Origin of the sequence: Actinosynnema sp. NPDC020468 (assembly GCF_040642015.1) — a bacterium.
Taxonomy (GTDB): Bacteria; Actinomycetota; Actinomycetes; order Mycobacteriales; family Pseudonocardiaceae; genus Actinosynnema.
Map to the genome: position 1 here is coordinate 168,959 of NZ_JBFAEO010000005.1, position 40,797 is coordinate 209,755.

General features: G+C 72.5%; 45 protein-coding genes (1 of these 45 running past the window's edge). 34 read left to right on the top strand and 11 right to left on the bottom strand.

All coding sequences use genetic code 11. The annotated features are described in order from the left end of the window. The 17 genes from AB0G50_RS06715 to AB0G50_RS06795 form a co-directional block, all read left to right on the top strand. Positions 1-652, top strand: the 3' portion of a protein-coding gene (locus AB0G50_RS06715; RefSeq protein ID WP_360103044.1) for a fasciclin domain-containing protein. Its footprint begins 14 nt before the window's first position; 652 of the gene's 666 nt are visible here — the last part of the coding sequence; its start codon lies beyond the left edge, outside the window; its stop codon occupies positions 650-652. Between the two features lie 355 nt (positions 653-1,007). Beyond that, the gene (locus AB0G50_RS06720; protein ID WP_360103139.1) at positions 1,008-1,730 is read left to right on the top strand and encodes a redox-sensing transcriptional repressor Rex; all 723 of its coding nucleotides are present in this window, start codon (positions 1,008-1,010) and stop codon (positions 1,728-1,730) included. 34 nt (positions 1,731-1,764) lie between these two features. Beyond that, positions 1,765-3,084 carry a glutamyl-tRNA reductase gene (locus tag AB0G50_RS06725; RefSeq protein ID WP_360103046.1) on the top strand — a complete coding sequence of 440 codons (1,320 nt, stop codon included), beginning with the start codon at positions 1,765-1,767 and terminating at the stop codon, positions 3,082-3,084. Continuing rightward, complete coding sequence (hemC, locus tag AB0G50_RS06730) at positions 3,081-4,022, top strand: hydroxymethylbilane synthase (protein ID WP_360103048.1); 942 nt, start codon at positions 3,081-3,083, stop codon at positions 4,020-4,022. The genes AB0G50_RS06725 and hemC overlap by 4 nt, the downstream gene beginning before the upstream one ends. Positions 4,023-4,036: 14 nt before the next feature. Next, a complete protein-coding gene (locus AB0G50_RS06735) occupies positions 4,037-5,569 on the top strand; it encodes a bifunctional uroporphyrinogen-III C-methyltransferase/uroporphyrinogen-III synthase (protein WP_360103050.1) in 1,533 nt (510 codons plus the stop codon). 64 nt (positions 5,570-5,633) lie between these two features. Then, positions 5,634-6,611, top strand: a complete 978-nt coding sequence (gene hemB, locus AB0G50_RS06740; RefSeq protein ID WP_360103052.1) for a porphobilinogen synthase — start codon at positions 5,634-5,636, stop codon at positions 6,609-6,611. Next, positions 6,608-7,156 carry a hypothetical protein gene (locus AB0G50_RS06745; RefSeq protein ID WP_360103054.1) on the top strand — a complete coding sequence of 183 codons (549 nt, stop codon included), beginning with the start codon at positions 6,608-6,610 and terminating at the stop codon, positions 7,154-7,156. The genes hemB and AB0G50_RS06745 overlap by 4 nt, the downstream gene beginning before the upstream one ends. A 42-nt stretch (positions 7,157-7,198) precedes the next feature. Continuing rightward, complete coding sequence (locus AB0G50_RS06750; protein ID WP_360103056.1) at positions 7,199-7,843, top strand: hypothetical protein; 645 nt, start codon at positions 7,199-7,201, stop codon at positions 7,841-7,843. A gap of 73 nt (positions 7,844-7,916) precedes the next feature. Then, entirely contained in the window at positions 7,917-8,441 is a 525-nt protein-coding gene (locus AB0G50_RS06755; protein ID WP_360103058.1) for a hypothetical protein, read from the top strand. Next, on the top strand, positions 8,438-8,842 hold the full coding sequence (locus tag AB0G50_RS06760; RefSeq protein ID WP_360103060.1) for a hypothetical protein: 405 nt from the start codon (positions 8,438-8,440) through the stop codon (positions 8,840-8,842). The genes AB0G50_RS06755 and AB0G50_RS06760 overlap by 4 nt, the downstream gene beginning before the upstream one ends. 22 nt (positions 8,843-8,864) lie before the next feature. Continuing rightward, entirely contained in the window at positions 8,865-9,422 is a 558-nt protein-coding gene (locus AB0G50_RS06765) for a hypothetical protein (RefSeq protein WP_360103062.1), read from the top strand. Next, positions 9,419-10,018, top strand: coding sequence for a hypothetical protein (locus AB0G50_RS06770; RefSeq protein ID WP_360103064.1), 600 nt, complete (start codon positions 9,419-9,421; stop codon positions 10,016-10,018). Before AB0G50_RS06765 ends, AB0G50_RS06770 begins: the two co-directional genes overlap by 4 nt. Beyond that, positions 10,019-10,453 carry a hypothetical protein gene (locus AB0G50_RS06775; protein ID WP_360103066.1) on the top strand — a complete coding sequence of 145 codons (435 nt, stop codon included), beginning with the start codon at positions 10,019-10,021 and terminating at the stop codon, positions 10,451-10,453. It abuts the gene before it with no gap. Positions 10,454-10,466: 13 nt separating this feature from the next. After that, entirely contained in the window at positions 10,467-10,763 is a 297-nt protein-coding gene (locus AB0G50_RS06780) for a hypothetical protein (RefSeq protein ID WP_360103068.1), read from the top strand. 11 nt (positions 10,764-10,774) lie between these two features. Then, positions 10,775-12,079 carry a glutamate-1-semialdehyde 2,1-aminomutase gene (hemL, locus tag AB0G50_RS06785; protein ID WP_360103070.1) on the top strand — a complete coding sequence of 435 codons (1,305 nt, stop codon included), beginning with the start codon at positions 10,775-10,777 and terminating at the stop codon, positions 12,077-12,079. Next, positions 12,076-12,705 carry a histidine phosphatase family protein gene (locus AB0G50_RS06790; RefSeq protein WP_360103072.1) on the top strand — a complete coding sequence of 210 codons (630 nt, stop codon included), beginning with the start codon at positions 12,076-12,078 and terminating at the stop codon, positions 12,703-12,705. Before hemL ends, AB0G50_RS06790 begins: the two co-directional genes overlap by 4 nt. Then, positions 12,702-13,280, top strand: coding sequence for a TlpA disulfide reductase family protein (locus tag AB0G50_RS06795; protein ID WP_360103074.1), 579 nt, complete (start codon positions 12,702-12,704; stop codon positions 13,278-13,280). The genes AB0G50_RS06790 and AB0G50_RS06795 overlap by 4 nt, the downstream gene beginning before the upstream one ends. A gap of 6 nt (positions 13,281-13,286) precedes the next feature. On the opposite strand, the gene AB0G50_RS06800 is transcribed toward AB0G50_RS06795, so the two are convergent. Beyond that, on the bottom strand, positions 13,287-14,240 hold the full coding sequence (locus AB0G50_RS06800) for a M64 family metallopeptidase (protein ID WP_360103076.1): 954 nt from the start codon (positions 14,238-14,240) through the stop codon (positions 13,287-13,289). Between the two features lie 204 nt (positions 14,241-14,444). Between AB0G50_RS06800 and AB0G50_RS06805 the strand changes: the two genes are divergently transcribed. The 4 genes from AB0G50_RS06805 (at position 14,445) to AB0G50_RS06820 (ending at position 19,228) form a co-directional block, all read left to right on the top strand. Then, positions 14,445-15,200 (top strand): cytochrome c biogenesis CcdA family protein, encoded by a 756-nt coding sequence (locus AB0G50_RS06805; protein WP_360103141.1) that lies wholly within the window; start codon positions 14,445-14,447, stop codon positions 15,198-15,200. A 47-nt stretch (positions 15,201-15,247) separates the two neighbouring features. Beyond that, positions 15,248-16,735: a cytochrome c biogenesis protein ResB gene (locus AB0G50_RS06810; RefSeq protein ID WP_360103143.1), complete on the top strand. Its 1,488-nt coding sequence runs from the start codon at positions 15,248-15,250 to the stop codon at positions 16,733-16,735. Further along, positions 16,736-17,689, top strand: a complete 954-nt coding sequence (gene ccsB / locus AB0G50_RS06815) for a c-type cytochrome biogenesis protein CcsB (protein WP_360103078.1) — start codon at positions 16,736-16,738, stop codon at positions 17,687-17,689. Between the two features lie 99 nt (positions 17,690-17,788). Continuing rightward, positions 17,789-19,228, top strand: a complete 1,440-nt coding sequence (locus tag AB0G50_RS06820) for an AAA family ATPase (RefSeq protein WP_360103080.1) — start codon at positions 17,789-17,791, stop codon at positions 19,226-19,228. A gap of 136 nt (positions 19,229-19,364) precedes the next feature. On the opposite strand, the gene AB0G50_RS06825 is transcribed toward AB0G50_RS06820, so the two are convergent. Further along, complete coding sequence (locus AB0G50_RS06825) at positions 19,365-19,541, bottom strand: hypothetical protein (RefSeq protein WP_360103082.1); 177 nt, start codon at positions 19,539-19,541, stop codon at positions 19,365-19,367. Between the two features lie 53 nt (positions 19,542-19,594). After that, positions 19,595-19,804, bottom strand: coding sequence for a BldC family transcriptional regulator (locus tag AB0G50_RS06830; RefSeq protein ID WP_360103084.1), 210 nt, complete (start codon positions 19,802-19,804; stop codon positions 19,595-19,597). 159 nt (positions 19,805-19,963) lie between these two features. On the opposite strand from AB0G50_RS06830, the gene AB0G50_RS06835 reads away from it, so the two are divergent. The 4 genes from AB0G50_RS06835 to AB0G50_RS06850 all read left to right on the top strand — a co-directional run bounded on the left by AB0G50_RS06835 (position 19,964) and on the right by AB0G50_RS06850 (position 22,384). Next, positions 19,964-20,431, top strand: a complete 468-nt coding sequence (locus AB0G50_RS06835; RefSeq protein ID WP_360103086.1) for an Lrp/AsnC family transcriptional regulator — start codon at positions 19,964-19,966, stop codon at positions 20,429-20,431. Positions 20,432-20,442: 11 nt separating this feature from the next. After that, entirely contained in the window at positions 20,443-20,733 is a 291-nt protein-coding gene (locus AB0G50_RS06840) for a DUF4229 domain-containing protein (RefSeq protein WP_360103088.1), read from the top strand. A 40-nt stretch (positions 20,734-20,773) separates the two neighbouring features. Further along, positions 20,774-21,865: a PLP-dependent cysteine synthase family protein gene (locus AB0G50_RS06845; protein WP_360103090.1), complete on the top strand. Its 1,092-nt coding sequence runs from the start codon at positions 20,774-20,776 to the stop codon at positions 21,863-21,865. A 120-nt stretch (positions 21,866-21,985) separates the two neighbouring features. Continuing rightward, on the top strand, positions 21,986-22,384 hold the full coding sequence (locus AB0G50_RS06850; RefSeq protein ID WP_360103092.1) for a hypothetical protein: 399 nt from the start codon (positions 21,986-21,988) through the stop codon (positions 22,382-22,384). 9 nt (positions 22,385-22,393) lie between these two features. Here AB0G50_RS06850 and AB0G50_RS06855 read toward each other — a convergent pair whose 3' ends face one another. The 4 genes from AB0G50_RS06855 to AB0G50_RS06870 all read right to left on the bottom strand — a co-directional run bounded on the left by AB0G50_RS06855 (position 22,394) and on the right by AB0G50_RS06870 (position 26,544). After that, positions 22,394-23,263, bottom strand: a complete 870-nt coding sequence (locus tag AB0G50_RS06855) for a 1,4-dihydroxy-2-naphthoate polyprenyltransferase (RefSeq protein ID WP_360103094.1) — start codon at positions 23,261-23,263, stop codon at positions 22,394-22,396. 45 nt (positions 23,264-23,308) lie between these two features. Then, positions 23,309-24,475: a hypothetical protein gene (locus AB0G50_RS06860; protein WP_360103096.1), complete on the bottom strand. Its 1,167-nt coding sequence runs from the start codon at positions 24,473-24,475 to the stop codon at positions 23,309-23,311. Positions 24,476-24,602: 127 nt separating this feature from the next. Beyond that, positions 24,603-25,622, bottom strand: coding sequence for an o-succinylbenzoate--CoA ligase (gene menE / locus AB0G50_RS06865; RefSeq protein WP_360103098.1), 1,020 nt, complete (start codon positions 25,620-25,622; stop codon positions 24,603-24,605). A gap of 10 nt (positions 25,623-25,632) precedes the next feature. Beyond that, entirely contained in the window at positions 25,633-26,544 is a 912-nt protein-coding gene (locus tag AB0G50_RS06870) for a 1,4-dihydroxy-2-naphthoyl-CoA synthase (protein ID WP_360103100.1), read from the bottom strand. Between the two features lie 84 nt (positions 26,545-26,628). On the opposite strand from AB0G50_RS06870, the gene menD reads away from it, so the two are divergent. Further along, complete coding sequence (gene menD / locus AB0G50_RS06875) at positions 26,629-28,248, top strand: 2-succinyl-5-enolpyruvyl-6-hydroxy-3-cyclohexene-1-carboxylic-acid synthase (protein ID WP_360103102.1); 1,620 nt, start codon at positions 26,629-26,631, stop codon at positions 28,246-28,248. A gap of 56 nt (positions 28,249-28,304) precedes the next feature. Next, complete coding sequence (locus AB0G50_RS06880) at positions 28,305-29,798, top strand: M1 family metallopeptidase (protein ID WP_360103104.1); 1,494 nt, start codon at positions 28,305-28,307, stop codon at positions 29,796-29,798. A gap of 172 nt (positions 29,799-29,970) precedes the next feature. Here the strand turns inward: AB0G50_RS06880 and AB0G50_RS06885 are convergent, their stop codons facing one another. Further along, positions 29,971-31,200, bottom strand: coding sequence for an isochorismate synthase (locus AB0G50_RS06885; protein WP_360103106.1), 1,230 nt, complete (start codon positions 31,198-31,200; stop codon positions 29,971-29,973). 63 nt (positions 31,201-31,263) lie between these two features. Between AB0G50_RS06885 and AB0G50_RS06890 the strand changes: the two genes are divergently transcribed. Genes AB0G50_RS06890 through paaE form a run of 6 tightly spaced genes read left to right on the top strand, consistent with a single transcriptional unit; the run spans position 31,264 to position 35,371 of the window. Further along, positions 31,264-31,710: a DUF3592 domain-containing protein gene (locus tag AB0G50_RS06890; RefSeq protein WP_360103108.1), complete on the top strand. Its 447-nt coding sequence runs from the start codon at positions 31,264-31,266 to the stop codon at positions 31,708-31,710. Between the two features lie 42 nt (positions 31,711-31,752). Next, complete coding sequence (gene paaA, locus AB0G50_RS06895; protein ID WP_360103110.1) at positions 31,753-32,679, top strand: 1,2-phenylacetyl-CoA epoxidase subunit PaaA; 927 nt, start codon at positions 31,753-31,755, stop codon at positions 32,677-32,679. After that, positions 32,676-32,960 carry a 1,2-phenylacetyl-CoA epoxidase subunit PaaB gene (gene paaB / locus AB0G50_RS06900; protein WP_360103112.1) on the top strand — a complete coding sequence of 95 codons (285 nt, stop codon included), beginning with the start codon at positions 32,676-32,678 and terminating at the stop codon, positions 32,958-32,960. The genes paaA and paaB overlap by 4 nt, the downstream gene beginning before the upstream one ends. Continuing rightward, positions 32,957-33,847: a 1,2-phenylacetyl-CoA epoxidase subunit PaaC gene (gene paaC, locus AB0G50_RS06905; protein WP_360103114.1), complete on the top strand. Its 891-nt coding sequence runs from the start codon at positions 32,957-32,959 to the stop codon at positions 33,845-33,847. The genes paaB and paaC overlap by 4 nt, the downstream gene beginning before the upstream one ends. Continuing rightward, positions 33,841-34,332, top strand: a complete 492-nt coding sequence (gene paaD, locus AB0G50_RS06910; protein ID WP_360103116.1) for a 1,2-phenylacetyl-CoA epoxidase subunit PaaD — start codon at positions 33,841-33,843, stop codon at positions 34,330-34,332. Before paaC ends, paaD begins: the two co-directional genes overlap by 7 nt. Before the next feature lies 1 nt (position 34,333). Next, positions 34,334-35,371, top strand: coding sequence for a 1,2-phenylacetyl-CoA epoxidase subunit PaaE (gene paaE / locus AB0G50_RS06915; RefSeq protein WP_360103118.1), 1,038 nt, complete (start codon positions 34,334-34,336; stop codon positions 35,369-35,371). A 24-nt stretch (positions 35,372-35,395) separates the two neighbouring features. Here the strand turns inward: paaE and AB0G50_RS06920 are convergent, their stop codons facing one another. The 3 genes from AB0G50_RS06920 to AB0G50_RS06930 form a co-directional block, all read right to left on the bottom strand. Then, the gene (locus tag AB0G50_RS06920) at positions 35,396-35,941 is read right to left on the bottom strand and encodes a hypothetical protein (protein WP_360103120.1); all 546 of its coding nucleotides are present in this window, start codon (positions 35,939-35,941) and stop codon (positions 35,396-35,398) included. A gap of 941 nt (positions 35,942-36,882) precedes the next feature. Continuing rightward, a complete protein-coding gene (locus AB0G50_RS06925) occupies positions 36,883-37,992 on the bottom strand; it encodes a glycosyltransferase family 1 protein (protein WP_360103122.1) in 1,110 nt (369 codons plus the stop codon). Then, positions 37,989-39,092: a glycosyltransferase family 1 protein gene (locus AB0G50_RS06930; protein WP_360103124.1), complete on the bottom strand. Its 1,104-nt coding sequence runs from the start codon at positions 39,090-39,092 to the stop codon at positions 37,989-37,991. The genes AB0G50_RS06925 and AB0G50_RS06930 overlap by 4 nt, the downstream gene beginning before the upstream one ends. 155 nt (positions 39,093-39,247) lie before the next feature. Between AB0G50_RS06930 and AB0G50_RS06935 the strand changes: the two genes are divergently transcribed. Continuing rightward, a complete protein-coding gene (locus tag AB0G50_RS06935; protein ID WP_360103126.1) occupies positions 39,248-40,072 on the top strand; it encodes an inositol monophosphatase in 825 nt (274 codons plus the stop codon). Positions 40,073-40,797: the final 725 nt, after the last annotated feature.

The following is a 40,797-nucleotide window of genomic DNA, read 5'->3' on the forward strand; positions in this document are numbered from 1 at the left end:
GCTCGCCATCGCAGTCGCCTTCACCGCCGCAGCCCTCGCCCTGTCCGCCTGTAGCTCCAGCGACACCGCGTCCACCAGCTCCACCGCCGCGGCGCCGACCACCACGTCCGCCGCCGCGATGACCTCGGCGTCGGCGTCCGCGTCGGCTGACGGCGTGACGAAGACGACCGACGTGTTCGGCGCGGGCTGCGCCAGCGTGCCGCAGGACCCGACGAACAAGGGCTCGCTCCAGGGCATGGTGACCGACCCGGTCGCCACCGCGGCGAGCAACAACCCGCTGCTGACGAAGCTGGTCGCGGCGGTCAAGGCGGCCAACCTGGTCGACACGCTGAACTCGCAGGAGGCCATCACGGTCTTCGCGCCGGCCGACCCGGCCTTCGCCGCGCTGGGCGACGCCAAGTTCGCCGAGCTGGCCGCCGACCCGACGACGCTCGGCAAGATCCTCCAGTACCACGTGGTCGGCAAGCGCTACGACGCCGCCGGTCTGGAGTCGGCCAAGACGGTCAAGGCCCTGACGGGTCAGGACCTCACCATCGCGGGCTCGGGCGACTCGATGACCGTCAACGGCGCCAAGGTGCTGTGCGGCAACGTCCCGACCAAGAACGCGACCGTGTTCGTGATCGACACGGTGCTCACCCCGCCCGCGAGCTGATCGCGGCGACCGGCTGATCGGGCCGGCAGTGCGGTGGGACCCGCCCAGGGGGCGCGTCCCACCGCACTGCTGCGTCCGGGCGCGGACGCCGGCGGGGATCCGATTCACCTGAAGGTGGCCGGCTTCCGGTATCCACGCCGCCGGCGGGCGCACTTGTCCTGGTGCGGGCGGTGTTCCTGGGGGTGCGCCGCCGCGCTCACCGGGGGGTCGGGGTGCGTTCGTCAACTTTGTGCAAGCGTTCACAAGCGGTACGGTGGTGTCATCACTCCGCTGGTGACGGTGCCCGGCGGGTCCAGTGCGGCGGACTTCGAGGAGTACCAGCGTGGCGGGTCGGCGGGGCGAGGGTGACGAGGTCGTGACCACCCCGGAGGCGCCCGCCGACGTCCGCGAGAGGGCCAGGTCGATACCCGAGGCCGCGGTCGCGCGCCTCGCCGTGTACCTCCGCGTGCTCTCCGGCATGGTCGACCAGCAGGTGACCACGATCTCCAGCGAGGAGTTGGCGGGCGCCGCCGGGGTCAACTCGGCCAAGCTCCGCAAGGACCTCTCCTACATCGGCTCGTACGGCACGCGGGGCGTCGGCTACGACGTCGAGGTGCTCGTGAGCCACATCGAGCGGATCCTCGGACTGACCCGGAAGCACTCGGTCGCGGTCGTCGGCATCGGTAATCTTGGTCACGCGCTCGCGAACTACGGCGGCTTCCCGAGCCGGGGCTTCCCGGTGGCCGCGCTGTTCGACATCGACGACGACCTCACTGGTGTGCCGGTAGGGGGTATCCCCGTCGACCACATCGATGACATCACCACGGTCTGCGCCGAGCGCGAGGTCTCCATCGGCGTCATCGCGACGCCTCCCCAGGCCGCTCAGGCGGTCTGCGACCGTTTGGTATCCGCCGGAGTCCAGTGCATCCTGAACTTCGCACCCGTTGTTCTCCAGGTCCCGGACAACGTCGAGGTGCGCAAGGTCGACCTGGCGGTCGAGATGCAGATCCTGTCGTTCCACGTCGCGCGACGGGCTGACGAGGCCGCCGGCGAACTGGTCAACGGCGTCGGTGTGGACGGGGTGGTGATTCGCCCGTGATCGTGCGGGTAGCGAGTCGAACGGCGGTTGTGGCATGAGTGTGCTCGTCGTCGGGCTGTCCCATCGCACCACCCCCGTACCCGTGCTCGAACGCGTCGCGGTGACCGACGCCGAGCGCGACAAGGTCCTGGCGCAGCTGCTCGCCGCGCCCAGCGTGTCCGAGGCCGTGCTGCTCTCCACGTGCAACCGGGTCGAGGTCTACGCGGTCGTGGACTCGTTCCACGGCGGCATGAACGAGGTTGTCGACGTGCTCGCCCGCCAGGCGGCCGCCGAGCCCGGTGACCTCTTCGAACACCTCTACGTGCACTACTCGGCCGCCGCGGTCGAGCACCTGTTCTCCGTCGCGGGCGGCCTGGACTCGATGGTCGTGGGCGAAGCCCAGATCCTCGGCCAGCTGCGCACCTCGTACAACGCCGCCGACGAGGCCGGTGTGGTCGGCCGCACGCTGCACGAGCTGGTCCAGCACGCGCTGCGGGTCGGCAAGCGGGTGCACAGCGAGACCGACATCGACCACGCCGGCGCGTCCGTGGTGTCCGAGGCGCTGTCCGACGCCGCCGCCGCGCTGGGCGGGCTGACCGGCCGCAGCGCGCTCGTGGTGGGCGCGGGCGGCATGGGCGGGCTGGCCGCCGCGCACCTGCGCCGGGCGGGCGTGGGCCGGGTCGTGATCGCGAACCGGACCGCCGCCAACGGCGAGCGGCTGGCGTCCGCGCTGCGCGCCGAGGGCGTCGACGCGCGCTCGACCGGCCTGGAGGACCTGGCCGCCGAGGTCGACCTGGCCGACGTGCTCTTCGCGTGCACCGGCTCGATGGGCACCGTGGTGGGCGCCGAGCACATCGGCGACCGCGACGAACGCCCGCTGGTCGTGTGCGACCTCGGCCTGCCCAAGGACGTCGACCCCGCCGCGGCGCTGCTGACCGGCGTGCGCGTGGTCGACCTGGAGACCCTGCAACGCAGGCTGTCCGCCGCCCCGACCGGGCAGGACGCGCTGCGTGCGGCGGAGATCGTCGCCGAGGAGGTCCGCGCCTACCTGGCCGGGCAGCGTTCGGCAGGCGTCACGCCCACCGTGACCGCGCTGCGCAAACGCGCCGCCGAGGTGGTCGACTCGGAACTGCTGCGACTGGACTCGCGGCTGCCCGAACTCGACCCGGCGGTGCGCGGCGAACTGGCGAAGACCGTCCGCCGGGTCGTCGACAAGCTCCTGCACACCCCGACCGTGCGGGTGAAGGAGCTGGCCGCGGCGCCGGGTGGGGCCGGTTACGCCGAGGCGCTGCGCGAGCTCTTCGGGCTCGACCCGCAGGCGCCCTCCGCCGTCAGCACACCCCACTCGACGCAACCCAAAGGTGAGAAGCGGTGAACCGCACCCTGAGGATCGGCACCCGCGGCAGTGCACTGGCACTCGCGCAGACCGGTCACGTCGCCGACGCGCTGCGCGCAGCGGGCGCGGTCGTGGAGATCGTCACGGTCTCCACACCCGGCGACCGCTCGTCCGCGCCCATCGCGGAGATCGGGATCGGGGTGTTCACCTCGGCCCTGCGCGACGCGCTCGCGAACGGCGAGGTCGACATCGCGGTCCACTCCTACAAGGACCTGCCCACCGCGCCCGACCCGCGGCTGTCGCTCGCCGCGGTGCCGCCGCGCGAGGACCCGCGTGACGCGCTCGTGGCGCGGGACGGACTGACCCTGGGCGAGCTGCCCGCGGGCGCGAAGGTGGGCACCGGTTCGCCGCGGCGCGCCGCGCAGCTCGACGCGCTCGGCCTCGGCATCGACGTGGTCCCGTTGCGCGGCAACGTGGACAGCCGCATCCGCCGGGTGACCGACGGCGAGCTGGACGCGGTCGTGCTCGCCCGCGCCGGCATCGCCAGGCTCGGCCGCACCGCGGAGATCACGGAGACCTTGGAGCCCATCCAGATGCTCCCCGCGCCCGCACAGGGCGCGTTGGCGGTGGAGTGCCGGGTCGACGACGTCGACACCGAGCACCTCCTCCGGTCCACTCTGGACGATTCGGCCAGCAGGGCCGCTGTCGCCGCCGAGCGCGCCATGCTGGCCGCGCTCGAAGCGGGGTGCAGCGCGCCGGTCGGCGCACTGGCCGATGTGGTGGAAGACCTCGACAACGACGGCGCGGAAGTACTCCGCCTGTCGCTGCGCGGGGTCATGGCGACGGAGGACGGCGACCTCCTCCGTGCCTCCGCCACCGGTGACTTGACCGCAGCAGAGGAACTCGGCCGCGCGCTGGCCGCCGAGTTGCTCGACCTCTCCGGCCACGCGCCCGCGTCGCCGGCGAGGCGTAGTTGATGGGGAGTGCCCTGATGACCCGCGCACGCAAGACCCCCGGCCGAGTCGCCTTCGTGGGTTCCGGCCCCGGCGACACCGGGCTGCTCACGGTCCGGGCTCGTGACCTGCTCGCCAAGGCGGAGCTGGTCGTGACGGACCCGGACGTGCCTTCCGAGGTGGTCGCTCTCGTACCGGAAGGCGTCGAGGTCCGCCCCGCCGTCGGCGACCCGGCCGACGTGGCGAAGGACCTGGTGGCCGAGGCCAAGAACGGCCACGCGGTGGTCCGCCTGGTGGCGGGCGACCCGCTCACACTCGACTCCGTGGTGAAGGAGGCGCACTGCGTCTCCAAGACCACGATCGCGTTCGACGTGGTGCCGGGCGTTCCCGCCGGCACCGCGGTGCCCGCCTACGCCGGTGTCGCGCTGGGCGCGGTGCACACCGAGGCGGACGTCCGCGGCGTGGAGGACTGGGCGGGCCTCGCGGCCGCGCCCGGCACCCTCGTGCTGCACGCCACCGGCGGCCACCTGGCCGAGGCGGCGTCGTCGTTGGTGGAGAACGGCCTGGCCCCGCAGACGCCGGTCGCGGTGACCGCCGACGGCACGGGCTTCGGCCAGCGCACGATCGACACCACGCTGGCGTCGCTGGCGGCGGACGCCGGCGACCTCGGCGGTCCGCTGGTGGTCACGGTCGGCAGCGCGGTCGCCGGCCGGACGAAGCTGTCCTGGTGGGAGTCGCGGGCCCTGTACGGCTGGCGGGTCCTCGTGCCGCGCACCAAGGAGCAGGCGGGCGCGATGAGCGACCGGCTGCACGCGCACGGCGCGATCCCGGTGGAGGTCCCGACCATCTCGGTCGAGCCGCCGCGCAGCCCGGCGCAGATGGAGCGCTCGGTGAAGGGCCTGGTCGACGGCCGCTACCAGTGGGTGGTGTTCACCTCGACCAACGCCGTCCGCGCGGTGTGGGAGAAGTTCCGCGAGTTCGGCCTGGACGCCCGCGCGTTCTCCGGCGTGAAGATCGCCTGCGTCGGCGAGTCGACCGCCGCGAAGGTCCGCGGTTTCGGCATCATCCCGGAACTCGTGCCGAGCGGCGAGCAGTCCTCCGAGGGCCTGCTGGCCGACTTCCCGCCGTACGACGACATCCTGGACCCGGTCGACCGGGTCCTGCTGCCGCGCGCCGACATCGCCACCGAAACCCTGGCCGCCGGCCTCCGCGACCGCGGCTGGGAGATCGACGACGTCACGGCCTACCGCACCGTCCGCGCGGCCCCGCCGCCCGCGGACACCCGCGAGATGATCAAGTCCGGCGGCTTCGACGCGGTGTGCTTCACCTCGTCGTCCACCGTCCGGAACCTGGTCGGCATCGCGGGCAAGCCGCACGCGCGCACCCTGGTCGCCTGCATCGGTCCGCAGACCGCCGAGACCGCGCGGGAGTTCGGCCTCCGGGTCGACGTCCAGCCGGAGGACGCGAACGTGCCGGCCCTGGTGGACGCCCTGGCCCAGCACGCCGCCCGGCTCCGGGCGGAGGGCGCGCTGCCTCCGCCGCGCAAGACCAAGCGCCTCCGCAGGTCGTAGGAAGCAAGTCCGAGTCGGGGCCACCAGGGTGTGGCCCCGACCTCGTTTCCAGGGAGTGCCGATCGTGTTCCCCACCCACCGCCCCCGCCGGCTGCGCACGACTCCCGCGATGCGCCGCCTGGTCGCCGAGACGACCGTGCGCCCGCGCCAGCTGATCCTCCCGATGTTCGTGAAGGAGGGAGCGTCCGAGCCGCGGGAGATCGCGAGCATGCCGGGCGTCCTCCAGCACACCCGAGACTCGCTCCGCAAAGCCGCCGTGGAGGCCGTCCAGGCGGGCGTCGGCGGCATCATGCTGTTCGGCGTGCCCACGACCCGCGACGCGGTCGGCTCGGGCGCGGTCGACCCGGACGGCATCCTCAACGTGGCGCTGGCCGACCTGCGCCGGGAGCTGGGCGACGGCACGGTCCTGATGTCCGACTGCTGCCTGGACGAGTTCACCGACCACGGCCACTGCGGCGTGCTCGACGCGCAGGGCAGGGTCGACAACGACGCCACCCTGGAGATCTACGGCGAGATGGCCGTGGCCCAGGCCCGCGCCGGCGCCCACCTGGTCGGCCCCAGCGGCATGATGGACGGCCAGATCGGCGCGATCCGCCAGGCGCTGGACGCGGCGGGCCTGACCGACACCGGCATCCTGGCCTACACGGTGAAGTACGCCTCCGCGCTGTTCGGCCCGTTCCGCGACGCGGTGGAGTCCCAGCTCCAGGGCGACCGCAAGACCTACCAGCAGGACCCGGCGAACCTCCGGGAGAGCCTGCGCGAGCTGGAGCTCGACCTGGCCGAGGGCGCGGACCTGGTGATGGTCAAGCCGGCGCTGCCGTACCTGGACGTGGTGCGGGCGGTGGCCGAGGTCTCCACGGTGCCGGTCGCCGCCTACCAGATCTCCGGCGAGTACGCGATGGTCGAGGCGGCGAGCGCGAACGGCTGGATCGACCGCGAGCGGACCGTCCTCGAACTGCTCACCTCGATCCGCCGCGCGGGCGCCGACGTGGTGCTCACGTACTGGGCCACCGAGGCCGCGCGCTGGCTGGACCGGGGATGACCACCCCCGCACCGGCGGCGTCCCGGTCGGAGACGTCGCCGCCGCCCCGGGCCGTCGACCTCGCCCGGTGGTTGTGGATCGCGAGCGCGCTGGTCGGCCTCGGCCGCTTCGTGGTGCAGCTCGCCGACCGGAACGCGCTGGTCGACGTGCTGCGGCAGCAGCAGCCGGGGTTGAACCAGGACGAGATCGACGCCGCGGTGTCCGGTGGGGTGATGTTCGGACTGCTGCTCGGCGGCGCTCTTGTGCTCATTTACACACTGCTCGCGAACCGGATGGCGCGCGGTCGGAACTGGGCCCGGATCGTGCTGGCCGTGTTCGGCGTCGTGGGGATCGTGGTCGGGGTGACCCGGTCGATCACGTACGTGTCGGGGCTGGCCGCGGTGCTCCAGTTGCAGGTCAGCGGCACGGACGTGCTGTTCGGGCTGGTGACGATGACCCTCGACGGCGCCGCCGTGGTGCTGATGTTCGTGCCGACAGCCGCGCTGTACTTCAGGACACAGCGGTCCGTCAGCGGAAGACCACCCCGGGTAGCTAACGGATTGTGATTCCCGGTCGACGCGAATGGGTCATGTGCTTACGGTCCGCGCATGACCATTCCGAATGACCCGTACAACCAGCAGGGCGGCCAGCCCCAGCAGCCCGGCGGCTACCCCCAGCAGGGCGGATACCCGCAGCAGGGTGGCTACCCGCAGCAGACGCCCCCCGGCGGCTTCCAGCAGCAGCCGGGCGGCTACCAGCAGGCTCCGCCGCTCGCGCCGCACGAGGCCCAGCGCCCGCCGCGGCCGAAGTCGGTCGACACCTCGTTCCTGCTGTGGATGGTCGCCGCCGGCGTCAGCATCCTGTCCAGCATCTTCAGCTTCCTGACCGCCCAGGCGATCTACGACCAGACGATCAAGGACCTGAACCTCGGTCCCGAGTTCTCGGCGTCGCTCGCGGGCACCGGCCCCAGCTACGGCGGGATCGTCTTCAGCCTGATCCTGTCCGCGATCTGGGTGGTCGTGGTGCTCCAGATGCGCAACGGCGCCAACTGGGCGCGCATCGTCCTGGCCGTGCTGGGCGGCATCGGCGTGGTGCTGGGCCTGATCGGCCTGTTCGGCATCGCGCTGCTGTTCTCGGTCGGCTTCCTGGGTGTGCTCCAGGCGCTGCTCGGCCTGGTCGCGCTCGCGGCCGAGGTCGGCGCGATCATCTTCATGTTCAAGCCGGACGCCAACCGCTTCTTCCAGCTGGGCTGATGAACGGGGCCGACGTCGCTGTCCGCCCATACCGGTGGACAGCGACGTCGTTACGGCTCTAGCGTTTCCGACCGTGACGTATCCACAGGAACCGGACGGTCCGCAGCAGCAGCCCTACCTCCCGCCTCCGCCGCCGCTGAGCGATGCCGAGGTCGCGGGCTCCACGCCGCTGCAAGCGCCCAAAGAGGTGCGCACCTCCTTCTGGCTCTGGATCGTGGGCGCCGCCGTGTCCGTGATCTCCGCCCTGCTCACCCTCACCCAGCGCGACGAGGTGGAGCAGCAGCTGAGGGACACCCCGCAGGGCAAGCAGCTCTCCGCCGACCAGCTCGCCGCCGCGGTCAACGCGGGCCTCCTCGTCGCCGTGCTCGTCGCGCTGGTGTTCGCGGGCCTCTACGTGCTGTTCGCCTTCAAGGCGAAGGCCGGCCGCAACTGGGCCAGGATCGTGCTGACCGTGCTCACGCTGCTCGGCCTGCTCGCCCTGCTGCGCACCGCGTCGGTCCTCGGCGTCTTCACCAACCTGATCAGCGTGATCGCGATCGTGCTGCTGTACCTGCCGGCGTCCAAGGCGTACTTCGACTCGGTCAAGCGCCGCCCGTGAGCACACCACCGCCCGCACCGGTGCGTGGTGCGGTCGGCGTCTGGTACGCCCTCGCGGCCTTCGGCCTGGTCAACGTCGCGTACCTGTGGTCGCAGCGGGACACCCTGACCGAGGCCGCCGCGAAGTCGGGTTTCGGGTCCGACGCCGTGACGTCGCTGCTGGTGCAGTTGACGATCGTCGCGGTGGTGGTCGGCGTGGGCTACGCCGTGTTCGCGCGGCTGCTGCGCCGGGGGGTGCGGTGGTCGCGCGGCGCGATCAGCTCGGTGGCCGCGCTGCACGCGCTGTGGGTGGTGCTCTCCGGCGCCGGCCCGGCGAACATCGTGGTTCTGCTGTTGATCGCCGGCGGATTGGCCTTCACGTGGGTGCGCGGTACGGCAGAGTGGGTCAGGCAGCACCAGTGACCCTCCACGTCGGAGTGAACCCGTGTCCGAGATCCTCCCGAGACCGACGCCGCCCGCGGTCGAGTCGGTAGTCGAGTCACCGGCCGGGTCCGCGGTGCGCCCGGACCCGCCGGCGGCGATCGTCCTCGCGTTCCGGTGCTGGCTCGCCGGCGTCGTGCTGGTGGTGCTCGCGCTGCCCGTGCTGCTGCTCACCGGGATGGGCGAGCTGACCGCGGACGTGTGGCGGCGCGTGCACCTGGCCGACCCGGAGGTGCCCGACCAGGCGCACTCGGACTTCGGCTTCTTCCTGCTGCCCGTGGTCCTGCTGGTCCTGCTGCTGGTACCGGCGTGGTTCTTCGTCGCCGGCGCGATGCGGCTGCGCGAGGGCAACCCCGCCGGTCGGACCGCGCTGGCCGGACTGGCGGTTCCCGGCCTGGCGTTCGTGCTGGGCTCGGCCTGGTCGTTGTTCTCGGGGGTGGTGTTCGTGGCACGGTCGGCCGCGGTGGTGTGGACGGCGTCGACCGCGGGCGTGACGGTGGTCGCCCTCGTCGCGATGTACCGACCGTCGGCGTCGGAGTACCTGCGGGAGGTGGGGGAATGACCCAGGACCCGAGCCGGCAGCCCGATCAGCCGAGCCGGTACCAGGCCGAGCAGTACCCGCAGGCCCAGTACCCGCAGGCCCAGTACCCGCAAGCCCAGTACCCGCAGAGCCAGTACCCGGCGCCGTACCCGCAGGGCTACCCGCAGGCGAGTCCGGTGCACGGCGGCTACCCGGCGATGCGGGGTGTCGACCAGCGGACGGTCGTCGTGAAGCGGCCGGTCGCGGTGTCCGTCGGCTCCGTGTTCTGGCTGCTCACCGCGCTGTCCTGGCCGGTGGGCACGGTCGTGCGGCTCGCGGTCGAACGGCCGCCGAGCAGCTTCGGCACGATCGTCACCCTGTTCGTCACCGGCTGCCTCGCGATCGGCGGGATCGTCGGCGCGGTGTACTTCCACAACGGCAGCCACCAGGCGCGGCTGGTGCTGTGCGGGTCGTGGTTCGTGGTGGAGATCGTCGCGCTGGGCATGCTGGTGTCCGCCCTGCGGGAGACCGTCGAGGCGGGCACCCTGGCCGTGCTGGTCGCCCGACTGGCGTTCCCGCTCGTCGCGGCCGTGTGCGGCTTCCTGCCGGGCACCCGGCACCACTTCTCGGGGAGCTGAGTGGACCAGCCGACGCTCTACGCCGAACCCGGCGCGTCCTGGTGGCCGCTGCTGTGGGGACCGGTGTTCGCGCTGCTCGGGTTCGGCGTCGAGGCGCTGACCGGCGTCGTGCGCCCGCTGCTGTGGCTGGTGGTCGCGGTGGCCCTTTTCCTGCCGACGGCGCTGTGGGTGCAGGGCCGGCGCAAGGTGTACGGGGTCCGGTTGACGCCCGTGGCGCTGCACCAGGGGCGCGAGGAGGTGCCCGTGCGGGACATCGCGGCCGTCGCGGGCGTCGAGCCGCGGTCGGGCGCGAAGGTGCTCGGCGGCGGGTGGGCGTTGCCGCGCGGCACCGAGCCGGTGCCGGTGAAACTGGCCGACGGGACCGTGGTGATGGGCTGGGCGCGGGACGCCGACGCCTTGCGCGCCGCGGTCACGCGACTGCTGGACCGACCGTGAGAAGCTTCGTGGCGTGACGACACCCTCGCTGCACCAGCCACGGCGGACGCTCATCGCGGCCGGCGAGGTGGTGGGCGCCGTGCTGCTCGCGTTCGCCGTCGTGTGGTGCTGGGACCGGGGCGTGGTGCACCTGAGTTACCCGGTCGCGGACCACGCGCCGCTCGAGTCCACCCGCTACCACGGCAACTGGATCGGCGCGGCCGTGGCGATCGCCACCGTCGGCGGGGTGCTGCTGCTCGACGCCGTGCGACAGGCCGTGCTGGGACTGCGCACCCGTGACCGGAAACAGGACGTCGAACCCGACGTGTGAGACTGGACCCCGTGACAGCGACGCGATCCCAGGCACTGTTCGAGCGTGCGGCGGAGGTGATCCCCGGAGGGGTGAACTCACCGGTCAGGGCGTTCCACTCGGTCGGCGGCACCCCCCGGTTCATGGTTCGCGGCGAGGGCTCGCACCTGTGGGACGCCGACGGCGAGCGGTACGTCGACCTGGTGTCCTCGTGGGGCCCGATGATCCTCGGCCACGCGCACCCGGACGTGGTGCGCGCGGTGCGGGACGCGGCCGGGCACGGCCTGTCGTTCGGCACGCCGACCGAGGGCGAGATCGACCTGGCCGAGGAAATCATCGGTCGGGTGGCGCCGGTGGAGCAGGTGCGGCTGGTCAACTCCGGCACCGAGGCCACCATGAGCGCGATCCGGTTGGCGCGCGGGTTCACCGGTCGGCGCAAGATCGTCAAGTTCGCCGGCTGCTACCACGGTCACGTGGACGCGCTGTTGGCCCAGGCCGGTTCGGGTGTCGCGACGCTCGGGCTGCCCACCTCGCCGGGCGTCACCGGCGCGCAGGCCGCCGACACGATCGTGCTGCCGTACAACGACCTGGACGCGGTGCGGGTCGCGTTCGAGGAGAACCCGGGCGAGATCGCGTGCGTGATCACCGAGGCCGCCGCGGGCAACATGGGCGCGATCGCGCCGCGGGACAACGCGGGCCTGCGGGCACTGTGCCACGAGCACGGCGCGCTGCTGGTGATGGACGAGGTCATGACCGGCTTCCGGGTGTCGCGCTCGGGCTGGTTCGGCCTGGAGGGCGTGGCCGGCGACCTCTACACGTTCGGCAAGGTGATGTCCGGCGGGCTGCCGGCGGCCGCGTTCGGCGGTCGGGCCGAGATCATGGCGCGGCTCGCGCCCGCCGGTCCGGTCTACCAGGCCGGGACGCTGTCCGGTAACCCCGTGGCGGTGGCGGCCGGCCTGGCCACGCTGCGCGCCGCGACCGACGACGTGTACCGGGCGCTGGACGCGAACGCCTCGCGGTTGGGCGCGCTGTTCGGCGCGGCGCTGACCGACGCGGGCGTGCCGCACCGGGTGCAGTTCGCGGGCAACCTGGTCAGCGTGTTCTTCACCGCCGACGAGGTGGTCGACTACGCGGGCGCGCAGGCCGCGCAGACCTGGCGCTTCCCGCCGTTCTTCCACGCGCTGCTGGAACGCGGGGTGTACCCGCCGCCGAGCGCGTTCGAGGCGTGGTTCGTCAACGCCGCCCTGACCGAAGAGGACTTCGCGCTGATCGCCGACGCCCTCCCGCACGCCGCGCGCGCCGCCGCGGAGGCGAAGAACCCGGAGGCAGCCCAGTGAGCCGCACGGTCGTCCACCTGCTCCGGCACGGCGAGGTGCACAACCCGACGGGCATCCTCTACGGCCGGCTGCCGGGCTTCAGGCTGTCCGACCGGGGCCAGCGGCAGGCGCTGACCGTCGCCGAGCACCTGGCGGACCACGACATCGCGCACGTCGTCGCCTCACCGCTGGACCGGGCGCAGCAGACCGCGTCGCCGATCGCCGACTCGCACCGGCTGGAACTGGCCACCGACGCGCGGCTGATCGAGGCGGACAACAGGTTCGAGGGGTTGAAGGTCGCGGTCGGCGACGGCGCGCTGCGCTCGCCGAAGCACTGGCCGAAGCTCGTCAACCCGTTCACGCCGTCGTGGGGCGAGCCGTACCTGGAGATCGCGCACCGGATGCTCGGCGCGGTGCAGCGGGCCAGGGTCGCGGCGCAGGGCCACGAGGCGGTGTGCGTGTCGCACCAGTTGCCGATCTGGACGTTGCGCCGGTTCCTGGAGGGCAAGCGGATGTGGCACGACCCGCGGCGCCGGGAGTGCTCGCTGGCCTCGTTGACCAGTTTGGTCTTCGAGGGCGAGGAGTTGGTGCGGGTCGTCTACACCGAACCGGTGGGCGCGACGAACCCGAGGGTGACCGGGGCGTGAGGCGGCTCGCGGTGGCGGTGGCGCTGCTGGTGGGGCTCACCGCGTGCTCGACGGGCTCGGACGCGGTCGTCACCGGCGGCGACTTCCAGTTCGTGGCGCCCAACGGCCAGGTCCGCATCCGGTACGAGGGCGCGGACCGCAAGACCGTGAAGGGGTTGACCGGCCCGAGCCTGATGGAGGAGGGCAGGACCGTCTCGCTGGACGACTACGCGGGCAAGGTCGTGGTGGTCAACATCTGGGGCGCCTGGTGCCCGCCGTGCCGCACCGAGGCGCCCGAGATGCAGAAGGTGCAGAACGAGGCGGGCCCGTCGGGCGTGCAGGTGATCGGCATCGACGTGAAGGAGCCGTCGCCCGAACCGGGCCGCGACTTCATCCGCAACCGGGCCCTGACCTACCCGTCGATCTACGACGAGTCGGGTCGGACGTTGTTGGCCTTCAAGGGTTATCCGCCGAACGTGGTGCCGTCGACCATCGTGCTGGACAAGCGGCACCGCGTGGCGGCGGTGTTCCTGGAGGGCCTCATCGCGTCCGACCTGCTGCCGCTGGTGAAGGAGTTGGCCGCCGAGACGTCGTGACCGGACCTACAGGCCGGGCACCTTGCGCTTGAAGGCGGCGATCATCGCGTCCCGGCCGACCAGGTTGAACTCGCGGCCCAGGGTGCGCATGATCGAGTTGTCGGTGGGGCGGTACAGGCCGGTCTTGTAGTACTTCGCGCCGACGAACGCGCCCACGGTGCCGCCGTCGGGCGAGGGCTGCCCGAGGTAGGTCCGCCACTTCGCGCCGGTCGGGTCCTTGGTGACGTTGGGCTCGCCCGGCTCGTCGCCGGTGTACGCCTCGTACGGGTAGTCGTACTCGTCGGCGAGGCCGCCGATGGAGTGGCCGAGTTCGTGCACCGCGATCTGGCCCGCCTGCGCGTTGCCGCCGGCCGCCGTGGCGACGCCGCCGCCCGCGCCGCCGTACTTGGTGGTGTTGCCCAGCGCGATGATCTGGTCGGCCTGCGGCGCGAGCGCGGCGTACTGCTCGGCCGCGGTCTGGTTCACGCACAGCAGGCGCTCGGTGTTCAGGTCCCGGCCCTGGCACCAGAAACCCATGTCCAACGCGGTGTCCTTCGCGCTGCCCAACGCCGGGTCGTTGTCCACGCCGGACTCGGGCGACAGCACGTCGACCTGCCACACGTTGAACTTGTCCTTGTAGGACTTGAAGGGTTCCACGGCGGACAGCTCCGCCCACTTGCCCGCCACGTGGGCGCGGTAGGTGTCGAGGTCGTCCTCCGTGTACCCGTCGCCGACGAGCACGAGGTCGAAGCGCTGGTCGGACGGTCCGGTCTGCTGGACCACCTCGACCTCGGCCTCCACCTCGTCGGGCGCGAGGGACGCCTCGACGGCTCTGGGCACTTCGACGCGGGTGATGGTGCCGTCGGGCGCGAACACCTCGCGCCACTCGGTCGGCGCCGCCGCCGCGCCACCCGGCACGGGTGCGGTGACGGCGACGAGTGCGATGGCCAGCACGGGCAGGGTGAGCCGGTGTGCACGCATGTCACGTGACGCTACGAAGTCGTGCGTTCACTCACAAGGGTGGATTGGCAGGTTTATGGGGTGAGTCGGTGGGCAACGCACGCGAGCGGTTTCGGGTGCGGGGCCTTCGGGACGTGTGACCCAGGTCCCGTCTAGGGGAGTCCGGTGAGCGGGTCGCCGGCGGCGCTACCTACCCTGTTTTCCGTGACCCCGACAGAGCTGGCCATGAGCGGTCCACTGCTCCTGGCCACCGGCGTGGCACTGCTCGCAGGCACCATCTCGTTCGCGTCGCCGTGCGTCGTGCCGCTGGTGCCCGGCTACCTCGCCTACCTCGCCGGACTGGTGGGCGCGGAGGCGCCCGCGGTCCAGGACGGCGAGGACCGCAAGACCGGCCGCTGGCGGGTGACCGGCGCGGCGTTGCTCTTCGTGCTCGGGTTCACGGTCGTGTTCGGACTCGCCTCGTTCGCGGTACTCGGGCTCACCGAGGTGCTGTGGCTCCAGGAGGACCTGTTCCAGCGCATCGGCGGCGTCGTCACGATCGCCATGGGCCTGGTGTTCATCGGGCTCGTCCCGGTGCTCCAGAAGGACTTCCGGCTGCGCCGCAGGCCCCGGGCGGGCCTGGTGGGCGCGCCGCTGCTGGGCGCGGTGTTCGCGTTCGGCTGGACCCCGTGCGTCGGTCCGACGCTCGCCGGCGTCCTCGCGCTGACCCGGGGCACCGAGGTCGGCAGCGCCACCTGGCGCGGCGTCGTGCTGGTGCTCGCCTACTGCCTGGGCCTGGGCCTGCCGTTCGTGCTGATCGCGCTCGGCGCGCGCTGGGCGGTCCGCGCGACGACCTGGCTGCGCTCGCACGTCCGCCAGGTCCAGCTGTTCGGCGGCGTGCTGCTGATCCTGGTCGGCATCGCGCTGGTCACCGGCCTGTGGGGCGAGTTCGTCGGCTGGATCCGGTACTCCGTCGCCAACGACATCCAGTCGCCCTTGTGAGCGCCTTCCTCGCCTTCCTGCGCAACACGTGGCGCGGCCTCACGGCCATGCGCACCGCGTTGACGCTGCTGTTCCTGCTGGCGCTGGGCGCGATGCCCGGCGCGCTGCTGCCGCAGCGGTCGCTGAACGCGCAGAAGGTCGCCGACTACATCGCGAGCCACGGCTGGTGGGGTCGGCTGCTCGACCGGCTCCAGTTCTTCGACGTCTACGCGAGCTACTGGTTCTCCGCGGTCTACGTGCTGCTGTTCGTCTCGCTCGTCGGCTGCCTGATGCCGCGCACCTGGGAGTACGCCAGGCAGATGCGCGCCAAGCCGGTGCTGACCCCGCGCAACCTCGCCCGCATGCCGCACCACGACCGCGCCGAGAGCCCGCGCGACGTGGACACCGTGATCGCCGACGCGCGCCGCCGCCTCAAGGGCTGGCGGCTGGTCGAGCGCGAGGAGGACGGCGGCACCCGCACCGTCAGCGCCGAGCGCGGGTTCCTGCGCGAAACCGGCAACCTGGTCTTCCACTTCTCGTTGCTGGGCCTGCTGGTCGCGTTCGCGCTGGGCAAGATGTACGGCTACGAGGGCCAGGTCATCGTGCAGGCGAACGGCGGCCAGTTCTGCAACTCGGGTGTCTACAACTACGACACGTTCCGGCCGGGCCTGCGGGTCGACGGCACGAACCTGTCCCCGTTCTGCGTGAAGATCGACGACTTCCAGGCGTCCTACCTGCACACCGGCCAGGCCGAGTCGTTCCACGCCGACATCGGCTACCAGTCCGGCCCGGACCTGGACTCGAACACCTGGCGGCCCTACCGGCTCGAGGTCAACAGCCCGCTGCGGACCGTCGGCGACCGCGTCTACCTGCTGGGCCACGGCTACACGCCGGTGTTCACGGTGACCTTCCCCGGCGGCGCGACGCGGACCGGCGCGACCCAGTGGCGCCCGGTCAACGAGATCACCTTCGCCTCCGAGGGCGCGACCAAGTTCGACCCGCCGGACACCACCGACGCCGAGACCCGCCGCGAGAACCAGCTGGCGATCACCGGTCTGCTCGCGCCGACCGCGGTCTACCGGGGCGAGCTGCTCGACTCGGTGTTCCCCGAGGCGCGCGACCCGGCCGTGGCGATCGACGTCTACCGGGGCGACCTCGGCACCGACTCCGGCCGCGGGCAGTCCATCTTCTCGATCGACCAGAAGATGGTCGCGGACGGGAAGCTGAACAAGGTCGCGCGCAAGAACCTGGCCAAGGGCGAGTCGCTGACCCTGGACGACGGCACCGTGATCCGGTTCGACGGCGTGCGCGACTGGGTGTCCGTCCAGGTGTCCCACGACCCGACCCAGGTGTGGGTGCTGGTGTTCTCCGTGCTGGTCATCCTCGGTCTGGGCGTGTCGCTGAGCATCAAGCGGCGACGGGTGTGGGTCCGGGCGACGCCGCAGGAGGACGGGCGTACCGTGATCGAGGTCGGCGGGCTGGCCCGCACCGACCAGGCCGGCTACGGCGAGGAGTTCACCGCCGTCGCCCGCGACCTGTTCAAGGAGGAGGGCTAGATGACGGTCGACGCCACGCTGGCGACCTACAGCGACTGGACCTACAACGCCGCGGTCCTGGTGTACGTCTTCGCCGCGGTGCTGTACCTCTGCGAGCAGGCGTTCGGCCGGGCCAAGGAGAAGTCCGCCGCGAAGTCCGCCGACCGCGAGCTGGTCGCGGCGGGCGGCGTGCAGGCCGACGGCACCTGGCAGCCCGGCCGGGTGGTCCGCGAGGAGCGGTCCCGGCCCGAGCGGCTCGGTCGGATGGGCGCGGCGCTGACCGTGCTCGGCGCCCTGGTCCAGCTGTCCTCGTTGGTGCTGCGCGGTCTCGCGACCGGTCGCGCGCCGTGGGGCAACATGTACGAGTACGGCTCGCTGCTGACGTTCGCGGCCGTGGTCACCTGGATCGTGCTGATGCGGGCATTCCCGGTCCGCAAGCTCGGCGGGTTCGTGCTGGTGCCGATCGTCATCCTGATGTTCCTCGGCGGCACGGTCCTCTACTCCGACGCCGCGCCCGTGGTGCCGGCGCTGCGGTCGTACTGGCTCGTGGTCCACGTGTCGGTGATCTCGGTGTCCAGCGGCGTGCTGCTGGTGCCCGGCGTGGCGAGCATCCTGTTCCTGCTCAAGTCGACCGGCAGGCCGCGGTTCGCGAAGCTGCCCGACGCCGACGTGCTCGACCGGCTTGCCTACCGCAGCACGGTGTTCGCCTTCCCGCTGTTCACCATCGGCATCATCTGCGGCGCGATCTGGGCCGAGGCCGCGTGGGGCCGGTTCTGGGGTTGGGACCCCAAGGAGACCGTGGCGTTCGTCTGCTGGGTGATCTACGCGGCGTACCTGCACGCGCGGGCCACGGCCGGGTGGCGCGGAAAACCGGCCGCGTGGGTCAACACGGTCGGCTTCGTCGGCACCGTCTTCAACCTGTTCTTCATCAACCTGGTCACGACCGGATTGCATTCCTACGCCGGCGTGGGCTGATCTCCACCCGCTGTCGTGGAACCGCCGGGCTCCGACTACCGTCGCAAACATGGGGTCGGGGAGGTCTCGATCCGCGTGGCCCAGGGAGGGACCCCAGCGGTGACCGGACGCTACGAGAATCCCGAGTCGTCGTGGCAGCCGCCGTCGGCCGGTGAGAACCCCACCCAGTCCGGCGCGCACCAGGTGGACCCGAAGACGGAGTACCTGGAACCGGTCAAGGGCACGCCCTCGGGCTCGTACCCGGTGCCCGGCTCCCAGTCCGGCCCGCACCCCGCGCCCGGTTCGCAGTCGGGTCCTTACGCCGCACCGGGTTCGCAGTCCGGCCCGTACCCGCCGCCCGGTTCGCAGAGCGGTGCCTACCCGGCTCCCGGTTCGCAGTCCGGCCCGTACGCCGCGCCCGGTTCGCAGTCGGGTCCTCACGCCGCACCGGGTTCGCAGTCGGGCTCCTACCCCGCGCCCGGTTCGCAGTCCGGCGCGTACCCGCCGCCGGGCGCGCACAGCGGGCCGCACCCCACGCCGCAGTACGCCGATCCCGCCGCGCAGCACCAGTTCCCGGGCGGGTTCCCCAACAACTTCCCGCAGTCCGTGCAGCCGTCGGCACCGCAGCCGCCGCCGCGCGCGCAGGCCAACGACGTGTCCTCGCAGCAGTTGATCAAGCGCGCCAAGCGGCCGCCGCAGTCCGGGTGGCGCAAGACGCTGCACTCGGTCAGCGGTGGTCTGATCAACCTCGGCGAGAGCCCGGCCGACGTGCGCCGGCGCGAGTTGATCACCCGGATCAACCAGCCGCTGCGCGGGTGCTACAAGATCGCCATGCTGAGCCTCAAGGGCGGCGTCGGCAAGACCACGACGACCACCACGCTCGGCTCCACGTTCTCCTCGCTGCGCGGCGACCGGGTGATCGCGGTCGACGCCAACCCCGACCGCGGCACGCTCGCGCTCAAGGTGCCCCGCGAGACCACGGCGACCGTGCGCCACCTGCTCCGCGACGCGGCCCGGATCACCAAGTACTCCGACGTGCGCGCGTACACGTCGCAGTCGCCGAGCAGGCTCGAGGTGCTGGCCTCCGAGCAGGACCCGGCCGTCTCGGAGGCGTTCAGCGACCAGGACTACCTGCGCACGGTGGGTCTGCTCGAGCTGTTCTACAACATCGTGCTGACCGACTGCGGCACCGGCCTGATGCACTCGGCGATGCGCGGCGTGCTCGACCAGGCGGACGCGCTCGTGCTGGTGTCCTCCGGCTCGGTGGACGGCGCGCAGACCTCGGCGGCGACGCTGGACTGGCTGGAGGCGCACGGGTACCGCGACCTGGTGGCCAAGTCGGTCGCGGTGATCAACTCGGTGCGGCCCGGTTCCGGCAAGGTCGACCTGGACAAGCTGTCCGCGCACTTCGCCCAGCGGTGCCGCGCGGTCGTGCGGATCCCGTTCGACGCGCACCTCGAGGAGGGCGCGGAGATCGAGCTCGACAAGCTCGCCCCGGACACCAGGCTCGCGCTGCTCGAACTGGCGGCCACGGTCGCGGACGACTTCCCGAACCACTGACCCGTACTGCCGGCCCGGACTGCCCGCCCGCACCACCGAGCACCCGGCCCACGACGGCGCCCGGACGGCGGCGGCCCGGCCGCGTCCGCTCCGCGCGGTGGGGACCCCGGCTCACGTCCAGGTCCCCACCGACCGCTCACTCGTCGTCGGGCTTCTTCTTGCTCTGCTCACCGAGCTTCCGCAAGAACTCCGGGTCGTCGTCCGGTGCCACGATTCGGCGACTGGGGGCGGTTTCGACCCGGTCCGGTCCGAACGCCCGCCACAGCAGCACGGCGATGGTGAGCGCACCGATCACCGCGAGCAGGTAGAGCATGGTCGCCACCTCCTTCGGCCACGAGGTTACCCGTGTCCAAGAGGTGTACGGCGCTACTGGCGAACCGGTTCGGTCGCCTCCGTGGTCAGCTGCGAGAGCAGCTGCTGGACCTCGGACTCGCGGAACCGGCGGTGGCCGCCCGGTGTGCGGATGGAACCGATCCGGCCCGCGGTGGCCCACCGGGTCACGGTCTTGGGGTCGACGCGGAACAGATTGGCCACCTCACCGGGCGTGAGCAGGCGTTCTCCGGCGTGTTGCTGCATCGCTGTCACGGTGGTTCCTCCCCGATGGCGAACAGACGTACCGGACGCATCGTGGCACTCCACCCGTCGGGTACTCGAACGCTTGGGTGATGGTAAAGAGGTAGTAAGGGACGAAGCTCGCGGTTCGGACATGGGGTGGCCGGGGCTTAGGGTGGCGCGGTGGACGCTCTTGATCGCCAGATCATCGCCGCTCTCAGGGAGAACGGGCGCGCAACCTACGCCGACCTCGGCCGGAAGGTGGGTCTCTCGGCCTCCGCCGTGCACGAGCGCGTGGGCAAACTGGAAGCAACGGGTGTGATCGTGGGCTACCACGCCGTGGTGGACCCCAGCGCGGTCGGACTGGGCGTCACGGCCCTGGTCAGCATCCACCCCACGGACACCGCCGACGACGACGAAGTGGCCGACTCCCTCGGTGAGCTGGTCGAGGTCGAGTCCTGCTACCGGGTCGCGGGCGACGAGTCGTTCATCGTCAAGGTGCGCGTGGCCACGGTGGACGACCTTGAACGTTCGTTGGGGAGACTGAGGAGAATCCCGGGCGTCGCGCGCACCAGGACCACCGTCGTGTTGTCCACGCGTTTCGAAGGACGTCCGAACACCGCCACCGAGGACGCGGACGGCACGGCGTAACCTCGGTAGCCGTGCACCTGGGACGTGATGTCGCGCTGTACGTGACCGCCCGACTGGCGATGGTCGGCGTGGTGACGGCGGCCCTGCTGCTGGTCGACGTGCCGCTGCTGGTGGCCCTGGCGGTCGGCGTGGTGGTGGCGCTGCCGCTGTCGTTGTTCCTGTTCAAGGGTCTGCGCGCGCGGGTGGCCCAGGGCCTCGAGGTCAAGCAGGCCGAGCGGCGCGCCGAACGGGAGAAGCTGCGCTCGCAGTTGCGCGGCGACGCGCCCGCGCCCGGTTCGGACGGCACCGGGGCCCGCGCCTGACGCCCTGCTCGCGCTTCGGTTCAGAAGTTATCGTGCCGGCGTGACCATCTCTGTCGACCGATGTAGTTCACGCACCCGCGAGTGGGTCTGCGAGGCCGTCCGGATCATCGAGGCGGACGCCAACCGCAGTGCCGACACCCACCTCCTGCACTTCCCGCTGCCCCTGGAGTGGGGCATCGACCTCTACCTCAAGGACGAGTCGACGCACCCGACCGGCTCGCTCAAGCACCGGTTGGCGCGTTCGCTGTTCCTGTACGCCATCTGCAACGGCTGGATCGTCGGCGGCACGCCCGTCATCGAGGCGTCCTCCGGGTCGACGGCGGTGTCCGAGGCCTACTTCGCCCGGCTGCTCGGGCTGCCGTTCATCGCCGTCATGCCCCGGTCGACCAGCGGCGAGAAGGTCGCGCTGATCGAGCGGCAGGGCGGCCGGTGCCACTTCGTGGACGAGCCGGGCGCGATCTACGACGAGTCGCGCCGGCTGGCCGCCGAGCTGGACGGCCACTTCATGGACCAGTTCACCCACGCCGAGCGGGCGACGGACTGGCGCGGGAACAACAACATCGCCGAGTCGGTGTTCCAGCAGATGGCGCTGGAGGCCAGCCCGGAACCCGTCTGGGTGGTCGTGGGCGCCGGAACGGGTGGCACCAGCGCGACCGTCGGCCGGTTCATCCACTACCGGAAGCTGCGGACGCGGCTGGCCGTGGTGGACCCGGAGCACTCGGTGTTCTTCGACTCGTGGCGCGACGGCGACACCGGGCTGGTCGGCAGCCGGGGCTCGCGGATCGAGGGCATCGGCCGACCGCGCGTGGAGCCGTCGTTCATCCCGCAGGTCATCGACCGGATGATCAAGGTGCCGGACGCGGCGTCGATCGCGACCGTGCGGCACGTGGAGGAGGTGCTCGGGCGGCGGGTCGGCGGGTCGACCGGCACGAACCTGTGGGGCGCGTTCCAGCTGATCGCCGAGATGCGGGCGTCGCGGCTGCGCGGCAGTGTGGTCACGCTGCTGTGCGACGGCGGCGAGCGGTACTCGAACACGTACTACGACGACGACTGGGTGGCCGGGCAGGGGCTCGACCTGGCGCCGCACCTGGCGACGCTCGTCCGGTTCCGGGCGACGGGCACCTGGTCGTAGCGCTTTCGCAAACGATGCGGGCGGCGCGGGAACGCGGGCGGTGGTCCGTGCGTCGCAGCGTGATCGGCCGGAGGTGTGCCCGGCGGACGGCGCGCGGTTCGCGGGAGAGGGGTGGTCCGGGTGGTCACGTGGCGCACTGCGGAGATCCGGACGGCCGAGGACGTGCTGGCCAAGTCGGTCGCCGACGCCGAGGCGGCCATGCGCGAGGCGGCCAAGCTGCGCTACCCCGCCCGCGAGCCGTCCGCCGAGGACATCCGGCGGGTGATGGCGTTCGCGAAGTCCCAGGACGCGTCACCGGCCATGCAGGCGCTGCAACGGCGGGTCGCCCGCGGCGACCTGAGCTGGCGGCAGGTGCTCTCCGGCGAGGCCGCCGACGACCGCGGGGTCAAGGCCGCCCTGGAGGCCGACCGCGCGGTGCTGAGCACGCTCTGCCAGGGCGAGGCACCGCGTCCCGCGCCGGTCCGCCCGCAGCGGCCGGACGACGACGACCCGATCTCCTTCACCGAGGACGCCTGGTAGCCGCTCCGGTCAGAGCACCAGGGCGACCGTGGTGAGCACCGCCCAGGCCAGCATCGCGAAGCCGGTGTCCCGCAGGACCGGGATGAGCGCCGCGCCCTTCGCGCCGCCGGCGATCCGGCGGGCACCCTGGACGGTCAGCGGGAGCGAGAGCAGGGCCAACAGCGCCCACGGGGTGCGGACGGTGATCGCGACCGTCACCAGGTAGGGCAGCGTCACCAGGACCAGGTACAGCCGGCGCGCGCCGGCGTCGCCCAGCGTGTTGGCCAGGGTGCGCTTGCCGGCGGCCAGGTCGGTGGGGATGTCGCGGAGGCTGTTGGCCAGCATCACGCCGGTGGAGAACGCGCCCATCGCGACCGCGCCGCCGACACCCACCAGGCTCACCGTGCCCGACTGCACGTACAGGGTGCCCAGCACGGCCGCCGGACCGAAGAACACGAACACCGCGAACTCGCCGAGCCCCGCGTAGCCGTACGGCCTGCTGCCGCCGGTGTAGAACCACGCCGCCGCGATGCACACCGCGCCGAACGCGATCAGCCACCACCGGCCGGTCAGCGCCACCAGCACCAGACCCGCCACCGCGCCGACCCCGAACGCCGCGAAGGCCGCCGCCCGCACCGCCGCCGGCCGCGCCGCGCCTGACCCGACCAGCCGGAACGGGCCCACGCGGTGCTCGTCGGTACCGCGGACGCCGTCGGAGTAGTCGTTGGCGAAGTTCACCCCGACCTGGAGCGCCACCGACACCACCAGCGCCAACGCCGACCACGCCGCGGAGAACCCGCCGACCTGGGCCGCCGCGCCCGCGCCCACCAGCACGGGCGCGATCGAGTTCGGCAGCGTGCGCGGACGGGTGCCGGAGATCCACTGGGCAGTCGTGGCCATGGCGGACATCCTCCGACATGGCCACGCCGCGCACCGCGAAGGGGTCTAGCAGGCGCCCGCGCCGGACACGCCCGCCACGTAGGCCTTCGCGACGTACTTGCCCGCCGCGATCCGGTACCAGACGTTCGACGTGCCCTGGGTGCCCGTGACGGACTCGCCGGTCGACTGGCACTCGACCCGCACCTGGGCGTAGTTCGCGGCCAACCCGACCTGCGCGCCCGAGGACGACGCCGACGACCGCACGTTGAGCGGATCGCTCGCGGTCCTCACCGTGCCGGCGGGTCCGGAACCGGTCCACAGGTAGGTCACCGTGACCCACGAGTTCGTGGTCAGCTTCAGGCCGTCCTGGAACACGCCGTCGGCGAGGTCGACGCCCGCCGGGTTCGCCACCACGCGGCCGTACTGGTCCTTGCCGCCGTTATACCTGTCCTCGTAGGCGGCCTGCGCCTCCGGCCTGCCCTGGGGCAGGTCCTTCCACGACTCGCGGGTCGCGGCCGGGTTCCAGTAGTCGTCCTTGGTGTTCCACGGGCCGACGTCCCACACCGGCGCCCACTCGCACCGGCTGCCGGCGCACACCTGGACGCTGTAGGTGCCGGTGCCCTTGGCGGACAGGCCGCGCCGCGAGGGCAGCGCCACGAAGTGGTCCCGGCTCGCGATCACGTGCCCGTTGGCGGTCGTGCCGCCGACCAGGCCCTCGCGGGTCGCGTACACCCGGTAGGACCGGCCGGCGGCGAGCGCCGTGACACCGTCCACAGTGGACGCTTCGAGGGTCAGGCCGCGCACCGCCGGCCGCGCGGCGAGCCCGGTCAGCGCCACCCGCACCTGCACGACGGTCGCGGGCGAGGGCAGCGGCGACCCGGCGGGCACCCACTCGGTCCACCGGTCGCCGCCCAGCGCGCCGCGCACGTCGACGTCGACCGACGTGCCGGCGGGCACGTCCGCGTCCAGGGCGGCGGTGACCGCGTTCGCGGCCGACGGCAGGGTGTGCGGCGCGAGCTGGAGGAACCCGGTCCGCTCGGCGGTGCGGGCACTGGCCGCGGTCGGCGCGCCGGCGGCGAGGGTGATCGCCGACCCGGACGCGACCACGCCGACGTCGTCGGAGGTGACGGCCAGGTCGGCGCGCCACTCGCGGTCGCCGGCCAGTGCGGGTGTGGCGAAACCGGTGACCAGGACCGCGGCCACCGCGACGGGTATCAGGTAGCGCCTTGGCATCGCAGCACTCCTCGCTCCGGACGAGTGGAGCGGAGGACGCCGCGCAGGGCCACCCGTCCCGGCGGCCCGAGCCAAGCGCGGCCTCGAGTTACCTGTCAACCAACAACTTGACCAACGTGGGGGAAATTCACACGAAGGTGGCCGCCACCGCCGCCCGATCGACCTTGCCAGGGCCGCGCAGCGGCAGCGCGTCGACCACCACGAGCCGCTTCGGCGTGGCGAACCGGCCGACGGAGGTCCGCACCGCCTCCCGCAGGCCCTCGACGTCGGGCGTCACGCCGGGCACGGGCACCACCGCCGCGGCCACCGCCTGACCCCACTCGGCGTCCGGCACGCCCACCACGCACGCCTCCAGCACGCCCGGCTGCGCCGCGAGCACCCGTTCCACCAGCAGCGGCGCCAGGTTGTGCCCGCCGGTGACGATCACGTCGTCGGCCCGGCCGAGCACCTCGAGCCTGCCGTCCTCGACCGCGCCGAGGTCGTTCGTCCGGAACCACTCGCCGAACCGCTCGCCGCCCCGGTAGCCGAGCGCCAGGGTCGGCCCGGCCAGCTCGACCACCCCGTCCACCACCCGCGTCCGCACCCCGTCCAGCGGCACGCCGTCGTACACGCAGCCGCCCGCCGTCTCGCTCATGCCGTACGTCGTCACGACCCGTACGCCCAGCTCACGGGCCCGGGCGACCAGGTGCGGCGGCGCGGCGGCGCCACCGATCAGCACCGCGTCGAACTCCCGGACCGCGGCCAGCCCCGGCCCCTCGATCGCGACCAGCCTGGCCAGCTGCGTGGGCACCAGCGCGGTGTAGTGCCGGCCCGGTTCGGCGAGCACCGGCGCGGCCGCCGCGGCGAACCCGGACGCCCGGAACCCGCCCTCCAGGTCCATCACCCCCGGTCGCAGCCCCGCCACCGCCGAGCGCACCAGCACCTGGACGCCCGCGATGTGCGCGCCGGGCAGCGCGAGCAGCCACGTGCCGGGCCCGCCCAGCCGGGCGTGCGTGGCCTCGGCCGACGCGCGCAGTGCCGCCGCCGACAGCAGCACGGTCCGCGCCGCGCCGGTCGACCCGGACGTCTCGACCGCGAGCGCGGCCTCCGTCTCCCACCCGCGCAAACCCTCGGGCAGCGGCGGCAGGACTTCGACCAGGGCGTCCATCAGCAGTCCATCAGTAGTAGTAGGGGTACGGGGACCAGTCGGGGTCGCGCTTCTCGAGGAACGCGTCCCGACCCTCGACCGCCTCGTCGGTCATGTACGCGAGCCGGGTCGTCTCGCCCGCGAACAGCTGCTGGCCGACCAGGCCGTCGTCGATCAGGTTGAACGCGTACTTGAGCATCCGCTGCGCGGTGGGCGACTTGCCGTTGATCTCGCGCGCCCACTCCAGCGCGGTCGACTCCAGCTCGGCGTGCGGCACCACGGCGTTCACCGCGCCCATGGCGTGCATGTCGGCGGCGGTGTAGGTCCGGCCGAGGAAGAAGATCTCCCGGGCGAACTTCTGGCCGACCTGGCGGGCCAGGTACGCCGAGCCGTAACCGCCGTCGAAGCTGCCGACGTCCGCGTCGGTCTGCTTGAACCGGGCGTGCTCCTCGGAGGCCAGCGTGAGGTCGCACACCACGTGCAGGCTGTGCCCGCCGCCGGCCGCCCAGCCGGGCACCACGGCGATCACGACCTTGGGCATGAACCGGATCAGCCGCTGCACCTCCAGGATGTGCAGCCGGCCGGCGCGCGCCGGGTCCACCGTCTCGGCCGTCTCACCCGACGCGTACTGGTAGCCGCTGCGGCCGCGGATGCGCTGGTCGCCGCCCGAGCAGAACGCCCAGCCGCCGTCCTTGGCCGACGGGCCGTTGCCGGTCAGCAGCACGCAGCCGACGTCGGAGCTCATCCGGGCGTGGTCCAGGGCCCGGTACAGCTCGTCCACGGTGTGCGGGCGGAACGCGTTGCGCACCTCGGGCCGGTCGAAGGCGATCCGAACCGTGCCCTGGTCCACCGCGCGGTGGTAGGTGATGTCGGTGAAGTCGAACCCCTCGACGGCTTTCCACCTGGTCGCGTCGAAGATCGCGGAAACGTCCTGGTCTGCCACGACTGGGGACTGTATCCCCGGTCCGCCGCGGCGGGCGTCCCGACGGCGGGAACGGCCGTCGGGGCGCTGGGCGACAATGTGGAGGTGAACCCGTCCACCGCTCAGGCCGAGGTGCTCGTCGACGAGCTGATCCGCAACGGCGTCCGGCACGTCGTGCTCAGCCCCGGCTCCCGGAACGCGCCGCTCTCGTTCGCGCTGGACCGGGCCGCGGCTGCGGGGAGGTTGACGCTGCACGTCCGGGTGGACGAGCGGACCGCGGGTTTCCTGGCGCTGGGCCTCGCCCGGGGCTCCCGCGAGGTGGTGGCGGTGACCTGCACGTCGGGCACTGCGGTGGCGAACCTGCACCCGGCGGTGCTCGAGGCGCGGCACTCGGGCGTGCCGCTGCTCGCGCTGACCGCGGACCGGCCCGTGGAGCTGTACCGGACCGGCGCGAGCCAAACCGTCGACCAGCACGGCCTGCTCGGGTTGGACACGCTCCAGTTCCCGATCGCCGAGTCGCGGCCGGGTCAGAACGGGCTGTGGCGGTCGCTGGCGTGCCGGGCGGTGGCGGCGGCCAGGAGCGGGCCGGTGCACGTCAACGTGCCGTTCCGGGAGCCGCTGGTGCCCGACGGCACGCCGTGGGCGCACGAGCCGCTGGACGGCCGGCCGTTCGACATGCCGTGGACCAGGGTGGCCGCGCGCGCGACGACGTCCGTGCACCCGGCCGACCACCTCGGTCCGCGCACCCTGGTCGTGATCGGCGACGGGCGGCACGACCGGATCACCGAGGTGGCCGCGCGCGCCGGGTGGCCGGTGGTCGCCGAGCCGACCGCGCACGGGTTGCGGCACGGCACGCTGCTGCTCAACGCGGGGGAGCTGCCCGGGCGGTTGACGCCGGACGCGGTCGTGGTCGTCGGCCGGGCCACGCTGTCCCGGGGTGTGCTGAGGCTGATCGCCCGCACCCCGGTGGTGCACGCGCTGTCCGACGACCCGGAGTGGCCGGACCCGCAGTTCGCCGCCACCCACGCGTCGACCGACCTGGCGCTGGGCGAGCACGAGGTGGACCCGGGGTGGCTGACCGCGTGGCAGCACGCGGACAAGGTCGCGGCGGAGGCGGTGGACGGCGTGCTCGCGACCGAGCCGTGGCCGACCGGGCTCGGCGTGGCGCGGGAGCTGGTGCGGGGGCTGCCGTCGGGCGCGAACCTGTTCCTCGGCTCCTCGAACCCGGTGCGGGATGTGGACCTGGTCGCCGCGCCGCGGCCGGACGTGGAGGTGTTCGCGAACCGGGGCGTGGCGGGCATCGACGGGAGCGTGTCGACGGCGGCGGGCATCGCGCTGGCGCACGGGCCGACGGTGGCGCTGGTGGGCGACCTGACGTTCCTGCACGACGCGAACGGTCTCCTCATCGGACCGGGCGAGCCGCGTCCGGAGTTGACCATCGTGGTGCTCAACGACGACGGTGGTGGAATTTTCACACTTCTGGAACAAGGTGGTCCGGAGCACTCGGCGAGCTTCGAGCGGGTCTTCGGGACTCCGCACGGAGTCGACCTGGGCCTGCTGTGTGCCGCTCACCACGTCCGGCACGTTTCGGTGGGAAATCCGGACCAATTGAGACGTGAACTGCGGCCGAATGGGATCACGGTGGTGGAAATTCGGGCGGAACGTGCCGGATTGCGCGCCCTGCACACCCGGTTGAGGGAAGCCGTGTCAACGGCATTCCACTAGCCAGGAACCTACGGACGGGGGTACAGCGACCGGTGCCGCGTCGCTAGCTTCGCGCCATGTCCCTTCGAGCGAAGCTCTTCACCGGCACCGCCACCGCGGTGTCCCTGTTGCTGCTCGCCGGCACCGCGTCCGCCGCGGAACCGGGCGCACCGGGCGTCGGCGATCCCTACTACCCGAATTCGGGCAACGGTGGTTACGACGTTTCCCATTACGACATCAGACTGAGCTACCAGCCGACGACGGACGTCCTCTCCGGCACCACGACGATCCTCGCGAAGACGACCCAGGACCTGTCCCGGTTCAACCTGGACTTCCTGCTCGACGTCAGTTCCATTCGCATCAACAACAAGGTCGTCTCCTATTCCCGGGACGGCGGCGAACTCGTCGTCGACCCGAAGGGGACCCTCCGCAAGGGCACCGATCTGACGATCGTCGTCGCCTACTCGGACAAGCCGTCCACGAAGCTCGTCAACGGCGTCTCGGCGTGGAAGAAGACGCCGGACGGCGCGCTCGCCATCGACGAGCCCGACATCGCGCCGTGGTGGTACCCGAGCAACAACCACCCGACGGACAAGGCCACCTTCGACGTCTCGGTCGCCGTGCCCAACGGCGTCGAGGTGCTGTCCAACGGCTCGTTCCTGGGCAACACCCGCCAGATCAACGGCTGGACCCGGTGGAACTGGCGCAGCACCAAGCCGCAGAACACCTACTCGACGTTCATCACCATCGGCCAGTTCGAGGTGCGGCAGTCGACCAGCCCGAGCGGTCAGCCGGTGGTCAACGCCTACGCGGACAACCTGGGCGAGTACGGCGACGCGGCCAAGGCCAGCGTCGAGCGCACCCCCGAGGTGATCGAGTTCGAGTCGACCCAGTTCGGGCCCTACCCGTTCGAGGCGCAGGGCGGCATCGTGTCGCCGGGCATCACCTTCGCGCTGGAGAACCAGACCCGGCCGAACTACTCCAACCTGTTCTTCCGCCGCGGCTCGAACACCTACGTGGTGGCGCACGAGCTGGCGCACCAGTGGTTCGGCGACTCCGTGTCGGTGCACCGCTGGCGGGACATCTGGCTGAACGAGGGCTTCGCGTCCTACGCCGAGTGGCTGTGGTCCGAGCACGTGGGCGAGGGCACCGCGCAGGAGAACTCCGACTTCACCTACGACTCGTACCCGGCCGACGACCCGTTCTGGCAGGTGCTGCCGGGTGACCCGGGCGTCGACAAGCAGTTCGACGGCGCGGTGTACGACCGCGGCGCGCTGACCCTGCACGCCCTGCGCAAGGCCGTGGGCGACGACGCGTTCTTCTCGATCCTGAAGAAGTGGACCGCGAAGAAGGCCTACAGCGACGGCTCGATCGAGGAGTTCATCGCGCTGGCGCAGCAGGTGTCGGGCAAGGACCTGAAGCAGCTGTTCCAGACCTGGCTGTTCACCAAGGGCAAGCCCGCGACCGCGCCGGGCGCGGTGGCCGGCGTGGCCGCCAAGCAGGCCCCGGTGGAGCCGAAGTCGTACCAGAAGATCAAGGACACGCACGCCCTCCTGGGCGCCGGTCACTGACCTCCGCCCGCGAACGCCGCCGGTCCCGTTCGCGCGGGGTCGGCGGCGTTCGCGCTGGTCCTCGAGCGGTCCGTTCGCACGGCCGAGGTCGAGCCCGGTCGGGTGTCCGCCTGTGGTCGGCGACCTGCCGGTGCCGCCCGAGGCCGGGGTCGAGGGGGCCTGTCGGTGCCGGTCAGAGGCCTTCGAGGGCTTCGCGGAGGGGCAGCATCTTGGCGGCGGCCTCGCGGACCTCGGTGTCCGGGTCCGACTCGGCGACCAGCCCGCAGCCCGCGTACAGGCGCGCCGTGCGGCCCTCGACCCGCGCGCAGCGCAGCGCGATGCCCAGTTCGCCGTCGCCGTCGCCGTCGATCCAGCCGACCGGGCCCGCGTACCGGCCGCGGTCCATGCCCTCCAGCTCGGCGATCAGCCGGACCGCGTCGGCGCGCGGGGTGCCGCCGACCGCGGCCGTGGGGTGCAGCGCCTCACCCAGTTCCAGCAGCGACGGCTGGTCGCGCAACGTGCCGATGACGTCGCTGGACAGGTGCGAGACGTTCGGCAGCCGCAGCACCGACGGACCCTCCACGGACAGCGTCCCGCAGAACGGCCGCAACGTGTCCACCAGCGATCGCACCGCGTACCGGTGCTCGTCGAGGTTCTTGCCCGAGGTCAGCAGCGCGGCGGCGAGTTCGGCGTCCGACCGGCCGTCGTGCGGCCACGTGGTGCCGGCCAGCACCCGCGAGTCGACCACCGACCCGGTGCGCCGCAGCAGCAGTTCGGGCGTGGCGCCGAGCAGGCCGTCCACCGCGTAGACCCAGCACTCCGGGTACCGCCTGGCCAGGCCCTCCAGCACGTACCGCTGGTCGAGGTCGGCGTCCGCGACGGCCAGCAGGTCGTGCGCGAGCACCACCTTGCCCAACTCGCCCGCGCGCATCCGCTCGACGGCGGTGCGCACCGCCTCCCGGTACCGCGTCACGGACACCCGCCCGTCGGCGTAGCGCACGGCCGAGGGCCGGGTGACGGGCACGATCTCCGGCGGCGCGGCCTCCCCGATCGTGGTCACCCAGGAGTGGTCACCCCGGCGACCGAGGACGACCTCCGGCACGACCAGCACCGAGTGGCCCGGCTCGTCGGCGAACGCCATTGAGACGAACGCGACCGGACCGCTGCCCGGCACACCCGGCTCGTCCACCACGTCCAGGCCGGCGCGGTACTCCCGCCACCAGCGGTCGGCCCGCGCGAACCGGTCCGGACCGGACGCCTCGAACCGCGCGGCCTCGCCCCAGCCGACCAGGCCGTCGCCGCCGCGCACCCACGCCAGCGCGCCGGTCGGCGTCGGCAGACCGCCCAGCAGCGGGCCGGCGCCGACCGAGCGGCTGAACACGCGCTGCCGACGACGGGTTCGCGAGGCGGGGGCAGTTGTCACGCCATCGAGGGTATGGAGTGAACGCTGAGATTCACCGTCGGGTCGGCTCTAGACTGCCCGGTTGTGGTGGACGACGCAGTGCCGACGCGGGTTCGCCCGCGACTCCGACGCCTGGTCAGCCGCGTGCTGCTGGTCCTGGGCGCCCTGATCACGCTGGTCGGGGTGGTGCTGGTCGCGGCGTGCCTGAAGGACGACCTGGCGATCGGGAAGCGGCTGGGCAAGGCCACGGCCGAGGTGGTGTCGGTCTCCTTCCAGCGCACGGTGGTGCGCTTCGCGACGCCGGACGGCGCGGTGCACAGCCCGGCGCAGGGCGTGCTGTACCCGGACGGCCTGGAGGCGGGTCAGCTGGTCCGCGTCGAGTACGACACCGCGAACCCCGAGTTGGCCCGGGTGGCCGAGCGGACGTTCGTGCTGTCGTTGTTGCCGGTGGGGACGCTGTTGCTGGCGGTGTGGGCGGTGCTCGCGCCGGCGATCTGGTGGCTGCGCCGACGGCCGCGGGCAGGCGTGTGACAGTTATCCCCAAATTCGGGGTTCATGTGTAACATCGAGCGCATGGACCTGGAGGCACAGTTCGAGCGCACGGTCGCGGCCGAACAACGCGTCGAGCCGCGGGACTGGATGCCCGACGGCTACCGCAGGACGCTGATCCGGCAGATCGCCCAGCACGCGCACTCCGAGATCATCGGCATGCAGCCGGAGGGCAACTGGATCAGCCGCGCGCCCTCGTTGCGCCGCAAGGCGATCCTGCTGGCCAAGGTCCAGGACGAGGCCGGGCACGGGCTCTACCTGTACGCGGCGACCGAGACGCTCGGCGCGGACCGCGGCGACCTGACCGAGAAGCTGATCGAGGGTCGGCAGAAGTACTCGTCCATCTTCAACTACCCCACGCTGTCCTACGCCGACGTCGGCGTCATCGGCTGGCTCGTGGACGGCGCGGCGATCTGCAACCAGGTGCCGCTGTGCCGGACCTCCTACGGCCCGTACGCGCGGGCCATGATCCGCATCTGCAAGGAGGAGTCCTTCCACCAGCGGCAGGGCTACGAGCTGCTGCTGACCATGATGTCCGGCACGGACGCGCAGCGCGCCATGGTCCAGGAGTCGGTCGACCGGTTCTGGTGGCCGTCGCTGATGATGTTCGGCCCGCCGGACGCCGAGTCCGCCAACACCGAGCAGTCCATGGCGTGGCGGATCAAGCGCAACACCAACGACGAGCTGCGGCAGAAGTTCGTGGACATGACCGTGCCGCAGGCGGAGAAGCTGGGCGTGACGCTGCCCGACCCGGCCCTGCGGTGGAACGCCGAGCGCGGCCACCACGACTTCGGCCAACCGGACTGGGCCGAGTTCTGGCAGGTCGTGGGCGGCAACGGGCCGGCGAACGCGCAGCGCGTCGCGCACCGGCGCAAGGCGCACGAGGACGGCGAGTGGGTGCGTGCGGCGGCCGAGGCGCACGCCGCGAAGCGTCGGGAGCGGGTGGCATGAGCGCGTCGTGGCCGTTGTGGGAGGTGTTCGTCCGGGGCAAGCGCGGGCTCAACCACGTGCACGTGGGCTCGCTGCACGCGCCGGACGCGGAGATGGCCGTGCGCAACGCGCGGGACGTGTACACGCGGCGCAACGAGGGCGTGTCGATCTGGGTGGTGCCCGCCTCCGCGATCACCGCGTCCTCGCCGGACGAGAAGGACCCGTTCTTCGAGCCCAGCGGCGACAAGGTGTACCGGCACCCGACGTTCTACGCGATCCCCGAGGACGTGCCGCACCTATGAGCTTCGACAACGCGTACGAGTCGCTGATCGACCACGAGGACGCGCACTGGGCGTTCGGCACCGGGTTCACCGAGGCGCTGTCCGGCGTCGACCGGGCCGTTCCGTCCACTGTGGACGCCCAGGACCTGTTCGCCTACTGCCTGATGCTCGGCGACGACGCGCTGGTGCTCGCGCAGCGGCTCGCCGAGTGGTGCTCCCGCGCGCCGGAGCTCGAGGAGGATGTGGCGCTGGCCAACATCGCGCTCGACCTGCTCGGCCAGGCCCGGTTGCTGCTGACCAGGGCGGGCGAGGTCGAGGGCACCGGTCGGGACGAGGACGCGCTGGCGTTCCTGCGCGACGAGCGCGAGTTCCGCAACGTGCACCTGGCCGAGATCGAGTGCGGCCCGTTCGCGGGCGGCGACTTCGCCACCACGGTGGCGCGGCTGCTGGTGTTCTCCTCGTGGCGGCTCGCGCTGTTCTCCCGGCTGCGCGGCAGCGCCGACCCGGTGCTCGCGGCCGTCGCGGAGAAGGGCGTCAAGGAGTTGGCCTACCACCGCGACCACGCGGCCCAGTGGGTGGTGCGGCTCGGCGACGGCACCGAGGAGTCGCACCGGCGGATGGTCGCCGGTGTCGCGCGGGTGTGGCCGTACGTCGAGGAGTTGTTCACCCGGCACGCCGTGGAGGCGCGACTTCCCGGCGTGGCGGTCGATCCGGCGACGCTGCGGTCCGAAGTGGACGGTGTGCTCGACGCGGTGTTCGCCGCCGCCGGGTTGACCGCGCCCGAACCGGTGCCCGCCGCGCGGGTCAACGGGCGGGCCGGGCGCGACGGCGTGCACACCGAGGCCATGGGGTACCTGGTCGCCGAGTTGCAGCACCTGCACCGGTCGCTGCCGGGCGCGACGTGGTGACCGCGCTGGAGGTCGCGTCGTCGGTGCGCGACCCGGAGCTGCCGGTGCTCACGCTGGCCGACCTCGGCGTGCTGCGGGACGTGACCGAGCGGGACGGGAAGGTGCTGGTCACCATCACGCCGACCTACTCGGGGTGCCCCGCGCTGGAGGAGATGGGCGCGGACCTGCGGCGGTCGTTGCGGTCGGCCGGGTTCGCCGACGTCGAGGTGCGGACGGCGCTCTCGCCCGCGTGGAGCACGGACTGGATCTCCGAGGCCGGGCTGCGCAAGCTGCGCGAGGTGGGCATCGCGCCGCCGTCCCGGATCGGACCGCGCGCCGTCGGCCCGGTGCCGCTGAACCTCGTGCCGCCCGCGAGCCGGGTGGTGTGCCCGCGCTGCGGATCGGCCCGCACCACCGAGATCTCCCGGTTCGGCGCCACCGCGTGCAAGGCGCTGCGCCGGTGCGCGGACTGCGCGGAACCCTTCGAGCACGTCAAGGAGCTGTGACATGGCGGTCCGGCGGCGGTTCCACCCGCTCTCCGTCGCGTCGGTCGACCGGCTGTGCGAGGACGCGGTGGCCGTGACGTTCGACGTGCCCGAGTCGCTGAGCGCGGAGTTCGCGTTCGCGGCCGGGCAGTACCTCACGGTGAGGATGGGGGAGGAGCGCCGGTCGTACTCGATCTGCGCGCCCGTCGGGGCCGCGCCGCGGATCGGGGTGCGGCGGGTGGCCGGCGGGTTGTTCTCCGAGCACCTGGTGGACCGGGTGCGGCGCGGCGACGTGCTGGAGGTGCTGGGGCCGCAGGGGAACTTCACCCCGTCGGCCGGCGACCACCACGGTTTCGTGGTCGCCGGGTCGGGCATCACCCCCGCGCTGTCCATCGCGGCGTCGGTGCTCGCGGCCGGCGCGCGGGTGACGTTGCTGTACGGCAACCGGCGTGCCGACACGGTGATGTTCGCCGAGGAGCTCGCCGACCTGAAGGACCGGTACCCGGAGCGGTTCCAGCTGGTGCACGTGCTGTCGCGCGAGCCGCGGGACGTGGAGCTGTTCAGCGGTCGGCTGGACGGCGGGCGGTTGCGGGCGCTGTTCTCGTCGGTGGTGCCGTTCGGGTCGGTGGACGAGTGGTGGCTGTGCGGGCCTTACGGGTTGGTGCGGGACGCGCGGGAGGTGTTGGCGGAGCTGGGGGTCGGCGCCGAACACGTGCACCACGAGCTGTTCTACGTGGACGAGCCCCCTCCGCCGCCGCGACGTGCCGCGGACGTGCCGGTGGAGGCCGGGGTGGGGACGGTCGTGCTGGACGGCCGCACCACGTCGGTGCCGCTGCCGCCGGACGTGCCGATCCTCGACGCGGCGCAGCGGGTGCGGTCGGACCTGCCGTTCGCGTGCAAGGGCGGGGTGTGCGGCACGTGCCGGGCGCTGGTGGTGTCGGGTGAGGTGGAGATGCGGCGGAACTTCGCGCTGGAGCCGCGGGAGGTGGCGGCCGGGTTCGTGCTGACCTGCCAGTCGGTGGCGGTGACGCCGGAGGTCACGGTCGACTTCGACGCCTAGGTCTTCCTTGGTGTGCCGGGGTTTTCAGGGGCGGGGCGCGAGGACCGCGATCTCGGCGACCTCGTGCAGCAGGTGGTCGGTCGGGGCACCCGCGACGGCTTCGGTCTCGGCGAGCACGGTGGTCGTGTCGGTGACGGTGGACGCGTAGTGCCGGGCGCTGAACTCGACGTCGGCGAGGTCGACCAGTGCTCCGGGCAGCGGGGTGACGTCGCCGGTGCCGTGGATGTCCTCGACCCGCTGGAACTCGCGGGCGCCGGCGCGGGTGCCGTACTCGACCCAGGCGGTGTGGACGACGATCGTGACGCCCTTGCCGTCGGTGAGGGTCGTCAGCGAGCGGCTCAGCGACACGCACGGCATCACGGTCATGAGCTGGTGCACTTCGCCGAACGTGTAGGACAGGCACTCGGGATTCCCCTGCGAAGCCCGCTTCACCACCGCCAACCCGAGCCCGCTCCAGGCGCCGTCGATGCTCCCGGGCGCCCCGTCACCCCCCGGCGAGCCCTCGGCCCCGGCCGCCACCACAACCCCGACCACGGCCGCGACGGCCAACCCCACAGCCTTGACCGCCACCGCGCCCCCTTCCCCAGCCTGCCCAAGGCGATTCCCTGGACACCCGGCCCCCAAACCGAACCCCGAACCACCCGAGCTTCGTAGGATCGAAGGATCGTTCAACAATCCCCAAGCTCTACGAGCCTACAACCCGACAATCCAACAACTCAACGTGAGGACGACGCACCCCGAGCTCCGCCCACACGCGCTGCCTCGACCGAATCACCCATGCCCACCAACGCCTGGACGGGCAGTACTTACCTCGCCGCCCGGTGTTTGTCGAACAGCAACCGCAACCGACAACCGGCGGAATCCGAAGCTCGCCCGCCCGCAGCCGGCCCACTGTCCAGGCTCACCCACCCGCAACCCGGACTCCGCCCCGCCCCGCCTGCGGCCCGGACTCGTGCGGCCTCCGGCTGCGTGCGGCCCAGGCTCCGTGTCGTCTCCAGCGGCGTCCGGTGTGCGCCACGTGTCGTTTCCGGCGGCGTTCCGCCGGTACCCCGGCCATGATCTGCGGTCCGGTGTGAGCCCTGCGGTCTAGGCACGCCCGCCCCGTACCGCCCGCCTCGCGCGTCCTTGATCCACCCGTCCTAGTGCGTCGATCCACCAGCCCGACCCGCCAGTCATCGGCCCTGCCCCAACCCGCCGAGTCCGGACCCACTGGCCCGCCGGCCCCAGCTCTGCGGCCCTTGCCCGCCAGCCCTGCGGCTTCGGTCAACCGACCCCGGACCCACTGCCCCTAGCCCCGGCCCTGATCCGCCAGCCCCTGGCCCGCTGGCCACCACTCCCGGCCCGCCAGACGCAGCCCGCTGACCCCGGACCCGCCGGCCCGATCCACCGACCCCAGATCCGCCGGCCACCAGCCCTGCGGGCCGACCCCTGGCCGCAAATGCCGGCCCGAGTCCCGGCCTGCCAGTTCCGGCCCGAGTCTCGACCCTCCAGCGCCAGCCGTCCGTCGTGGCTCAGCCTGCCTGTAGGGCGGTCAGCATGCCGTCCACCGCCGCGTGCCACGGGTATTCCTCGGCCCGCGTCCGGGCGGCGAGGCGGCGGGTGGGTTCCGGGTCGTCCAGGAGCGCGTTCACCCCCGCCGCGAACGCCGGCGCGTGGTCCTCGACCGCCGCGCCGCACCCCGGTCGCACGATCTCGCGCAACGCCGACGACGCCGACACCACGACCGGCGTCCCGGAGGCCAGGGCCTCCAGCGCCGCCAGGCCGAAGGTCTCGTGCGGGCCCGGTGCGAGCGACACGTCCGCCGTCGCCAGCAGGTCCGCCACGTCCGTCCGGGCGCCCACGAAACCCAGGAACGTCACCGGAAGGCCGTGGGCGCGCTTCTCCAGCGCCTCGCGGCGCGGTCCGTCACCGGCGATCACCAGGCGGACCCGGTGGCCGGACTCGTGCAGGGCGGCGGCGGTGTCGACGCTGCGTTCGACGTGCTTCTCCGGTGACAGCCGGCCGCAGTGCACGAGCAGCGCGTCGGCGCCGCGCGCCAACTCCGACCGCAGCGACCGGTCGTGCCGGGTCGGGGTGAACGTGCGCAGGTCGACGCCCAGCGGCACGCGGGCCACGTTGCGGGCGCCGATGCGGTCGAACTCCTCCTTGGCGAAACCCGTCGTGCAGACCACCGTGTCGTAGCTGGCGGCCATCCGGGCGTTGGCCCAGTCCGCGCCGCGGCGCGCCAGGCCGGTCGGCAGCAGGAACTGCTCCAGCAGCCGGTCGAGGCGCTCGTGCGAGATCACCACGCTGGGCACCGAGTTCGCCGCCGCCCACCGGCCCATGCCGCGCAGGGTGAGCCGGTCGGACACCTCCAGCCGGTCCGGGCGCAGCACGTCCAGCAGCCGGCGCACCCGCCACGGGTCCACCGCCCGGTAGCCGCCGGTGCCCGGGATGCGCGGCGCGGGCAGGGTGATCCGGCGGATGCCGCCCGGCAGCCGTTCGTCCGCGTGCGCCGGTCCCGGCACGACCAGCACGACGTCGTGGCCGCGGGCGGCGTAGCCGTCGCCCAGGTGGTGCAGCGCGGTGCGCAGACCACCGGAGCGAGGGCCGTAGAAATTGGCCAGCTGGACGATCCTCATGCGGCGCGGCGCACCGGCAGGTCCAGCACGGCGGCGTAGTGGCCCAGCAGTTCGTCGCACACCGCCGACCACGTCCGCCCGCGCACCCACCGCCGTGCCGCCTGCCCGAACTGCTTGCGCCGCAACGGGTCCTTGAGCGCCAGCACCGCCGAGCGCAGGCCCTCGTCGTCGGACACCAGGTAGCCGGTGTTGGGCTGCACGAGGTCGCGCGGCCCGCCCGCGTCCGGCGCGACGACGGGCAGCCCGCTCGCCATCGCCTCCTGCACGGCCTGGCAGAACGTCTCGTGCGGACCGGTGTGCACGAACACGTCCAGGCTCGCGTACGCGGCGGCCAGGTCGCGGCCGCCCCGGAACCCGAGGAACGCGGCGTCCGGCAGCGACCGGCGCAGCAGTGCCTCCTCCGGCCCCTCGCCGACCACGACCACCCGGACGCCCGGAATCCCGCGCAACGAAGCCAACCTCTCGACCTGCTTCTCCGGCGACAGCCGGCCGACGTAGCCGACCAGCAGTTCGCCGTTCGGCGCCAACTCGCGCCGCAGCGCGTCGTCCCGCCTCGACGGGTGGAACAGGTCCACGTCCACTCCCCGGCCCCAGCGGTGCACGCGCGGCACGCCGTGCTCCTCCAGAGCCTCCACCGCCCAGCTCGACGGCGCCAGGGTCCGGTCGGCCAACGAGTGCAGCCTGCGCGTCCAGCGCCACGCGGCGCGGGCGGTGAGGCCGAGGCCGTAGTGGCCCGCGAAACCGGCGATGTCGGTCTGGTAGACCGCGACCGACGGCACGCCGAGCCGGCGCGCGGCGGACAAGCCCTTGGCCCCCACCACGAACGGGCTGGCCAGGTGCACGACGTCCGGCTGGAACGAGGTCAGCGCCGACAGCACCTTGCGGGTCGGCACGCCGACCGGCAGTGAGCTGAAGCGCGGTAGGTCCACGGCGGGCAGCCGGACGACTTCCGTGCCGTGGTGGTGGTCGTCACCGGCGCCGGGTGCGACGACGAGGGCCTGGTGACCGGTGGACCTGAGGTGCTCCAGGACGCGGAGGACGGAGTTGGTGACCCCGTTGACCTGGGGAAGGAAGCTCTCGGTGACGATCGCTACGCGCACTTGGCTCACCTTGCGGTGCCAAGGACACGACGGCGTGACGGATTGTGGAACTGCGGCCCAACTCCTCGCGTCGGGGTTGACGTTGGGCTCGAGATCGTCCCCGCTTCACCTGGAGGACGTGTCGCGGACACCCACGACGGTGAAACTAGGTCGGCATGACCGTCTTGTCGTCCCGGCCGGCCCAGCCCGTCGACCCAGGCCTCGTGTCGATCGCGCTGGAGATAGCGGGACGCCTCGCGAACGACGCGTCGGACGTGATCATGGCGACCGCCGGCCGAGGTGCCCGTCCCGACGCGGACGTGTACCCGTTCGACTGGGTGACCGACACGGACCGCACGCTCGAACGCCACACCCGCCGCGTGCTGACCGCCGAGTTCCCGGACATCCCGGTGTTCTGCGAGGACACCGACGACCTCGCCGACACCGACGTGGAGTTCCGGTGGGTGGTCGACCCGGTGGACGGGACGGCGAACTACGTCGCCGGAATGCCCTGGTGCGCCTACAGCCTCGCGCTGGTCGACCGGTGGGGGCCGGTCGTGGGCGTGGTGGCGGACCCGTACCGGGCGCAGATCTACGCGGCGGCGCGGGGGCGGGGGATGCGGGCCAACGGCACGCCGGTGAAGCTGGGCGACCAGGCCGTGGCGCCGATCGTGTGCACCGAGATGACGCGCACCGGCCCGTGGCCGGGCATGGGCGAGTTCATCTCCCGGGCGGCGCTGTCGGGCACGGGCGTGCGGGTGCTGGGCTCGAAGGCGTTGGCCGTGGCCCAGGTGGCACTCGGCCACGCGTCGGCGGCAGTCCTGGACAGCTACCACGAGTGGGACGTCGCGGGCGCGGTCGCCCTGGCCGTCGAATCGGGAGCCTCCGTCCTGGACCGCCGAGGCGACGACGACCCCCTACCGGTGGACGGCCTCCTCGTGGCCATGCCCGAGGTGGCCGAAGAGGTCCTGGACTGGTGGCAGTCCTCCACCGTCCGCTGACCCGAACACCGGCCCGAACACCGGTCTGACCGCCGACCCGTACGCCGGCCTCACCGCGGGCGCGAACACCGACTTGGCCGCCGGCCTGAATCCGGCCCGAACTCCGGCTTGGCCGCCGGCCGAACATCAGCTTGACCGCCGGCCTGAACTCGGACTGAATTCGGCCTAGCCGCCGGCCGAACAACAGCCTGACCGCCGACCCATACCCCGGCCCGAACACCGGCTTGGCCCCTGCCTGAACATCGGCCTGACCGCCGGCCCGAACACCGGCCCGAACACCGGCCTGGCCGCCGGCTCGTAACCGCGGCCGGATTCGTCGGCCAGAGTTGTCGGATCGTTCAACAATGCAACACTCCGACAATCCTGCAACTCCACAAATCAACAATCGGCCGGGCAGGCCTGCGAGCAAAACGACGGCCACTCGTGCCAGGATCATAGGATTGTTCAACACGCCTACATGCCTACAATCGTGCGCGGCCAACCGGGCGGCAGGTGGCTTGGCGAGCGGGGATGCGGCGGCGGTGCGGGGTTCGGGCGGAACGTCGGTTGGGGATGGTGGACGGTGGGTCGTATGAGACTCCCGACCGCCGACCGCCGACCGCCGACCGCTGCCCGCTGCCCGCGCCCCGCTGCCCGCTGCCCGCGCCCCGCTGCCCGCGCCCCGCTGCCCGCTGCCCGCGCCCCGCTGCCCGCGCCCCGCTGCCCGCTGCCCGCGCCCCGCTGCC

Excerpts from the sequence above, each read along its gene's own strand:
- AB0G50_RS06725 (WP_360103046.1), top strand. The coding sequence starts at position 1,765 with ATGAGTGTGCTCGTCGTCGGGCTGTCCCATCGCACCACCCCCGTACCC.
- AB0G50_RS06735 (WP_360103050.1), top strand. The coding sequence starts at position 4,037 with ATGACCCGCGCACGCAAGACCCCCGGCCGAGTCGCCTTCGTGGGTTCC.
- AB0G50_RS06745 (WP_360103054.1), top strand. The coding sequence starts at position 6,608 with ATGACCACCCCCGCACCGGCGGCGTCCCGGTCGGAGACGTCGCCGCCG.
- AB0G50_RS06750 (WP_360103056.1), top strand. The coding sequence starts at position 7,199 with ATGACCATTCCGAATGACCCGTACAACCAGCAGGGCGGCCAGCCCCAG.
- AB0G50_RS06770 (WP_360103064.1), top strand. The coding sequence starts at position 9,419 with ATGACCCAGGACCCGAGCCGGCAGCCCGATCAGCCGAGCCGGTACCAG.
- AB0G50_RS06800 (WP_360103076.1), bottom strand. The coding sequence starts at position 14,240 with ATGCGTGCACACCGGCTCACCCTGCCCGTGCTGGCCATCGCACTCGTC.
- AB0G50_RS06805 (WP_360103141.1), top strand. The coding sequence starts at position 14,445 with ATGAGCGGTCCACTGCTCCTGGCCACCGGCGTGGCACTGCTCGCAGGC.
- AB0G50_RS06810 (WP_360103143.1), top strand. The coding sequence starts at position 15,248 with ATGCGCACCGCGTTGACGCTGCTGTTCCTGCTGGCGCTGGGCGCGATG.
- ccsB (WP_360103078.1), top strand. The coding sequence starts at position 16,736 with ATGACGGTCGACGCCACGCTGGCGACCTACAGCGACTGGACCTACAAC.
- AB0G50_RS06825 (WP_360103082.1), bottom strand. The coding sequence starts at position 19,541 with ATGCTCTACCTGCTCGCGGTGATCGGTGCGCTCACCATCGCCGTGCTG.
- AB0G50_RS06830 (WP_360103084.1), bottom strand. The coding sequence starts at position 19,804 with ATGCAGCAACACGCCGGAGAACGCCTGCTCACGCCCGGTGAGGTGGCC.
- AB0G50_RS06855 (WP_360103094.1), bottom strand. The coding sequence starts at position 23,263 with ATGGCCACGACTGCCCAGTGGATCTCCGGCACCCGTCCGCGCACGCTG.
- AB0G50_RS06860 (WP_360103096.1), bottom strand. The coding sequence starts at position 24,475 with ATGCCAAGGCGCTACCTGATACCCGTCGCGGTGGCCGCGGTCCTGGTC.
- menE (WP_360103098.1), bottom strand. The coding sequence starts at position 25,622 with ATGGACGCCCTGGTCGAAGTCCTGCCGCCGCTGCCCGAGGGTTTGCGC.
- AB0G50_RS06880 (WP_360103104.1), top strand. The coding sequence starts at position 28,305 with ATGTCCCTTCGAGCGAAGCTCTTCACCGGCACCGCCACCGCGGTGTCC.
- paaA (WP_360103110.1), top strand. The coding sequence starts at position 31,753 with ATGGACCTGGAGGCACAGTTCGAGCGCACGGTCGCGGCCGAACAACGC.
- paaB (WP_360103112.1), top strand. The coding sequence starts at position 32,676 with ATGAGCGCGTCGTGGCCGTTGTGGGAGGTGTTCGTCCGGGGCAAGCGC.
- paaC (WP_360103114.1), top strand. The coding sequence starts at position 32,957 with ATGAGCTTCGACAACGCGTACGAGTCGCTGATCGACCACGAGGACGCG.
- paaE (WP_360103118.1), top strand. The coding sequence starts at position 34,334 with ATGGCGGTCCGGCGGCGGTTCCACCCGCTCTCCGTCGCGTCGGTCGAC.
- AB0G50_RS06925 (WP_360103122.1), bottom strand. The coding sequence starts at position 37,992 with ATGAGGATCGTCCAGCTGGCCAATTTCTACGGCCCTCGCTCCGGTGGT.
- AB0G50_RS06935 (WP_360103126.1), top strand. The coding sequence starts at position 39,248 with ATGACCGTCTTGTCGTCCCGGCCGGCCCAGCCCGTCGACCCAGGCCTC.